We start from the raw sequence: 57091 nt of genomic DNA, 5'->3' as shown, positions 1-57091 counted from the left end.
GCACGGCGGCATCGATCAGGTGATACGTATCCGGCGTCAGGGGACAGTGCAGCGTGACGATCTCCGATTCGCGCAGCAAAGCCTCGCGCTCGACGTAGCGCACGCCGATTTCGACCAGCCCCTCATCGACCACTGGATCGCTCGCCAGCACGTCGCAGCCGAACCCGGCGCGCAGCGTGCGGGCGACGAGAGCGCCGATCTGGCCGGTGCCGACGACGCCCGCCACCCGGCCATGGAGATTGCGGCCGACAAGCCCGTCCAGCGCGAAGTTGTTCTCCCGCACCCGCGACCACGCGCGATGGATCTTGCGGTCGAGCGAGAGCAGCAGCCCGATGGTGAATTCCGCTACGGCATGGGGCGAATAGGCGGGCACCCGCACCACCGCGATCCCGAGCCGGTCGGCAGCGGCAAGATCGACGTTGTTGTACCCCGCGCACCGCAGCGCCAGCAGCCGCACGCCTGCACTCGCGAGCGCTTCGAGCACGGCCCGGTCGGCCTTGTCGTTGACGAAGACGCAGACCGCCTCGTGCCCTTCGGCGAGCCGGGCGGTCGAGAGCGTCAAGGGGGCGTCGAGGAACTGCAGGTCGAAACCGTGATCCGCATTGGCGGCTGACAGAAACGTGCGGTCGTAGCTACGGGTGCCATAGACGGCGATGCGCATCGTTCGACCTCGTTCGAATGGACCGGCGCGACGATGCCCGCCCCGGCAGGTCCTGTCCACCGCGGCCTTGCGCCGGACCGCATCGGGGCTATCGTAAGGCCATGTCTCACATCCGCATCGCCGCCCTCTCCGCCCTGCTTCCCCTGATCTTCGGCGCGGCGCCGGCCCTCGCGGCGCTATCGCCTGCCGAACGCCAGATCGTGACCACCGCCGATGCGGGCACGGAAAGCGACCTTGCCCTGCTCGAAAAGCTGGTCGCGCAGAACAGCGGCACCCGCAACCTGGAAGGGGTGCGCAAGGTCAACGCCATGGTCGCGCCCGAATTCGCGGCGCTGGGCTTCGAGACGCGCTGGGTGCCGATGGATGCGGTGGGCCGCGCCGGGCACCTTATCGCCACGCACAAGGGCAAGCGCGGGACGACCCGGATGCTGCTGATCGGCCATCTCGATACCGTGTTCGAGCCAGGCTCCCCTTTCCAGACCGCCCGGCGCGAGGGCACCATGCTGCACGGCCCCGGCGCGGCGGACGACAAGGGCGGCGTCGTGGTGATGCTCGCCGCACTCAAGGCGATGAAGGCGGCGGGCACGCTGGCGGGCGCCAACATCGAGGTCGTCCTCACCGGCGACGAGGAGGCAGCGGGCGAGCCCGTCAGCCTGGCCCGCGCCGACCTGATCGCTGCGGGCAAGCGGGCCGACGTCGCGCTCGATTTCGAGGGGCTGGTGATCGTCGACGGACAGGACTACGGCTCGGTCGCGCGGCGCTCGGCGGGGGATTACACGATCACCGCCAGCGGGATCACCGCGCATTCGAGCGGCATCTTCTCGCCGGAGGTAGGCGACGGCGCCGTCTTCGAACTCGCACGCATCATCACCGCCTTCCGCGAGGAATTACCCGAGCCCAACCTGACCTTCAACATCGGCCTCGTCGGCGGCGGCGCCACGGCAGCGCTCAGCGGGGACGAGGCGCAAGTCACCGCCACCGGCAAGACCAACATCATCCCGCCCGTCGCGATCGCCAAGGGCGACTACCGCGCTCTGACGCCCGAGCAGGTCGAGCGGGTCAAGGCCAGGATGCAGGCCATCGTCGCCCGTCACCTGCCGCGTACCGACGCGGCCATCCGTTTCAAGGACAGCTATCCGCCGATGGCACCGACACCCGGCAACCAGGCGCTGCTCGACCGGCTCAACACGATCAACGCCGACCTCGGTTTGAAGGCCATGCCCGCGCTCGACCCGCTGAAGCGCGGTGCGGGCGACATCAGCTTCGTCGCACAGTACGTCGATGGACTGGCAGGGCTCGGCCCGTCGAGCAGCGGCGATCATACACCCGAGGAGCGCGTCGACCTTTCCAGCTTCCCACGCCAGATCAAGCGCGCCGCCCTGCTCATGACGCGCCTGAGCCGTGAGCCTGCCGGGCGCTGACAGCCTTTTCCGTCATGATGCATGTCCTGATTCGCGCCATCGTAAATTAACCATTTGCTGCCAGACGGCCCCGGCCATAAGGGGCCGCAAATGAGCTTTCCGGACGTCGATACGCTGCGCCTGTGCAGCATCCTCGCCTCGATGGCGTTCGGCATCGTCTTCACGGTGCTGTTCCTGCGCGCCCGCAGCGAGCGGCACTTCCTGTGCTGGGGCATGTCCTCGCTGCTCTACAGCGGCGCGATCCTCGCCTTTTCGTTCGCGCCGCTACGCACCCCTGTCATCGTCACCCTGCTCTATGCAGTGCTGGGAATGACCAACGTGCTGCCGGTGGCCGGGGCTCGCTTGCTGGAAGGACACAGCGCCTTCGTACGCTGGATGATCATTCCCATCGCCAGCGCGGCCATGGGCCATGGCCTGCCGCTTGTGTTGGGCGCCGCGGGGCTCGTTCAGCCCTACGGCATCTGGCAGACGATGGGCGATGCGCTGGGCCTGTCGATCTCGATGGGGCTTTCCGGGTACATCCTGGCCTTCACCGGCAACGCGGCGCAATCGTCCGGGCGGCGCATGGCGGGGCTGTCGATGCTGGCCTACCTGCCGGGCTACATGCTGTCGATCGTCGCGACGGTCTGGGCGATGCCCGGAGACGAGTGGGTCGCGCTGCTGGCCATGCTGTCCGACCAGATCCTGCTCGGCGTACTCAACCTCGGCCTGCTGGCGATCCCAGTGGAACTGGTGCAGAGCCGCCTGCGCGACGCTGCCCTGCGCGACGTGCTGACGGGCGCATGGAACCGCGCCGGGCTGGAGCATGTCTCGCCGCAATTCCTGGTCGCGGGCGCAGGGATCGTCGCGCTCGACGTGGATCATTTCAAGTCGATCAACGACCGCTTCGGCCATGCCGCCGGAGACGAAGTACTTGCGACGATCGGACGGGAAGCCCGGCAACTGGCCGAGAAATCGGCGGGCCAGGTGGTCCGCCATGGCGGAGACGAGTTTCTCGTCCTCCTGCCGCCCGCACAGGATGCCGAAGTCTTTGCGCAGGCGTTGAAAGCCTTCCTTGCCGATCACGGCGCCGGATCGGGATGGGGCGTGAGCATCGGCATGGCGCAAGTCGCGGCCGAGGACACCACTCTGGACGATGCGGTGAAAAGGGCCGACGCGGCGCTCTATCAGGCCAAGGCAGCCCGGCGCCCTCTCCTGCCTGTCCTCTGAAATCTCAGGCCAGCGCCAATCCTCCGGCGCCGACACAGGATACGACCAGCGCGAATTGCAGAACGCGGCGAAAGCGCGAAGGTGCGATCGGCGCAAAGGCGATGGTGAGGACCAGCAAGGTTCCGATCCAGAAAACAGCCGCGAAGGGCGCTCCGTTACCTATGACAAAACGCGCCACCAGCGTCAGCGCGAGCGCCATGGGACTTCCCCAGACGACCGCGTCCCAGGCCTTGAGCAGCCGCGGTTCATCGTGCCCGCGCCGCCGTCGTTTGCCGAGCCAGATATACGTACCTGTCGCGCAGATCGCAGTCAGTGCCATGCCGAACAGGACATAGGCCAGCTTCACCGGCAATCCGCCGAAACTACCGAAGTGGAGTTGGTAATTGGATGCCGCCGCCTGCTGCCCCAGTTCACCGTCTGCCAGCCCGGCAACGCCAAGGAAGCGCCCTTCCGCATCGAACCTATAGGTCTCGCCGAAAATCAGGCGCCTTGCGTGTAAGGCGGAAACCTGGATTTCCTGTCCGCGCGTCAGCGGATCGTGGAGCGTCACGTAAGTGATCGTCACCTTCGGGTAGCGGCGCGCCATGTATTCAAGCGCTGCCGCCACGTTCGGCGCCGGAGCATGCCGCTTGTCGGGCTTGCCCTCTTCTCCGAACAGGGGCTGGTAGACCGCCTCGATATCGCCGCCATAGTCCAGCAACGCGATGGCATAGGCCGTGATCGAGCCGAGCCCGATCACCGCGCCGGTCAGTGCCACCGCCACGGTGAAAGGCAGCGACCACACGCTCATCCGGTTGTGCCAGTCCGCAAGCCCGGGTCCGGTCTGGTTGCGCGCCCGCAGCAGGAAGGCATCCCGGAAGATGCGCGGATGGGCGATGACGCCGGTGAGTGAAAGGGCCAGCATCATCACCCCAAGAACGCCGACCACGGAAATGCCCACCAGCGCGGGCAGGTTCAGCGTGTAATGAAGCTCCACCAGGAAATCGGACCAGCCGATCTCCTCGGCATTGGCCAGGCGCCCGTCGGACTCGACATGAGTGGCGCGGGTATCAGTGGTGACCGTTGTGCGCGGCAATTCTTCCACGGGCATGTGCACGTAGAGGTGCGTGGTGGTCGAGCCGCCGCGCTCGGCGTTCAGCGCCGCCTCTACCGCGCGCTGGACCGCGCCGGGCGCAATGGCGGTCATCTCAGGCGCTTTGTCCTGCTCGACGCGCTGGAGTTCGGCGTAGAAGACCGCGATCGTCCCTGTCAGGCTGACGATGTAGAGCAAGGCGCCGGCGACAAGCCCCATCGCAGCGTGCGCCGATAGCGCGCGTTTGACGATCGAAGCATCGGGAGCGGTCGTCATGAGAGCAATCCTGCCGCCAGCGTCGGCCATGTCGGCAGGCTGGCGATGGCCAGCACCTTGACCTGTCCGCGTCGTACGGGCTGCATCAGAACGGCGTAGGCGATGAGCATCCATAGGATCGGCATCGCGAAAAAGGCCAGCGCCAATGCATTGGCCTCGCTCCAGCCCAGCATCCGCCCCAGCGCAGCAAGAGCCAGCCCCCCGCCTGCTGAAGGCAGTACCGGGACTATGCCGACCAATGTGAACGTCAGCAGGCGTCCGCCAAGGCGAAGCGGCTCACCGCTTTCCGGCAGCATCCCGGCACGGCGGTTGGAAGCGTCAGCCCTGCCGGGTTCAGACCTCAGGCCGGCCCAGGCCAACAACACGAAAGCGGCGCCCATCGTCCAGAGCACTGCGACGGATGTGCCCCAGGCGCCATCGGCCAGCCAGCCGACTACGATCGCTATAAGCAAGAGCGCCCAGCCGGCCGCATTCAACGGCATCGATCGCCGGGCCTGCGCCCATGCGAGCCGCAAGGTTACAACCCCGGCTACGCCCGCCGCGGAGGCGAAGGCAAGCAGCACATCGTGACCTGTCATGGCCGGCCGCTCTGGCGTAAGAATCGAAACGCGCGCATCTGGCCCTCTAATTGCTCACCGAGCAACTAATGCGAGCAATTTTCAATATCAAGCAAGCGCCGCGATCCGCTGCGGCAAAGGCCATTACAACGAGCATACGCCGAAGAAGGGCGCGACTTTCGCCCCGCCCTTCTCCTCCGCCAATCAGAACTTGATCGAGACGCCCGCTGCCATGCGATCGGTATGGTAATCGCCTTGGCGCGCGATCGCGTATTCGATGCGCATCTTGATGCCGTTCGTCAGCTTGATGCCCAATTGCCCGCCGGCCTCGAACGAGTCCTTGTTGGCATCGACGCTCGATACCAGCCAGTCTGCGGCGCCCAGTTCGGCGGTGCGCACAGCGGTCGCGTCCTTCAACTCGTGGCGCCAACTGCCGAACACGCCGACCTCGACCGGATTGCCGACCCCGATCGCCAGTTCCGCGCCGAGTTTGGTGCGCGCGCTCGTCCACTTCTCGCTCGGCATGGTGAGACCGACGACGGTTGAGCCGGATTCGGACACCGAGCCGGCCTTGCTGCGCGCGATCTCGATCCCCGCCACAGGCCGGATCACCGAGCGATCACCGAACTTCACATCCAACTTGGCCTCCAGGGCCGCCGTCAACGTCTTGATCTTGTAGCTGTCAGTCGCCTGCAGGTTGCCAGTGGTCAGGCCGACATTGCGGACCGTATCCACGCTCGCCTCGTTGTAGCCTGCCACGAGGCCAAGCGAGAGAGCGCCGAAGCGATGCGCGCCATAGACGAAGGCAGACCAGGTCTCGATGTCCGCCGAACTGCCGACGTCGCTGAACATGTCGCCATCGGTATAGCTGCCGCCGACGCCGATCCGGGTGCCGTCGATATTGACGGCGTTCACGCCCGCGATCACGCCGTGGGACTTGCGGTCATAGCCATAGGCGATGCCGTCCTCGCCCACTTCGGTGGACTGGCCGATGTAGCGGCCCCAGGCGGTAGCGCCCTTTCGGGTCGATTCCACGCCGCACCCGTCTTCGGCACCCTGGGGCGGCGGGTCGGTGAACTGGCCGGGCGATTGCACGGCCGGAGGACAGCCCCAAGGCTCTTGCGCCGCGCTCAGCGCCGTCTGGCTGATGTCACGCGCCGAGTTCAGCGCCATCTGCATGGTGTCGGCGTGGATCTCGCCGCTGACCTGCGAGAAAGCGTAGCCCAGTTCCTCGCCATCGTAGCCATAGAGGCCATTGAACAGCGCGTAATAGGTACCGCTGCGCACTCCGGCAGCCGGACGAAGCGGATCGAGCCCCGCCGCCGCCCATACGGCGTTGCGCTTCCATCCATTGGCCGCCCCGAAAGTCGCGAAGCTGACGGGGGTTACGGCCGCAAGAACCTGCGTCGGGCGATAGATCACGTCGAAGCGGGTGTTGGCGGCGAGGCCCGAGGTCGGCTGCGTCACCGAATCGAAGGCTCCCGAACCGACCGCGCCACCATCGACGATGACGAACGTATCGCCCACCACCGGCGCGAAGGTGTTGTTGCCGCCGGTGATCCCGCGCAGTGTCGGCGCGAGAATACCGTTGGGCTGGAACGTCGCCCCGGTAGTCAGCGCAAGGCGATCGTAGGTGCCCGCACCGCCTGCCGCGTTGTAGGTGCGCCCGTCGATCTCGACTTCGAAAGTGGCATCGTCGGCCAGCGTCACCTCGCCTGCCGCGACCACGAGCGTTCCGGGGCTGGTGCCCGGGGCCAGGGTACCGCCCGAATTGACCGTGACATCCGCCACGATGGTGCCGCTGCCGCCCAGCCGCGCTCCGTTGTTGACGGTGACGCTCGCGGCTGAGAGTGCCGAGTTGACCAGCAGCGCTCCGCCATCGACGGTGAAACCTTCGTTGAGAGTGCTGATCGCGCTCGAAAGCGTCAGCGTGCCTGCGCCGGTCTTGGTCATGCCGCCGACGCCGGTGAGCCCGCCGGTCAGCCCGACGTCGAAGCCATTGCTGTCGATCGTGCCGCCCTGGCTCTGGACGGTGAATGCCGTGGCCACGTCACCGCCCGAGCCGAACTGCAGCGTGCCGCCGACGAAATTCGGATTGACGTCCCCGTCGTTCACCTCCTGCGTCGTGTAGAAAGCCTTTGCGAGATCGATGTCGGGAATATCGCCGCCGATCGGGATCAGCACGTCCGATCCTCGCGTGATGTCCGTAGTCGGGTCGAAGTCCACGTTCGCGTTGGCAGCCGGGACGGCATTGCCGAAGCCATCGACATAGACGTAGCCGACATGCGCGCCGTAAGGACAGTCAAGCGCCACGAACAACAGATCGTAGTCATGGCCCGAGACCATGTCGATGTCCTCGACCTTCCAGTCGCTGGTCACATAGTAACCGGCCTGACGGAAGATCGTTGTATTCTGTGCGGTATAGGCGCTGTAGGCGATGTTGTTGATGATCTTGCCGGTCGTCTTGTCCACCACCTTGATGATGAACGAAGGACTGTCCGTCGCCCCGTGCGACGGCTCCAGCACTGCGTTCCAGGCGTAGTAGAGCTTGTTGCCGGTATAGTTGGCGACCGACTGCGAAAGCGCGGTGACGCCGTAGTTGGGATTCATGTCGTTCAGCCGAACGGCGTGGTTGCCCGCGAAGACGGTCGGCGTACCAGTAGTGGGATCGAGTTCCCCGGCATTGGTGATGGTGTAGGAATTGGGCGCTCCGGACCAAGTGGAGTCCGCAGGCGGCCATTGCGCCGTGCTGGTCCAGCTGCCCCCGGTCAGCACCCAGCCGGAAGTGTCGCCGGTCTCGAAGCCCGGATTGACCACGGCCTGCCCCCAGACCGGCGCCGCCAGCGCCAGCGATGCGCTCAGTGCCATGGCGCTGACCGCCATACGGGCACGCTTCGGGTTTACGGCAAGCGTGTTGGGTGTCGCACTACCAAACATGATGTCCCCCTCATGAAGAGGCGAAAGATGCCTCTGGCACAGGGACTAACTCACCCAAAGACAGGCGAATAGTAATCAACCCTGTCAGGAAAATTACAAGGTTGGTCATATTATTAACAGAGCAATATCTACTTGTGATTACTTCTACACATTCAATGAAACAAACTCATAAAATACATATGAAAAAGGGCGCCGCCGGAAACCGGCAACGCCCTTTTCAAATACTGCGAATATTTCAGGCCAGCACGCCGTGACAATGCTTGTACTTGTTGCCGGAACCGCAAGGGCACGGCGCATTGCGGCTGATCTGGAGATCCGCCCACGGGTTGCCCTCAGGCCCGGCACCTGCCGGAGCACCCTGCACGACACCCTCGGGGCTGCCAGCGAGATTGCCGAACAACTGCGCCATCTGCGCCGAACCATCGCCGTCCGCCGAGTTGTCGAGGCCGGTGAACGGGTCGATGTGGCCGGTCAGGAAGTCGGGCAGTTCAGGCAGCTGCGTCTGCTCGGGCATGCGCAGTTCGCTGACCGAGATGATGCGCGTCACGTCTTCGCGGATGCCGTCGAGCATGCGCTCGAACAGGCCGAAGGCTTCCTGCTTATACTCGTTGATCGGCTGCTTCTGGGCATAGGCGCGCAGGAACACCACCTGGCGCAGCGCGTCGAGCGTGGCGAGGTGCTCCTTCCAGTAGTGGTCGAGCCGGTCGAGCAGGATCGACTTTTCCACCTGACGCCAGATCGAGGGGTCGTCCTGCGCCATCTTGGCGGCCATGTGGGCATCGGCCAGCTCGGTGATGCGCTGTTCGATGTCCTCGGGCTCGAGGCCGTCCTCCTCGATCCACGCCTCGATCGGGGCGTCGATGGCGAGGATGTCCTGCACCTTCTCCTTGAGGACCGCGATGTTCCAGTGCTCGGGGTAGGAACCTGCCGGGCAGGCATCGGCGACGAGCGAGTTGATGGTGTCATGGCGCATGTCCACCACGACATCGTCCACCGCCTCGGCATCCATGATGTCGGAGCGCTGCTCGTATATCACCTTGCGCTGGTCGTTCATCACGTCGTCGTATTCAACGACCTGCTTGCGCACTTCGTAGTTGCGCGCCTCGACCTTCTTCTGCGCGGTCTCGATCGCCTTCGACAGCCACTTGGAACCGATCGCCTCGCCGTCGGCCAGATTGCTGTTCATCATCTTGGAGAACAGCGTGTCGGGGCCGAAGATGCGCAGCAGGTCATCTTCGAGGCAGAGGTAGAACTTCGACAGGCCGGGATCGCCCTGACGGCCCGAACGGCCGCGCAGCTGGTTGTCGATGCGGCGGCTTTCGTGGCGCTCGGTGCCGATGACGCACAGGCCGCCAGCCGCGAGGACGAGGCGCTTCTGCTCGCCGACTTCGGCCTTGATCTTCGCGATCGCGGCGTCGCGCTCAGGCCCCTCGGGCATGTCGCGCAGTTCGTCCTCGACGCGGAACTCGACGTTGCCGCCGAGCTGGATATCGGTGCCGCGGCCGGCCATGTTAGTGGCGATGGTGACGGCGCCCAGCGAACCCGCCTGCGCGACGATGTGCGCTTCCATCTCGTGGAAACGCGCGTTCAGGACCGAGTGCTTGACGCCTTCCTTGTTGAGGAAGTCCGACAGCAGTTCCGACTTCTCGATCGACACGGTGCCGACGAGGACCGGCTGGCCGGTCTCGTACTTCTCGCGGATCAGCTTGGCGATGGCGGCGAACTTGTCGAGTGTGTTCTTGTAGAACTCGTCCTCCTCGTCCACGCGCTGCACCGGCACGTTGGTCGGGATGGTGACGACGTTCATCTTGTAGATGTCGTAGAATTCCGGCGCCTCGGTCGCGGCGGTGCCGGTCATGCCCGAGAGCTTGGGATACATACGGAAGTAGTTCTGGAAGGTGATCGAGGCGAGCGTCTGGTTCTCCGGCTCGATCTTGACGCCTTCCTTGGCCTCAACCGCCTGATGCAGACCGTTCGACCAGCGGCGGCCATCCATCATGCGGCCGGTGAACTCGTCAATGATGACGACCTTCTCGTCCTTGACGATGTAGTCGGTGTCGCGCTTGAACATCATCACGGCCTTGAGGGCCTGGTCGAGATGGTGGACGACCTGCGTGTTCTCGACATCGTAGAGGTTCGAGCCTTCGAGCAGTCCGGCGGCCTCGAGCATGCGCTCGGCCTTCTCGACGCCGTCCTCGGTCAGCGAGATGTTCTTGGTCTTCTCGTCCGCCTCGTAGTCCTCAGGCAGCAGCTGCTTCACGATCGCATCGACCTGGACGTAGAGTTCGCTCTTGTCGTCAGTCGGGCCGGAAATGATCAGCGGCGTGCGCGCCTCGTCGATCAGGATCGAGTCGACTTCGTCGACGATCGCAAAGTTGAAGGGGCGCTGCACCATCTGGCTGCGCTCGTGCTTCATGTTGTCGCGCAAATAGTCGAAGCCGAACTCGTTGTTGGTGCCGTACGTGATGTCGGCGCCGTAGGCCTCGCGGCGTTCCCACTCGTTGAGGTTCGGCACGATCACGCCGACGGTCAGCCCGAGGAACCCGTGCAGCTTCTCCATCTGCTCGGCGTCGCGGCGGGCGAGGTAGTCGTTGACGGTGACGACGTGGACGCCCTTGCCTTCCAGCGCGTTCAGGTAGGTCGGCGCGGTCGCCACCAGGGTCTTGCCCTCACCCGTGCGCATTTCCGCGATCTCGCCGCGGTGGAGCACCATGCCGCCGATCATCTGCACGTCGAAGTGGCGCATGCCGTAGACGCGCTTGGAGGCTTCGCGCACCGTGGCGTAGGCTTCGGGCAGGATATCGTCGAGCGTGGAGCCGCTGGCCAGCATCTCGCGGAACTTGGGGGTCTGGGCGGCGAGTTCCTCGTCGCTCATGGCCTCCATGGCGGGCTCGAAGGCGTTGATCTGGGCGACGATCTTGTCGAGCGACTTGACGTAACGCTCGTTGGACGAGCCGAAGATGGACTTGACGAGTGCGCCGAGCATGGCGGTGAACCCCTGTTTTTCGTGAATTACATATGGTCGGTGTACGCGGCCCAAGCTCACAAGGAGGCGGCCGAACGACCGGGCGCGTGAATAAGCTCGCGAGGATGCGAAAGTTGCCGGGCGGCGCGCTTATTGACGCGCGCGGTCTATCCCGGTGAGCACGGCCGGCACGGCGACCGGCGCGAAGGCGACCGGCTGCTGTGGCGCATGAAGCCGCGTATTGCGCAGGCCCGGTTCGGGCAGCCGTGCAAGGGCGACCGGCGCACGCGGCGCCTTGGCGGCGACCTCATGGGCGGCCAGAACCTGCACCGCCGACACCTGCGACACACACGCCTCGGCCGGGCCGACTTGTGCGGCGAGCCCCGTAAGCAGGGCAAGCAGGGTCAGGATCAGGCGATGGGCCATAGGAAACGTCAGATAGGGTCGATGACGGGATGTGTCCACATGCGTTTGCGGCGAAAGGGTATTGTGCCCCGGAAACGTACCCTGCCCTGTCTGGCGATCTTCGATTTCCCGGCCTTCCCGCCAAAGCACGCAGCGGGTCGTTAACCATTTCAGGGCATGAAGTGATCGGCCTTTGGCGGAAGGACGACATGACTGCGACTGATCGACTGCAACGGCGCTTGCGCCGACTGGACGCGCCGTGCGCGATCTCCGCCTTTCTCCTGCTGGCCAGCTTCGCCCTGCTGGCGACGATCATCCTGACATCAGGCATGACGCTGGACTGGTCCGGGCTGGGTATCTGCATTGCTTTCAGCATCGCGGCGCTGGTCGCCGGGATAGCCATGAAACTGGCCGGAGGGACGCCGCGCGTCGCCAATCTCCTGCTGGTCGTCGCGGTGATGTCGGGCGCGACGGTCTGCAACACCGTGTCGATGAATGTCGGCCTTCGCCTGCACATGCCGCTGATCGACGAAGGACTGGTCGCCTTCGATCACCTGCTCGGCTTCGATCCCGCCCTGCTGGTACGCGCCTTTGCCCTGAGCCCGCGCATCACGGAATGGCTAGGCATCGCTTATACGCAATCGAACTGGGCCGCCATCGCGGTCGTGCTGGGCCGGTGCCTGTTGCCGGACCCGGACTGGCGGCCGTTCGTAGCTTATTCCGGAGGACTGCTGGCGGCCGCGATCATTTCCGTCGTCACGCCTGCCATGGGCAACATCGCGTACTCGCAACTCTTCGACCTTCAGGGTCACGGCCTGCCTTACGGCGCGGGCACCTATCACCTCGACGCCTTTCACTATTACTATCACGGCACGGCGCAGATTGCGGGCAACAGGCATATCTCCGGCGTCGGCGTCTTTCCCTCGTTCCACACGATCATGGGACTGGTGATCGCCACCGGGCTGCGCGGCACCCGCTTCCATCTGGCAGGCGCGATCTTCGGCGTGGCGACGATCGTGGCGACGATCCCAATGGGCTCGCACTACGTCACCGATGTCCTAGGCGGCACGGTGATCTGGGCCATGGCGATGGCTCTGGCGGAACTGACCTGTCGCCGCGATAGGGCCTCGCTCACCGATGCGCGCATTCTGGCAGGCGTGGGAGAAGCCCTGCCTGCATAGCGCCGCTTTCCTACACTTTGCGCAGTCCGATAGGGTGCCAGCCATGCGGCGACCCCTCGTTAAAATTTTGAATACTCTTGGTGCCCCATGAAATGGCGGGTATTCGAAGGTCATAATACCGCTGGGGGCACTCCAATGCTGTCGATGATCATGCTTGCTGCCGCACAGATCGTATCGGCTGCTCCGGCTCAACCACCCGTCATACAATCCGTACCGAGAGCGGCCGCCACACCGCCTGTTATCATCACTGAAAATCCCGACAGTTTCGACAACAGCCAGGAAACCGCGATCTTCGACGTCGATGCGAGAAGCGGAAACGAATTGTTGTGGGCCGGTGAAATGCGTGTTTCCGGGCGTCAGGGTGCGAGTTTTACCCGACAGCAGTCGAATGCTTCCACATCATCATGCGCCCGCGGGCAGACCTCGTATGGGCAGGGAGAACGGTCATCACTCTCGATAAACCTGAACAGGTATCGCGCCGGGCGGGATGAAGGCGGCGTGCAGATGCGCGTTACGTGGGAGCGTCCGGGAGAAGGCGACACCTGCCAGGGGGCGAATGCCCGAACGGCGGGGATCACGGAAAACCTTTTCCTCGAGCGAGGTCAGGAGCGGATCGTCAAGGGTGACGGCGGTCTGATCATTCGCCTGCGCCGCCGCTAGGTGATTGCAGCCATGCCATTTTCGATCGCCCCGGGCCGCACAAGGTTACGTCACAAGGTGACACCTCCCCCTCGCAAGGTGACACATCGCGTGCAAAATGTGTCACCTTATGCGGCCAAGGTGACACTTCCGGGCCTAAGGTGACACCTTTCCCCTCTGGACCGTGTCAACCGTGTAAACCTGCGTCACCTTGCGCGGCCGCCGAACCGCCCTTGACCTGCAACACCCACGCGCTAGGCAACCCGCCATGGCCTACCCCGTTTCCCCGCTCGCCTCGCCCTTCCCCGCCCTGCCCGAGATCGCGGGCGTCACCCCGCATGTCGTGCGCGCCGGCTACAAGGACTGGGGGCGGTGCGACCTCACGTACGTCACGCTGGAAGAAGGCACCGCCGTCGCGGGCGTTTTCACCAAGAACGTGTGCTGCTCGTCCGAGGTCGATCTCGGCCGCGAGAACGTGAAGCTCGGCCGTGCCCGCGCGCTGGTGGTGAATGCGGGCAATTCCAACGCCTTCACCGGCTATCGCGGCCGCGAGGCGGTGGAGCAGATCATGGAGCAGGTCGCCGCGCACATCGGCTGCCCGAAGGAGCAGGTCTTCGTCTCCTCGACCGGCGTGATCGGCGTGCCGCTGCCCAAGGACAAGGCACGCGAGGGTGTGGAAAAGGCCCTCACCGCCGAGCCCTGCAGCTGGGAAGACGCGGCGAAAACCATCGCCACCACCGACACTTTCGCGAAGGGCGCCTCCGCCACCGCCATGGTCGGCGACACAAAGGTGACGATCAGCGCCATCATCAAGGGCTCCGGCATGATCGCGCCCGACATGGCGACGATGCTGGGCTACCTGTTCACCGACGCCGCCGTGGAGCCGGGCTTCCTGCAGGCCTGCCTCTCGGCCGCGAACTTGCGCACGTTCTCGTGCATCACCGTCGATTCGGACACCTCGACCAGCGACACCGTCCTCGCCTTCGCCACCGGCAAGGCGGGCAATGCACCGATCACCGGCTTCGACAGCCCCGGCGCCCATGCTTTCGCCGCCGCGATCCATGATGTCTGCCGCCAGCTCGCCCACCTCGTCGTGCGCGACGGCGAAGGCGCGCAAAAGTTCATCGCCGTCTCGGTCAGCGGTGCGGTGTCGGACGAGAGCGCCCGCAAGGTCGGCATGGCGATCGCCAATTCACCGCTGGTGAAGACCGCCATCGCCGGAGAGGACGCCAACTGGGGCCGCGTCGTCATGGCCGTCGGCAAGGCGGGCGAGCCCGCCGACCGCGACAAGCTCTCGATCGGCTTCGGCGGCACCTGGGCCGCACAGCAGGGCCTGCCACTGGCGGACTACGACGAGGCGCCCGTCGCCGCGCATCTCAAAGGTCAGGACATCTCGGTCGAGGTCGACCTCGGTCTGGGCGAAGGCACCGCGACGGTGTGGACCTGCGACCTGACGCACGGCTACATCTCGATCAACGCGGACTACCGGAGCTGATATGACTGCACCGTTCTTCACGATCTGGGGCCGCCTGAACTCGCACAACGTCAAGAAGGTGGCCTGGTTCGCCGAGGAACTGGGCCTCAAGTACCAGCGCCATGACATCGGCGGGACGTTCGGCTTCACCGGGGAATACCTCGCCAAGAACCCCAACCGCCTCATCCCGACGATCGAGGACGGCAAGGTGGTGCTTTGGGAATCGAACGCGATCCTCCGCTACATGGCGGCCGAGTACGGCGGCGGCGCATGGTTCCCCGCCGACCCCATCGACCGCGCCCTCGCCGACCGCTGGATGGACTGGCAATTCGCCTATGCCGAGGCTCAGCGCACACCGTTCCTCGCCACCGCGCGCCAGTCGCCGGATCAATGGGACCGCGCCGCCATCGCCAAGGGCATCGCCGACTGCGCGAAGCAACTGGCGATTATGGACGCGTACCTCGCGGAAAAGCCCTGGCTCTCGGGCGCGCAGTTCGGCATCGGCGACATTCCCATGGGAGTCTACGCCTACACCTGGTTCAACCTGAAGTTCGATGCCTTCGGGATCGAGCGGCCGGAATTCCCCGACATTGCCGACTGGTACGCCCGCATCGTCAAGCGCCCCGGCTTCGCCGCGCATGTGATGATCCCCCTGACATGATGACGCCCGCCCTCCACGCCGCCGTCGAGACGATCATGCGCGAGGCGAGCGAGCACGCGATCCTCCCGCATTACCAGAAGCTCGCCGCCAGCCAGATCGACGCCAAGGCCCCGGACGACGTCGTCACCGTGGCCGACAAGCAGGCCGAAGCGCTGCTGACCGAGCGCCTGTCCACGCTCCTGCCGGAAGCCGACGTGGTGGGCGAGGAAGCCGCCTTCGCCGATACCTCGGTGATGGAGCGCCTGAAGGACCGCCTGTGCTGGATCGTCGATCCGCTCGACGGCACCAACAACTTCGCCGCCGGCAAGCCGCCCTTCGGCGTCCTCGTCGCGCTGGCGGACAAGGGCGAGACGATCGGCGGCTGGATCCTCGACTGCCTGACCGGACGTTTCTGCCGCACCGACCTCGGCGGCGGCGCGTGGATCAACGGCGAACGGATCATTGCGCGCACCACCGGACAGGAACCGCCGGTCGCCGCGATCTCGACGATCTTCCTCGACGACGGCGCGCGCGAGAAGGTACTGACGCACATCGCGCCGCACTACACCCTCGTCGACATTCCGCGCTGCGCGGCCGAGCAGTATCCCCGCCTCGTGGACGGCACGAATGACATCTCGGTGTTCAACCGCACCCTGCCGTGGGACCACGCGGCGGGCGTCCTGTTCCTCAACGAGGCGGGCGGCAAGGCGGCAAGGCCGGACGGCAGCGCCTACCGAGTGGACGAATACGAGCGCCGCGACCTGATCGGCGCCTCCAGCCCGGCGCTCTGGGATGCGTTTGCGGAAGTGGTGGCAAGGCTGGCGTAAATCGTCGTCCCCGGACTTGCTCCGGGACCGGTGGCTGTCTTTAGGTGGTGCTTACGGCGGGGGCTTCGACAAGCTCAGCCTGAGCGGTTTGAGAGCAGGTCCTTAACCCCGCTCAGGCTGAGTTTGTCGACACCCCAGCGCGCGCGACGCAAAAGAAAACCCCCGCCGTTCCCACGGCAGGGGCCTCTACAACCTCAAATCTCAAGCGATCAGAGTTCGCTTTCGATCCAGCCCTTCAGCGCGCTCTTGGGAGCGGCTCCGAGCTTCTTGGCCACCGGCTGGCCATCCTTGAACAGCACCAGCAGCGGGATCGACTGCACGCCAATCGCCGAGGGCGTCTCGGTGTTGGCCATGATGTCCATCTTGGCGATAGTGACCTGCTCGCCCAGTTCCTCGGCGATTTCCTCGAGGGCGGGGGCGATCATCTTGCACGGGCCGCACCAATCCGCCCAGAAATCGACGAGGACGGGCTTGTCGGACTTGAGGACGTCGGCCTCGAAGCTGGCATCGGTGACGGCAATGGTGGACATCGATTGACTCCTGAACTTTAGAATTGGGCGACAACTTAGGGATGAAACCCGGCGACGCAACGCCGGAACGGTGAAAGCTTTACTCGCGCGGCGCCAAGTCCGGCTTGTGGGCTGCGAGAACCTCGGCGGGAACCGCGATCAGGCGCGGTACGGCGGTATAGAGCAGCGCCACTTCCACCGCGCGCCCCGGGAAAGTCGCTTCCAGAGCGGCGGCATAGGCGCCCATCTGGCGCAGCACACCACGCGGCACCGCGTCGATCCGGTCGGGAGGACGCCGCGCGCTCTTGTAGTCGACCAGACGCACGCGGCCCGGTTCTATCACCAACCGGTCGATCGTGCCCGCCACGACCTGACCGCCGACAACTGCCGCGACGGGCACTTCGGCGAGACTGTCGGGGCCGAAGAGGTCTGCCCAGTCGGGATTGCCGAGCACCGCCAGCGCGCTCCCCAGCAGTGCATCGCGATCCTGCGCCGGAAGGTCGGCGGCGTGGCGCTCCAGCCAGCCCCGTCCGGCATCCTCGCGTGCGGCTGCCACCACATCCGGCAATCGCTCCAGCAGCTTGTGGACCAGCGTACCACGCCGCGCCGCATCGCGCCCCGCGCCCGGCGGGAACGGGGGATCGGGAGCGTCTTCCTCACCCAGCGATGACGGCGCCAGCGGACGCGGCGGACGCGGCTCGGCGGGCGGCGCACGCTCGAGCCAGCGCGGCAGCGGCTCGCGCAAGTCGAGCATCGGCCCGCCCGCGCCCTTCGCCGCGCGAACCGGCACCGGAGCGGCCGGCTCGCCATGTTCGCAGCGCGCACCCCAAATGGGATCGCCCAGTTCCGCCTCGACCGGGAAAAGGGCGCGCAGCCGGGCATACCAGCTCTTGGGGCTGGGCTCGCCCTTGTCTCGATTGCTTAGCGCCCCGCCGACGAAAAGGGCTTCCTCCGCCCGGGTCATGGCGACGTACAGCAGGCGCCAATGCTCCTGTTCGTCGCCGCGCCTGCCCTCCTCCAGACGGTCGGCGATGCGGCCCTGCTTCTCGTCCTTCGAGAGCGGCGGCAGCGGGATCGTGCGCGCTTCGTTGGCGGGATCGGGCAAGTCGATGCCCCGCTCGCGCGCGTTGTCGGGATTGCTGGTCGCATCGGCGAGGATAACGATCGGCGCCTGCAGGCCCTTGGAGCCATGCACCGTCATCACCCGGACGAGGCCCGCCGCATTGTCCGCCTCGCGCTTCAGTTCGCCATCGCCCGCATCGAACCATGCGAGGAAGCCCGCAAGACTCGGCGTGTCGGTGACGGCATAGGCCTTGGCGGCATTGATCAGCTCGTCGATCGGATCGTTCGCCTCCGAGCCCAGCCGCGCCACCAGTCGCCGCCGCCCCTGCCAGGGGCCTACCAGCAGCCACTGCAGCAAGTCCTGCGGCGGTTCGTAATCCGCCAGCCGCAGCGCCTCGCCCAGTTGCTCCATCACCGCCGCCACCTCGGGCTCGCGCGAGCGACGCAAGTGATCCCACAGCCGCGTGTGCTTTTCCCGATAGCCATGCGCGAGAAGCTGCTCCTGGCTCCACCCGACCAGCGGCGAGACCAGCAGCGCGGCAAGGTTGAGGTCGTCCAGCGGCTGCACCGCGAAGCGCAGCGCGGCGACGAGATCCTTGACCGCCAGCGGCGCACCCAGGCGCAGGCGATCGACCCCCGCCACCGGCACACCCGCTGCATGAAGCCGCGCGACGATGAGCCCGGCCAGTTCCTTGCGCTGGCGAACCAGCACCATGATGTCGCCCGCCCGTGCCCGGCGCGGCGTGCCCTTGACGAGCGTGAAGCCCGGCCCTTGATAGTCCAGCCAGTCGCGCACCTGCAGCGCGATGCGCTCGGCCATCTGGCGGTCGGGGCGCGAGAGCCAGTCGGGCGCGGTGCCCTCCTCGTCGCCCGAAGAGTCGTCATCCTCGTCGTCGGCAAGATCGCTCACCGGTCGCCACAGCGCGACGTAGCCCGGACGCTCCTGCCCCTGATGCCGTTCGGCGGGGCGGTCGAGGCCGAAATTCTCGTGCCCGATCCCGGCGATGGCCCGGTCCACGAAGTCCAAGACCGTCTGTGCGGTGCGGAACGAGCGGTCGAGCCCATACTCGCGAAACTCCGGCGGATCGAACCGGTCGCGCAGCATCGCCGCATTCTGCGCCGCCTCGCCCATCTCGCGCCGCACGCGATCGGCGGCGCGGCGGAAGTTCTCCGGGCTGGTGCCCTGGAACCGGAAGATCGCCTGCTTGTAGTCGCCGACCACGAACAGGGTACGCATCAGGTCCTCGTGCTGACCCAAGCCGGCCCAGAACTCGCCAGCCATCGCGAAGATGATGTCCCACTGCGCGGCGTTGGTATCCTGCGCCTCGTCGACGAGAATGTGGTCGAAACGGCGGTCGAGCTTGTAGCGAATCCAATCCGCCTGCGCCTGATTGGCAAGGAGATCGGCGGCACGGCGAATCTGGTCGTCGAAGTCGATCAGCCCCTCGCGCTGCTTGGCGGCATCCCAGGCCATCGCGAAAGCCCGCCCCAGCCGCAGCGCCGGAACCAGCCGCTCCGCCAGCCCCAGCAGTGACCGCATCGCTCTGATCTCAAGGATGCAATCGACTACCCGCGCGGCGGAATCCGCGTAGCCGGGGTCAAGCTTATCCTGCGACTTGCTGGCCTTGGGCTCACCCTTTTGAGTCAGGAACTCCTTGGCCAGCGCGTCGAGGCTGTCCAGGCGCTGCGCCCCGTTGCCCAGCAGCCACTCGCTGATAGCATCGACGGCGCCGAGCCCGGTCTTGGTGCCCCACTCATTGTTTACCGCCATGCAGTGCCGGAGCGAGCGCACGTCGAACGCCGCATCCTCGCATCGCGCGCAGAGCCATTCGCGATCCGCGTCAGACGGCAGGCCGAGCAGGCGCAGCACGTTGAGGCGCATGTCCCCCGCCTGCCAGCTGCCGGGACCGAACCACGTCTCGCGCGCCGAGGCGCAGCGCAGCAGGAAGGCCATCACCGCATCAGGGCCATGCCGCAGCGACAATTGCTCCACCGCCTGCAGCAGGGCAGGATCGCCGAAGGGACCGTTCTCGGCATCCACAAGCAGGTCGGCCAACACTTGCCGTGCCAGGAGGTCGCGCTCACGATCCTCCATCGGCCGGCTGCCGGGGATAAGATCGGCCTCCAGCGGGAACGTCGCCAGCAGCCATTGCGAGAAGGCATGGATCGTATCGATCCGCAGCCCTCCGCCCGGACTGTCTAGCACCGAGGCGAACAGCGTGCGCGCCCGAGCGAGGTTCTCGTCGCTCGCCTGCGCGCCGATCGCGGCAAGGCGCGCCCGCAGGTCGAACTCGCCAAGGCGTACCCATTCGGCCAGCGTACCGTTGATGCGCGCCGCCATTTCGGTGGCGCCGGCCTTGGTAAAAGTCAGGCACAATATCTGCGAGGGGTCCACGTTCGGCTGCAGCAAAAGCCGCAGCACGCGCGAGGACAGCACTTGCGTCTTGCCGGTCCCGGCCGACGCGGAAAGCCACACCGTCTCCTGCGGATCGACCGCACGCATCTGGTTCCCGTGAAGCGGATGGACGGCAGCAGGACCGCTCATGCTGCACTCTCCGATCTGTTGCCGAGCGACGTGATCCATTCGTCCAGCCGCATCAGCTGGTCGTAATCGGCGTAACTGCCCAGTTCCGGGTTCAGGCGCGCGGTGAAGGGCTGATCGCCCAGAATCCAGCCGTCGAGCGCGTCGTCGAGGTAGCGCAGCGTCTCGGGCAGGAAGTCCTCGCGCGGGATGCCGGACTTCTTGCGGCCTTCCAGAACCGGCTCGAACATGTAGCCCATGGTCCCGTCCTTGGCCTTGGCCATCGACCAGTATTCGAACGAATCGGCTACGCCCTCTACACCATCGAAACCGCCGTCCTTCGCAATAAGCGCGATGAGGCCGAGCTGGAGCGCGAAGCCCTCCTGCACGCGGCTGCCGGTCGGCGGCTGGCCCGTCTTGTAATCGACCACGGCGAGGCTCCCGTCCTCGCGCCGGTCGATGCGGTCGGCGCGGCCGTGGATCCGCACGTCGCGGCGGCGCATGTCGCCCCACTTCTCAACCGCGACGACTTTGCGACCACCTGCCTTTGCCTCAAGGATCATGCTCTCGAACGTTTCCAGCGCGGCGGAAAGACGCGGCCACCACAACACGCGCATCAGCGGGTGCGCGTTCTGCTCGGTAAGCACGCCCTGCGCGATGGCGTGGAGGCCACCCTCGGGCTCGCCGGCCTCGTGCCAGCGCTGCATGATGAGGTGTGCGACTTCACCCTTCCATGCCGCGCTCGGCTCGGCGTCGAGGCCATCCATGCTGCGCAGGCCCAGGATGGCGCTGGCGTAGAACTGGTAGGGATCGCCGCGTAGCCGATCGAGACCGGTGACGGAGACATCGACCTTGCGCTGTTCCGCCGAGGGCATCGGCTGTGGCCGGGGATGGGCTGCGACTTGCGCGGCGTCGTCCAGCCGGCGGGCGAGGTTCACGGCATCACGCTCGAGGTGGCGCTCCAACTGGTCGCCCAGCATCGCGCGCACCCGCAGCACGAAGCGCGAGGGGATCACCGGCCCGCCTTCATCCCGCTGCGCCCAGCTCAACACGACCTCCGGCGCACCGAGTGCGGCGGCAAGGTCATGCGCGGAAAGACCGATGCGGAAGTCCGCGCCCGGCACTCCGAGCGCGCGCAGGACGGCGGGCGGCAACAGCGCATCGAGCGCCGCGCTCCCCGGCCATACCCCCTCGACCAAGCCCCCGCAGATTACGAGGTCGGCGCGGCTCATGCGCGCTTCGAGCAGGCCGTAGACCGAGACGCGCGGATGCCCGCCCCAGGGCGGGCGCACCGAAACGCGGTCCATAGCATCGCGCAACACGGCGCCGATCTCACGCGGGTCGAGCAAGGTGCCTGCCGCTCCTGCTGCCCCGCGCAATTCCTCCACGAAGGCGCTGAGCGCGCGGCCATCCGCACCGCCCCACAGCGTCTCTCCGCAAAGGGCCTCGGCGGCATCCGCAAGCAGGCCGAGCAGGCGTTCGAGCGGCTCCGCTTCGCCCAGTATCGACAGCGGCGTCAGGATCGTCTCGATCCCGGCCCACCATTCGCCCAGCTTCGCGGCGTCCGCCCTGGCCGCCAGCGGTGCCAGTCCGGCACCGGGGCGCGGCCCGCGCAGCGCGAGGTCGAGCTTGCGCGCATTCTCCAGCCAGCGCGGACGCCCCGGTCCGTTCCCGGCGAGGGGATGGACGAGCAGCGCGACGAGCGGCACCGGCGCGGCCTGCTGCGCGACCACTTCGGCCAGCAACAGCAGCAGGCGACCGGCGGCGGTCTGCGGCAACGGGCGACCGGCAGTGTCGTCCGCCTCGATCCCCCAGCGCTCCAGATGGCTGACCACGCGCGCCGCCAGCCCCCGGTCGGGCGAGACGAGCGCGACGCGGCGCTCGGGTATCTCCAGCGCCTCGCGGATGAGCACCGCGATCGCCTGCGCCTCCTCGCCGGGATGCGTGCATTCCATCAGGCGCACGCCGCTCAGGCGGCGCTGCTCGGGCGGCAGATCGACCCATGCAGCGGAAGCGCGCGGCGGCAAGAACAGGTTGGAGATCGCGCGGCTGCGCTCGGGCGGCGCAGCGGCAAGGCCGGAGCGGTGCCACGGCTGCACTTCACCACGCGCAATGCCCATCCGGTTCAGCAGCAGCTTGAGATGGTATTGCGGATGGGTCACCGCATCGGCGCGGCCGAACGGCGGGTCATCCGGCTGCGCGGGAGCGCCAGCGGTGCCCAGTTCCCCCCAGACCTCGTCCGCCAGCGACAAGTCGAGGTCGGGCAAGACGACGAGGCCCTGCGGCATCTCGCTGACGACGCGCAGCAATCGCGCCAGCGCGGGCGAGGCGCCGGTGACGCCCGCCGCGATGACCGGGTGCGGCGGAGGCTGGTCCTGCCAGCGCGCGGCAGCGTGGTCGAACAGTCGGTTGCGGCGGTCAGGCGCGTCGATCTCGCCGCGCGCGGCCAGCTCCGCGATCCAGCGCTGCTGCACCTTGAGGAAGTTGCGGGTGTTGTCGCTCCAGTGACCGGCAAGGTCTCCGACGATGCCGATGACGCGCTCGGACATGAGATCGATCGGGGCGATCTCCTCGGCCATCAGGCGGTCCATGGTGCGGCCGATCTCAAAAGCACGCCGCAGCAATGCCGCGCCCTTTCCTGCAGCATCACCTTCGACCTCACGCAAGTAGTACGCAAGGCGCAGCCAGCGGCGGGTCGGATCGGCGGCAGGCGCAATATCGGCCGCACCGAGCGGATCGAGCAGCGGGCCAAGCGCTTCGTCGAGATCGAGATCACCCACCGCGACCATGCGCGGCAGCAGCATTCCGGTCCCCGAATGGCGCACGAACGCCTCGGTCATGGTGCGAATCGTGCGGCGGCTCGGCAGCAGCAGCGTCAGCCGCGCGAGGGCGATCTCATCCTTCGCATAGCGCGGGATGAGCCCGGCGACGAGAGCGTCGGCGAAACCACGATGCGCAGCAATGGAGTAGACTTTCGGACCCGTCCGGTCAGGCACGGGTCAGCCATTCCTCGGTCGGCCTGATGGCGGCGGGCTCGCCCACTTCGAACCACAGGCCCTGATGCGAGATGCCGTAGAGGCGACCTTCCTCGATCGCGCGGCTCCACAGGATGTTGGTGGAGAACGCGCCCTCGGGCGCATCGCGCAGCAGGCGCTTCGACACGAGCTGGATGCCGGTGTAGATGAACGGCGCCACCCGGCCCGGGCGGCGGCGCGAGACGCGACCATTGGGATCGAGGTGGAAGTCGCCCTCGCCACGATAATTGAGCGCGCGGGTGTGCGGCACCATCAGCAGCAGCGCGTCCATCCGCTCCACATCCCAGGCCTGCGAGAGTTCGGCGAAGACGTCCTGCGGGCCGTCGAGCCAGATGTTGTCGCTGTTCAGGCAGAAGAACGGGTCGGGCAGCAGATCGGCCGCCCTGACCATGCCGCCGCCGGTTTCCAGCAGCAGTTCGCGCTCGTCGGACAGGGTGACGGCAGGCGCGGTCTTGCGGACCTTGAGATGGCCTTCCAGCGCGTCGGCCATGTAGTGCGCGTTGACCACCGCCTTAGTCACGCCTGCGTTGCCGAGCTTGTCGAGCGCATGGTCGATCAGCGACTTGCCCGCCACGCGCACCAGTGGCTTGGGCTGGGTCGCGGTGAGCGGGCGCATGCGCTTGCCGAGGCCTGCGGCAAGGACCATCGCGGTGTCGCTTGCGAGAGGCTTCACCGGGCGAACTCCCCGCCGTTCGCCTCGCGCAAGGCGGCGGGGATGTTGGCATCGAACCATGCCGCGACCGGCGCCATCGCCGGATGGGCAAGGTCGCGCTCCATCGCCCCCCAGACGCGCGGGATCAGGTCGAGGTAGCGCGGCTTGCCGTCACGGCGCCACAGCCGCACGAAGATGCCGACGATCTTGGCGTTCCGCTGCGCGCCGAGGCGGGCGTAATCGGCGAGGAAGGCATCGACGTCCGTGCCCGTCTTCTGCACGTAGCGATCGAACATCTGCGCCTCCAGCTCGGGCGAGACTTCGCGCCGGGCATCCTGCAGCAGCGAGACGAGGTCGTAGGCCGGATGGCCAACCAGCGCGTCCTGGAAATCGAGCAGGCCCTGCTTTTCGAGGCTGCCGAGCAGCATGATGTTCTCGGCATGATAGTCGCGCAGCACGGTGACGCCCGGGCGCTGGCGCGGCAGCAGCGGCGACAGCGCCTGCTCCCACGCGCTCACGAAGCCTGCGGCATCGACGTAGAGGCTCTGCGCGGTGCAGTACCAGTCGATGAACAGCTTCACCTCGCGGATATATTCCGCCAGCGAGTAATCGAGGAACGGCCCGGCGGGCAGCTGGTGCAGCTTCGCCAGCGCGTCGATCGCGGCGGAGTAGACCGCCGCCTCGTCCGCTGGCCACTGGTCGAGGTAGTCGCGCATCCGCGCATCGCCGAAGTCCTCCATCAGGATGAGGCCCTTGTCGGGCTTCTCCGCGAGGATGCGCGGCGGGCGCATTCCGTTATCGTCGAGCCAGTGAGCGGCGCGCAGGAACGGGCCGATGTCCTCCTGCGGCGGCGGCGCGTCCATCAGCATCGCGGTGGCGCCATCGACACTGCGGATACGGAAATAGCGGCGGAACGAGGCATCGCCCGGCAGCGGCTCGACAGCCGCGCCTCCCCAACCGGCGGCGGCGAGAAAGGCGTCGAGGCCCTCGGGAAAGTTCGCGTGTTCGAGCGTCATACAGGTATACGCCCTAGCCAATCCGGCCCGCCTTCGACAATGGCGATCCTGCCCTCTTCCGCAACTTCCAGCGTGATGGAGAGGCAGCCCGGCTCATGCGCGAAGCCGCCCGCGTGATCGGGCCACTCGGCGATGAGCACCGCGCCTTCACGGTAATCGTCGAGGCCGATCTCCTGCGCCTCGTCGGGATGGTTCAGGCGGTAGAAGTCGGCGTGAACCAGCGGCAGGCGGACGGCAGGCGGGTCGTAAGGCTCGATGATCGCGAAGCTGGGTGACGGCACTTCGCCCTCATGACCAAGCCCGGCGATGATCGCGCGCGCCAGCGTGGTCTTGCCCGCGCCGAGACCGCCGGTCAGTGCGATCACGTCGCCGGGGAGCAGCGCATCGGCGAGCTTGCGGCCCCATGCGTCCATCGCCGCGAGGTCTGGCAGCGGCAATCTCATGCCAATGTTCCTCTCATGGCAGTTCGATCAGCGCGCTGGTGCCCTTGCCCGGCTCCGATTCGAGCCGCAGGCTGCCACCGTGCGCCTCCACCAGCTGGCGGGCGAGCGGCAGGCCGAGGCCGTCGCGGCTCTCCACCTTGCCGTCGGCGCTGACCTTCATCCCATCGAGCGCGCGGGCGAGCGTGCGGCTGTCCATTCCGGCTCCCTTGTCCTGCACGAGGATCTGGATCGCATCCCCCTCTCCGGCTTTCCGGCGCGAAAGCTGCACGAGAATGCGCCCGCCGCGCGTCGAGGCGGCGATGGCGTTGTCGACGATGTGCCCCAGCGCCCGCGCCAGCCTTCGCCGGTCGGCCACCAGTGGACGCAGCAGGCCCTTGGCCTGCAGGTCGAGCGTGAGGCCCGCCTTCTGCAGCCGCCCTGCCCGTTCCTCGACCACCGAGCGCACGAAGGGCATCGGGTCGATTTCCTCGAACTTGAGCGGCAGCAGGCCCGCCTCGCTCTGCGAAAGGTCGAGCAGGCTGTCGATGTGATCGCCCAGTTGCTGCGACGCCTCGATGATCGAGCCGACGTAATCGCGCCCGGAATCGTTGAGATCGCCGCCGATGCCGAGGTCCAGCATTTCGGCGAAACCGCCGATCGAGGTCAGCGGCGTGCGCAGTTCCTTGCTCATGTTGGCGAGGAACCGGGTCTTGATCGCATCCGCCTCGATCAGCGCGGCATTGCTTTCGCGCAGGGCCTGTTCGGCCTTCATCGAATCGGTGATGTCGAGCACGGCGAGGAGGCCATTGCCGTCCGGCAGCGGCACGCCCGCATATTCCAGCACGCGCCCGTCGGCGAGGCCGATGCGCCCGCCCGTCTGCGCGCGGTCGAGCGTAGCGGCGCGCACGACGTTGCCTACGGTTTCCGCCTCGACCGGGCGCTTGAGGCGCGAGGCGATCTTCTTGAGCAGCGCCTCCACATGCGGATGCGTGTCGAGGAACTCGCTCTCCAGCCCCCAGTCGGCCGCGAAACGGCGGTTCCAGATCTGCATGCGGCCATCGGGCGCGAACACCGCGACCGATTCGAACAGGCTGTCGAACGTGGCGGTGCGGGTACGCAGCAGGGTGTCGCGCACGGCCGAGAGCCGCAGCTGTTCGGTGCGGTCCTCGACGATCAGCAGCAGCCCGCCGTCAGGCACCGGCTGGGCGACGATGCGCAAGTGCGTGCCGTCCGCCAGCGTCCAGCTTTCCTCCTGCGTGGAGCCTGCCGAAAACCAGCCCGCCTTCTCGCGCCGCCATGCCGGGAAGTCGCGCGCCTCAGGCACGCGGCCCGCATCGCGCGCGGCATCGAGCAGGCGCTCGAAGGCGGGCGGATCGACGAGGATACGCCCGTCGAGCTTGAACAGGCGCTGGAACGGCTGGTTGGCGAAAGCGAGCCGCCGCTTGGCGTCGAACTGCGCCACGCCCGCGGAAAGCTGGTCGAGCAGGGCCCGCTGCGCCTCGCGGAAGGCGCGGAAGGAGCGCGACATCTCCTCCAGATCCTCGATGTCCACCGCGTAGCCCGCGACGCCGTCGTCCCCCAGCGGCAGGTCGCTGACGCGCAGGGCGCGGCGCTGGCCGTCGATGGTAGTCGAGACGATACGCTCGATCGGGATGCCCTTTTCCGCCGCCTTCCGGGCGACTTGTCCCGGGGCGAGGCCATCGACCGATTCGATCAGTTCGATGCCCTTGACGACCACGTCGTCGGCGTTCTTGGCGCCCACGGCGGCGACGTAGGCATGGTTGACCAGTTGCAGTTCGCCATCCGGGCGGCGGAACCACATCGGCATCGGCGCGGCCTCGATCAGCGAGACGAGCGCGTGGAAGTCGCCGCGCGCACGGGCGGCTTCGTCACGCAAGCGGACGAGTTCGGTCTCGCTGTCGGAAAAGTCGAAGACCCAGACCAGCGCGGCGCCGCCGGGCGAGACCTGCGGGTCGGACAGGTGCCCGCGCAGGGCGAGGCTGCGGCTGGAGCCGTGCGGGGTCACCGCCATGCGGAAAGGCGCGGCGGTCTTCTGGCAGCGGCGAACGGCCTCGGTCAGTTCGGCGAGTTTCTCGGCGGGCAGGCCGCGATCATTTCCATCCAGTTCGGAGAGGAACTGCGGCACTTCGTCCAGCCCGAGCCATTGGGCGAGGCGCGGGGAAGCCTCGATCCGGCCGTCCGTGCGCACCAGCAACGGGAGCGCGGGCGATTCCTCGACCATGCGGCCGAGGCGGCGGGCGGAGCGCAACTGCGCCTCGGCGCGGTTTTGGCGCGAACGCGCGGACAGCACCGCCCAGGCGGCGGCAATCGTCCAGGCGCCGAGCAGCAGGCCGATCAGGAGAGGCAGGAAACGCGAGAATTCCATCGCGCTAGGCTATGATGCGCGCGGATGGCCCTGACAATGGGGGATGGCGCGAAAGCGGTAGATACGCGGGGTGGCCGACGGATGGACGTTCACGCCCTCTTGTTTACGACGCGGTCATAAGCCCCTCCGTCCATCATGCGTGACATTCACGAAAATTATCGGCGACAGGTTAGGGCGGGTGGGAAAGTGGATTCCCACGGATAGCAGGTCAGGAAGACGCCCCCGCCTTTCCTACCCCTCCGGAGCTATGGCCAATCCGCCGATCGCCACGGGCAATATGGAGAAAGCACGGCGCGGCGTCGAAGCCTGCGGCTGCCCAAACGAATAGCCAAAATAACTAGGCAATCAAAATAAGACTATATCATCAAAAGATAATTTTCATTTTGATGGAACAGTTAATAAATCTTCACTGTGTCTCACGGATAAAAATTTCCAATGTTCCCAAAATCATAAGGGAACCCCATGGGTAATGACGAACAACCGCGGCTACAACGGCCTGACACGCCGGCAAAGCCAGTGCCTGGCCCTGGTAAATCAGGGGATGACCTCAAAGGAGATCGCCCGGCAACTCGATCTTTCGCCATCGACGGTGGATAATCACCTGCGAGAAGCCATTGTGCGTATGGGAAAGAACAATCGGCAGGAGGCCGCGCGCGATTTCGCGTTGGCGCACCGCCAGGTGGATCAATCCGAACGTTTGCCGGGAGATTGTTTACCCCGCGCGATGTCACTCGTCCGCCTTGATGACATCGGACCGTTCACCGTATTCATATGTAAGAATTGATCAGCCATTATTTAGGCTTTTGCACCTCGAATGACTGCGGAAACGCAAAAAGGGCGCCTCCTTTAAAGAGACGCCCCTTCTGCATTGACATCAAACGGTGATCAGTAGCGGTAGTGGTCCGGCTTGAACGGACCGGCTTCCGGCACGCCGATGTAGTCGGCCTGCTTCTTCGACAGCTTGGTGAGCTTCACGCCCAGCTTTTCGAGGTGCAGCGCGGCGACCTTCTCGTCGAGGTGCTTGGGCAGCACGTAGACGTCGTTCTTGTAGGCGTCGTTCTTGGTGAACAGTTCGATCTGCGCCAGCGTCTGGTTGGTGAAGCTGGCCGACATCACGAAGCTGGGGTGGCCGGTAGCGCAGCCCAGGTTCACCAGGCGGCCCTTGGCGAGCACGATGATCTGCTTGCCGTCCGGGAAGGTCACGAGGTCGGTGCCCGGCTTCACTTCCTTCCACTCGTAGTTGTCGAGCGCCGAGATCTGGATCTCGCTGTCGAAGTGGCCGATGTTCGAGACGATCGCCTTGTCCTTCATCGCGGCCATGTGCTCGCCGGTGATGACGGCTTCGTTGCCGGTGGCGGTCACGAAGATGTCGGCGCGCGAAACCGCGTCTTCCATGGTGACGACCTCGTAGCCCTCCATCGCGGCCTGCAGCGCGCAGATCGGGTCGATCTCGGTGACGAGGACGCGCGCGCCGCCGTTGCGCAGCGAAGCGGCCGAGCCCTTGCCGACATCGCCGAAGCCGGCGACGCAGGCGACCTTGCCGGCCAGCATCACGTCGGTGGCGCGGCGGATCGCGTCGACCAGCGATTCACGGCAACCGTAGAGGTTGTCGAACTTCGACTTGGTGACGCTATCGTTCACGTTGATCGCGGGGAACGGCAGCTTGCCGTCCTTGGCGAGGTGGTAGAGGCGGTGAACGCCGGTGGTGGTCTCTTCCGAAACGCCCTGGATCGCCTTGACCGAAGCGGTCAGGTAGCCCGGCTTGGCCTTGAGGAAGGCGTTCAGCGCGCGGACGAACTCGATTTCCTCGGCATTGCTCGGCTCGAACAGCGTCTCGCCCGCTTCGACGCGCGCGCCCCAGAGCGCGAACATGGTGGCGTCGCCGCCGTCGTCGAGGATCAGGTTGGCGGTGAGGTCGGGATTGCCCTCGCTCGACCAGTCGAAGATCTTGCCGACGTAGTCCCAGTAATCGGCGAGCGATTCACCCTTGATCGCGTAGACCGGGATACCGGCGGCGGCGATGGCGGCGGCGGCGTGGTCCTGCGTCGAGAAGATGTTGCAGGTGGCCCAGCGCACTTCCGCACCGAGAGCCACCAGAGTCTCGATCAGCACGGCGGTCTGGATCGTCATGTGCAGCGAACCGGTGATGCGCGCGCCCTTAAGCGGCTGCGACGCGCCGAATTCCTCGCGCAGCGCCATCAGGCCCGGCATTTCGGTCTCGGCGATGGCGATTTCGGTGCGGCCGAAGTCGGCGAGGCCGATGTCGGTGATGGCGTAGTCGGGGGTGGTGGCCACGTGGGACTCCTGAAGATTGCGTCACGCCGACGCCGCGCGCGGAAGAACCCCCGCGAGCGGCGCCGGTACTGCCGCGTCCCTACCCGCTCCGCATCAGCGAGGCAAATATAAAGATAGCTTTATATGTTATGTCTGCCGCACGATACCTTTGTCTCGGATCGTCATTGCGAGCGTAGCGAAGCAATCCAGCGCCGTGGGCCATCCGTGGATTGCTTCGCTACGCTCGCAATGACGAAGTGTAGTTTGATTTGATGTCAGCGCATGGCCAACGCCATGAGGATAGGCGGCTGGCGCTCCAAGAGCTGCCCCGCGACTTCCACCAAAGTTGCGCGGCCCTGCACCGTGGCCAGCCCCTGCGTGATCGAGCGTAGCTGGTGGCACGACAGCCAGGGATGGCCGCCGCCGTACTCGTTGGCCATGACCACGCTCATGCGGTCGAGCGGACCGCCCGAGGCGTCGGCGGCAACGCCGAGTTCGGCGCGTAGCTGGGCATTCGCCTCGTTGAGTTCGGACATGTGGCTGCTGGTGAACTTGCCGTAGTCCTCCATGAAGTCGTCCGCCGTGGTGCGGCAGCGCAGGCCGGTCACCATCAGCATGATGTCCATGCGGCGCAGCTTCTGCGCCTCGCTCGGGCGAGCGGTAGGCGGTGCGGCGACGGTATGAGGCATCTCCGGTACTGCCGATTGCGCGAGTGCCGGTGTTGCCGCACCGAGCCCGCACGCGATTGTCACGGCCAGCCACGGCCGCTTGATTCCGATCCTGATCATTGCCCTGTTCCCCGCAGGCAAATCGCCTGACCGGATGGGAATGTCATCGATTGCATACCGCGATCTGAAGAACCACGGTTAACGCATTTTCACGATGAAAAACTCCGCAAAATGGCCGTTCGAACGATCACGAATGACCACATCGGACGCCTTTTTAGAGCATGAGTGAACGTATCCCCGGACGCCGCCGCGACACGCCTTGCTCGGCGCCCGAATCACGGCGCGAATCGAAATTCCCGCAGGCGCGGCGTTGCCCATCCGGGCACGCAGCCTATATCTCCGCGGCAAAGCCGTTTTGCTGTCATGAAAGGACGAATGCCATGGCCATCTCCGTTGGCGACACGCTGCCCGACGTAAAGCTCATCAAGGTCGGCGAAAGCGGCCCCGAGCCGGTGCAGTCCTCCGAATACTTCGCGGGCAAGAAGGTCGCGTTCTTCGCGGTTCCCGGCGCGTTCACCCCGACCTGCTCGGCCAAGCACCTGCCCGGCTTCGTCGACAAGGCGGAAGAGTTCAAGGCCAAGGGCATCGACGAGATCGTCTGCACCTCGGTCAACGACGCCTTCGTGATGGGCGCCTGGGGCAAGGCCGCAGAGGCATCGGACGTGACCCTGCTGGCTGACGGCAACGCCGACTTCGCCAAGGCCGTGGACCTGACCATGGACGGTTCGGGCTTCGGCATGGGCACGCGCAGCCAGCGCTACTCGATGGTCGTCAACGACGGCGTCGTCGAGCAGCTCAACGTCGAGGCGCCCGGCTCGTTCGAGGTCAGCTCGGCGGAGCACATGCTCGGCCAACTCTGAGCCTGAGGCATATTCGGCAAAAGGGCGCCCTTCCATGCGGAGGGGCGCCCTTTTCGTATCGGCGGGGCGGTGGAATGGCCTCTCACCTTGGCCTTGGCGGGGTGCGCGGGTAGCACTTGTGCGAACAATTCATCTCAGGGGTTAGATCATGGCGCGCTCGGTTATCGTCACTGGTGGTTTCGGGGTTCTGGGGCAGGCAGTCGCGCAGGCCTTCGCTGCGGCGGGAGACAAGGTCGCCCGCGTGGACTTCGCGAAGACCGCGCATGAGCCGCTGGACGGCGCGCTCGACATCGGCGGGGTGGACCTGACCGACGCGGCCTCCACGCAGGGCGCGCTCGATAAGGTCGCGGCGGCGCATGGCGGGGTGGACGTGCTGGTCAACGTCGCGGGCGGCTTCACCTGGGAAACGCTGGAGGACGGCTCGATCGATGTCTGGGTGAAGATGCAGGCGATGAACCTGCTGACCGGCGCAACGATCACCAAGCTCGCCCTGCCCGCACTCAAGGCGTCGGCAGCGGGCCGGATCGTCAACATCGGCGCGGGCGCGGCGGGGAAGGCGGCAGCGGGTATGGGCGCCTACACCGCGTCGAAATCGGGTGTCCACCGGCTGACCGAGGCGCTGTCCGAAGAGCTTTCCGGCACCGCCGTCACCGTCAACGCGATCCTGCCGAGCACCATCGACACGCCCACCAACCGCGCCGACATGCCGGACGCGGACTTTGCGACATGGGTGCAGCCCTCGGCCATCGCCGACGTGATCGTGTTCCTCGCCTCGGCAGAGGCGCGGGCGATCAGCGGGGCGCTGATCCCGGTGACGCGCGGCGGATGATGCGCGGCACGTAGACGACGATGCCTTCGCCTGCATAGATCCGCTGCCATGCGCGGCTGCGGGCGAGCGCCTCGACCAGCGGCGCGTTGTGGTCCTCGTCGAGCACGAAGGCGGGCGGGTTCCACTTGCGCACGACGTCGACGAGCGGGACGATACCGTTCTCGATCCCGCCGTTGTACTGCCATTCCTCGCGCGCGTAGCGGTAGTAGCGGCCGTCGTAGGCGACCTTCCAGTCCGGGTAGCCGGTGTCGATGATGACGCCGCCGAACGGGAAATCGCCGTAGACCGTCCCGCGCACTCCGAATTTGCGCAAGTGCTCCACCGCTTTCAGCGGCAGGGTCGGCGCGAAGCGGGTCGGGGCGAGCAGCGGCGTGACCACCGCGACGAGCGCGATCGGAGCCAGCACCGTCAGCCATTCCGAACGGGCGGGTTTCGCGCCCTCCTTTCCGGCAGCGCGGGCGATCACCGGCACCATCGCCACCGCCCAGAACAGCACGAAGCGATAGGCCGTCAGCGTCATCACCGAAAGGCCGATGACGACGGCGATTTCCGCCAGATCGACGCACCCGCCCCGACGCACGATCAGCCAGAGCGTCAGCACGGTCACCACCAGCACCGGCAGGGCATTGGCGTAGTTGGCGGGTGTCCAGATCGGAAACCACTCGCTCGCGCCGATGGCTATGCTCGCCTGCGCGTTGGCGGCCGAGGTCGCGAGTATGGAGGCGCCGTCGGGCGTGGCGAACATCGCCGCCACCGAAAGCACGCCGAGGGCGCTCAGCCCCCATGGACGAGCAGCGGCGCGGCCGGTTGTCCAGCGATACCATCCGGCCCCGGCGGCAAGGTTCAGCGCCGCCACCGCGACACTCACCGAGGGATGCAGGTTCTGCCACGCAATCAGCACCGGCAGGCCCAGCGCCACCATCGGCAGCGGCCGCAAGTCCAGCCGCTGCAGCGCGAGCAGCAGCCCGAAGCACAGGCAGGCAAAGCTCTGCGGGCGCACGCTTGCGGTCGGCAGCGCCGCGACGAAGACCAGCGCCAGCGCGACCGTGACCGCCTGCAGGCCCGCGCCCTTCCAGCGGCACGCGGCGGCGACGGCCCAGAAGCCGCCCAGCCAGCACAAGGCGTCGAACACGCGCAGCAGGTCCCAGCCGCCGATCCGCCGCACCGTCGCCATGACCGCCTGCCCGGCCCATGCGACGGCGGGCAGCGGCTCTCCGGCGTGGAGCGCGGCGAAAGGCTCGGTCGGCACCGGGCCGCCGCGATCGACGATCAGTTCGCCCAGCTTGAGCTGCCAGAAGATATCGACGTCCCACACCGGCCGCAGCAGCAGGACCAGCAACGTCACCGCGGGGACGAGCGCCAGCAGCAGGCGCACGCGCGCCGGTGTTGCCTGAAATGCCCCGTTATTATGCTCGATCATCTGCCTGTCCGCCTCCGGCCTGCCCTCACCGGATGGCAGCGGCTCTGGCCGCAGGCGCGGCGGCGTTCAAGCGCAATCTTTCAGGGAAGCAGGTCTTTCCCCCTCCATCGTCATTGCGAGCGTAGCGAAGCAACCCAGGGCGACTCAAGACTGCCCTGGATTGCTTCGCTGCGCTCGCAATGACGAAAGGTGGTGCGGGTGCCCAGTCGGTCGGGCAGGATCACCGCCCTGCCCGCCACGCGGCATAGTCGGCGATCAGTTGCGGATATTCCTCCAGCTCCGGAAAGCGGTCGTAGCGACGCTCCACTTTCGTTTCCACCCAGCGTAGCTTCTCCGCCACCTGCATCTCGATGTAAGGGGTGAACACCGAACGATCGTCGAGCAGCGTGGCGCGCACATTGACGAAGCCCATCGACGGATCGACGCGGGTGAAGACCCAGGACTTGCACCAGACGCAGTGATGGTGATGCGCCTCGTCGCCGTGGATGCCGCCGATCTCGGTCTCGCCGGTGACGACCTCGAAGCCCTGCACCGGCACCGAGATCGTGGTGGAGAAGGCGCTGGCGGTCATTCGCTGGCACCCGGTGCAGTGGCACAGCCCCTCGATCAGCGGAGGCGCCGTCAGGCGAAAGCGCAGGCGCGAGCAGCGACAACCGCCCTCGAGTACCTGCGCATGACCCATGACGCCTCTCCGATATTCAGTAGCCCATCAGGCTGAGCACTTCCTTGCGGGAACGTTCGTCCTCCAGGAAAGTGCCCATCATGCGGCTGGTGATCATGCCGACGCCCGGCGTGCGCACGCCGCGCGCGGTCATGCAGGCGTGGTTCGCCTCGATCACCACGGCGACGCCCTGCGGCTTCAGGTGTTCCCAGATGCACTGGGCGACTTCGGCGGTCAGGCGCTCCTGAATCTGCAGGCGTCGCGCGAAGCCGTGCAGCACACGCGCCAGCTTGGAGATGCCGACGACGTGGTTGCGCGGCAGGTAGGCGATCGCGGCCTTGCCGATGATCGGCGCCATGTGGTGCTCGCAGTGCGACTGGAAGGGAATGTCCTTCAGCAGCACGACCTCGTCGTAGCCGCCCACTTCCTCGAAGATGCGCGACAGGTGGACCGCCGGGTCTTCCTGATAGCCCTGGCAGTATTCCAGCCAGGCGCGCGCGACACGCTTGGGGGTGTCGACCAGGCCCTCGCGCGTCGGATCGTCGCCGGCCCACTCGATCAGCGTGCGGATTGCGTCCTGAACGTTGTCGGGCACATCCGGCTTGCGCAAGGGGTCATGGCGCGGGCTATCCTCAGCGGGACTTACCTGGCTGCTCATCCGACTTGCTCCTTCTCAATTTCTTCATCAGGCGCACACGCATCAGGTGTCCCTTGCCCCGGAACAACCCGCGTCGCGCGATGGGCTCGAACATTTCGCCGGGGCGTTCCGGATCGAGCACCCCGCTTTGGCCGAGTGCTCTTTCAGCTTCCGACAAGTTCTTCAAGGGCAAGGGTTCGAGATATTTCTTTCCGGCCTTGGGTCCGTCGCGATTGAGCGCGTCCACCATCGCCGCCATCGAGCCGTGCCGCTCGATTCCGGCGGCCACTTCGCCTTCCGCGATACCGCAATGCTCGGCCAGCAGGCGCAGGCGCAATTCGGTGATCGTCGCGGGATCGACGTGGGCATTGGCGGGCCGGGCAAGGTCGATGAACACGTCGCACTCGCTGTCGAGGCCCATCGAGCGGTTGTTCATGTTCGCCGACCCGACCCGCAGCACCTCGTCGTCGATGATCGTCAGCTTGGCGTGGACGTAGATCGGCTCGCCCTCGGCGTTGGAGGGGGTGAAGATGCGGAAACGTCCTTGGGTGTCCACCGCCTGCAGCGTCTCGACCAGTTCGACGCGGGCGGTGTCCATCGCCTGCTGCTCCAGCCAGCCGTCGGCGGTAACCGGGTTGACGATGAAGAACTCGGGCGGGTTGTCCTCCGAAAGCCGCTTGCAGATGGCTTCGGCGATCGCGCGCGAGGCGAAGTACTGCGTCTCGGCATACATGAAGCGCTTCACGCGGGCGATCTGCTCGACGAAGAGCTTCTCGATCTCGCTGACCTGCGGGCAATCGTTGTACTCCGCGCGGGTGCGGGCAATGCCGATCTCGACGTTCTCGAACTCGGCCGTCAGCCCCTCCGGCCAAGGCGTCTCTTCCTGCGGACGGCAGGGCGCGAGGTCTTCGCCGCCGGCGACCTTCCAGCGCTCGCGACCCAGTTCGCCGAGCGTCGCGGCGACGTCGCCCTCCATCATCATCGTCACGTCGTGCCAGGGACCGTAGAGCCGCCCGGTCGGCCGCTTGCGGCGCGGGTCGTGGGGCAGGTGGTCGGGCGTGTCCCAGCGGTCGGAGGTCATGTCGATGCCGCCGCAGGCCGCGACCTTGTCGTCGATCACGACGATTTTCTGGTGATGGCTGCACCCGACCGGATGGGCGGAATCGAACTTGAAGTCGATGCGCGGATGCTTTGCCCAGCGCACCACGTCGAACAGCATCGTACCCCGGAACAGGTACTTCAGCATGGCGACATTCCACTTGAGCAGCCTGATCTCCAGCTCCGGGTTGCGCTTCACCACCCAGAGCATGAACGAGCCGAGCCTTGCCGGGAACTTGCGCTTGCGGCCGCGCTGCCACCAGCGCCGCCCGGACGTCAGCAGGATACGGGAATCGAAGTCCCACCCGATCATGAAGATGCGCTGGCGGGCTTTCTCCATCGTTTCGCGGATGACCTCGAAATAGTCCGCCGCGTCGATCACGACATAGGCGCGCGAAGCCTTGGCATAGCGCCATACCGAGGGCGCCACGCCTTCGTCGTTCTGGTCTTCCATAATCCATCCTGCCGGAGCTTCCACCACGGCCGGTTCAAGCACCGAAGGCCGCGAAAGTTCCCCTCGAATGTCAACTTGTGCACACGAAGGAGGCGTTCGCCCGATCCCTCCCGGCATTCGTCGCAGCAACCTTTGCGGGCGCGGGCGGCAAGGACCAGATTTCGCTCCGCCGCTCGCGTCGGAAGTGGTTGCCGCCCGGTTTGCGCCAACCCGAGGATTTGGCCATTCGTGACCGCGTGGTGGTCATCCCAACAACCACTCGTACATCACCCGATGGCGAGAACGGCCGGAATCCGCAGTTTTCCACAAGGGTTGACCGGCTCATCGCGGGAATGGCTCGACTCGCCCCTTGTACACGCAACCGTTCACCCTGCGATGGATTTGCCTGACTATACCTGTCCCTCACCCCGTCTGCCGTGTGCGAAGTTTCGCCACGGCGGGGCCGGCGAAAGTCGGACGGGGTAACCCCAGCCCGGGTTCGCCGGGCCGCATTTCTCGCCCCTTCAGGGGGGCTTGTTCCGGGCTCGTCCTCCCACGGGTCCCGCAAACAAGGAGTACGCCATGAAGAAAACCCTCATCACCGCCGCCATCGCTGCGGCCGCCCTCGCTCCTGCTGCCGTGATGGCTCAGGCCGCTGCACCGGCTGCCGCTCCCGCCGCGTCGGCGACCGCAACGGCCAACCCGACCACCGGCGCCAAGGTCTTCGACGCCGCAGGCGCTGAAGTCGGCACTGTCGAGGCCGTCCAGGGCGACATCGTCACCGTCTCCACCGGCACTGCCCGCGCCGGTCTTCCCAAGAACGCCTTCGTGACGCGCGACAAGGGCCTCACCATCGGCATGACCAAGGCCGAGCTGGAATCGGCCGTAAACGGCGCCAAGGCCGAGAACACCGCCGCCAAGGATGCCGCGATCGTCGCCGACGCGCCGATCAAGAGCAGCGACGGCGTCGTACTCGGCACCGTCAGCAAGGTCGAAGGTGACAACGTCACCGTGGCCCTCAGCGGCGGTTCGGCCGCGCAGCTCAAGAAGTCCTACCTCGGCCTCGGTGCCGACGGTTCGCTGGCTCTGGGCATGAGCGCTGCCGACTTCGCCAAGGCGACCCAGTCGGCCGCCGGCGGCCAGCCGGGCGCGGACGCCGCCGCGACCGCAGGCGGTGCGGCTGCGGCGACCACGCCCGAAGGCCAGTAAGCCTCTGCCTCATCCTGCCTTGGCAGGGTGACCGGAAAAGTGGCCGAGGGCCGGAAGCGATCGAGGTCGCTTCCGGCCCTCTCTATTTATCCGGGTCAAAAAGGTCTTGCGATTCGCGCACCCGTTGCCCCAATAGAGGCGCGAGCCCGTCCAGACGCGCAACAAGCGCGCCGCCAGACCATCTTGGGATCCGCATTGACCCTCTCGGAACGCTTCACGGCCTTTTTCAAGGCCGTCCCGGGCATCGACGCCTCGCTCGACCTCGCCCGCCGCAGGGCCGCGACGATCGGCGGCGCAGTGCTGCTGGGCCTGATCGCCATCGCCTTCGCGTGGGCGGGTGACACCGCGCAGAAAGTGTTCCGCGCCTTCACCGCCGTCCACCCTTACGCCCCGCTCGTCATGACGCCCGCGATCTTCGCCGCCGTCGTCTTCATCACCCGGCGCTGGGCGCCCGCCGCGCGCGGCTCGGGCATTCCGCAGGTCATGGCGGCGGGCGAGAACCTCGAACTCGCAAGATCGCCGCTGCTGCAGATGCGCACCGCCATCACCAAGCTGCTGCTGACGGTTACGATGCTGCTGGCCGGAGGTTCGGTCGGGCGCGAGGGGCCGACAGTACAGGTCAGTGCCGCGATCATGGTTGCCTGCCACCGCGTGCTACGCGTGCCGATGACGGCGGGCGTGCTCATCGCGGGCGGTGCAGCCGGGGTCGCGGCCGCCTTCAACACGCCGCTAGCAGGTGTCGCCTTCGCCATCGAGGAACTCGCCGCCGCCTTCGAGCAGCGTGTCGCGGTGCTGGTGATGGGCGCGGTCGTCGTCTCGGGTCTCGTCAGCCTCGGGATCGCCGGGGACTACGTCTACTTCGGAGCGATGCGACAGACGCTGGAAGTCGGCTCGGTCGTGATGATCGCGCCGGTCGCGGGGATCTTGGGCGGCATCCTCGGCGGGCTGTTCTCGCGCCTGCTGCTGGCCTGTGCGCGCGGCGAACATCCCCTTCTCGCGGCAATGCGTTCGCGGCCGGTGACGACGGCGCTGGTCTGCGGGCTGATCGTCGCGGTGCTCGGCGTCGTCACCGGCGGCTCTACGTGGGGCACCGGCTACGAGACCACCCGCCTGATGATCGACGGCCAGCAGAGCGCCTCCCCCTGGTTCGGCCCGGCCAAGTTCGTCGCCACCGCCGCGACGGCGATCTCCGGCGCGCCGGGCGGCATCTTCGCGCCATCGCTGTCCGTGGGCGCGGGCTTCGGCGAACTGCTGTCCTACGTCTTCTCAGGCGATCCCATGCCCGCCGTCGTCCTGCTCGGCATGACCGGCTACTTCGTCGGCGTCGTGCGTGCGCCGCTAACCGCCGTGATCATCCTGATGGAAACCACCGCAAGCCGCGGGATGATCCTGCCGCTGTTCCTGACAGCGATCATCGCCGATACCGCCAGCACGCTGGTGTGCCGCGAAAAGCTCTACCACGGCCTGTCGCGCGGGTTTCTGGCGAAGGGCTGACCTTCCTTCGCCATTGCAAGCGGAGCGAAGGCGCAAAACGAAAAACCCCGCCGGTGAGGGCAGGGTTTTTCGTTTTTGGATGGTGGTGCGCCCGGAACGATTCGAACGTCCGACCCTCAGATTCGTAGTCTGATGCTCTATCCAGCTGAGCTACGGGCGCCTACCATTTTCAACCCAAACAAGGACCACATCACCCCCGGAAGGAAGAGTGGTGCGCCCGGAACGATTCGAACGTCCGACCCTCAGATTCGTAGTCTGATGCTCTATCCAGCTGAGCTACGGGCGCCTTGGAGGGCTGCCTCTAGGGGGGGAATCGGCATCGGTCAACGCCTATGTTCCGCTTTTTTGCATATTGTTTTCCACAGCCCCCAGATGCCGTTCGAGCGCCTCGGCCAGCGGGTAATCGAGCGGCGGCATCCGCAGTCCCGAGATCGCGCCGGGCGCGACCCATGCCACGTCGGCGGCCTCGATGGCGCGCGGCTCGCCCTGCCAGCGGGTGCAAATATAGAGAAGAATCACGAGCGGGCGCGACGGCCCCTTCCCGCCTTCCTCGACCGTAGCGGTGCGGCCGCTGGCGAAGCCCACCGCCTCCAGATCGCCCGGCGCTACGATTACGCCCAGTTCCTCTTCGAGTTCGCGTACAAGGGCGCCCTCCGGGCTCTCACCCGGCTCCAGCTTGCCTCCGGGAAATTCCCATAGGCCGCCATGCACTCCGATGAAATCGCGCTGCTGCATAAGCACTGTGCCGGAACGCCCGTCGTCGCGCCCGCCGTCATCGGGACGCACGAGTGCGCCTGCGACGACGAGTAAAGGTGTCGGTGGACTTTCCAGCTGTGCCTCCTGCCTTAATGCCTAATTAACGCTGCCATGGGATCAGACGTCCCTCGCGCGAACTAGCACGGTGACCATGCGCCTTCATCGCTTTCTCAAGACGATCATCGAAAACCGGGACGGTGCGTCCACGGTCGAATACGGCATGATCCTCGCCTTCATCGTGCTGGCCATCTTCGCCACGCTGCAGGGCGTGGCCAGCGAGACCGTATCTATGTGGAACAACGTAGCCGCCAAGTCGTCGGCTGCGATGTCCAAAAACTAGGGTGAAACAGCCTTAAGCGTTTATCAACGATTGCAGGCTAAAAAGAGATTGTCCAAGGCGCAGAAGAGAGACTGAAGCGAGGCGGACCGGGTACACTAGACTGCTTTATCAGGAGACCACCATGAAGTTTCTCGCCAAGCTGCGCCGCAACGAAAAGGGCGCAACCGCCATCGAATACGGCCTAATCGCCGCCCTCATCGCAGTTGCCGCCATCGCCGCCATGCAGGGCATGGGCTCGCAGCTCGTTTCGACCTTCTCGAAGACCTCGTCGGCTATGTCGAAGGGCGTTGCCTAATAGGTGAATACTTTATCTGTACTTACAGATTAAAGTTTCGGGGGCGGCAGGGAAACCTGCCGCCCCTTTCGCTTTGTGGCCCGCCGAAACCATAAAGCCCCGATATCAGTAGGTTACGATCTTCACCTTCTGCCCCGGCGTCAGCGCCGTGTTCGCATCCATCCCGTTGAGCACCAGGAAACGGTCCACCGCCGCGTCGGTATAGGCCATCTTCGCCGCCAGCGACCGCACGGTGTCGCCCTGCCTTACAGTCACGACACGCAGCAATCGCGGCTTCACGCTGCCCGCATCGGTCGCCGAGATCCGACGGATCGAGCGGAACATCGGCGTGAACACTTCCGCCCCGCCCGCCTGCGCCAGCGTCAGGAAGTGATAGGCCTGCCCGTTGCCGAAGTCGTAGGCGAAGACGACGACGTCCACCGCCCCGCTCTGCTGCTGCACCCGCGCGACTCCGTAAGCGGCGGGGATGCCATTCACCGTGGTTTTTTCGATGCTGGCGGGAGTGATTCGCGCCTGATTCGATTCGGTCAGCCCGGCGAAGACGCTGGTGATGTACGAATCGAGGCTGCCGCTCAGCTTCCCGCCGGAAAATTGTGCCTTCCCCGACGATCCGCTGATCGTCACCGCCTGCGTTCCGTTGACCATGAAGAAGCCGTCAGGGGCCTCGAAGGCGAATCGCAGTGTTGGATGCGTGAACTTTCGGCCGTCCACGACGCCCTGCTTGGGGTCGTCGCCATAGACCAGCCCGTCGATTCGCGTGAGGAAAGTGTCGCGATTCGTGGTGCCGGCGCTGCCCTGCCCCGCATATGTCAGTGCGGAGCGCACGCGCGAGGCGGGATCGGGGTGAGTCGAGGCCCATTCCGGCGTCTGATTCGTGCTCCCGCGCAGTTGCGCCTCCAGCGCGTTCTGCCGCGCAAGGCTTTCCAGCACGCTCGACATCGCGCGCGGATCGTAGCCCGCACGCTTGAGGTAGGTAATGCCCAGCTGGTCCGCCTGCAGCTCCTGCGAGCGCGAGAACTTCAACGTAAGCAGCTGCGAACCTTGCGAAAACAGCTTCTGCCCGAATTGCCCGAAAGCGTTGTCGCCCAGCACCGCGCCCGCCAGCACCGATCCCAGCACGCCAAGGATCTGGTTGCGCTGCGCCGCCTTCTGCCGCTGCGCCGAGTGCCGCGCGGCGACGTGGCCGACCTCGTGGCCGAGCACGCCCGCCATCTCCGCCTCGTTGTTCATCAGCGCGGTCAGCTGGCGCGTCACGTAGATATAACCGCCGGGAATCGCGAAAGCGTTGTTCACCGGCGAATTGAGCAGGGTGACGGTGAAATCCCCCGTCGCGTTCGACAGGCCGGACTGCACCGCGATTCGCTTGCCGACCTGCTCGACGTAGCTGGCCTGCGGACCGGTCAGGCCGCCGCCGAATTCGGCCAGCAATTCGGGATGGGCCTTCGCGCCTTGCGACTTGTCGGCAGCACTGATCGCATAGACTTGCGGCGCCTTCGACGCCTGCGCCTCCAGCCGCGCCGGCCCCGCCGAGACCACCAGCAGCCCCAGCGCCGAGACGACCGCGCCTCCCCGAACTCCGGCCCGAACCACGCGCTTCACGTTGGATACCATGTCGCTCCCTTCCTCCATTCTGCAGGCCGCCACCCGCGATTCTTGCCCTTCGCGCAACGAGTCGCACGGCGGGCTTGTTCCCTTGCGCCTTTACATCTGCCCCTTCGCGAGCGGATGGCGCGAGTTCACCAGTTCCACCAGCCGCGCGCTGTCCACATGCGTATAGATCTGCGTCGTCGCGATGTCGGCATGGCCGAGCAGCATCTGCAGCACGCGCAAATCCGCGCCGCCTTCCAGCAGGTGAGTCGCGAAGGCATGGCGCAGCACGTGCGGCGAGACGCGCTCCGGATCGAGGCCCGCCCTGCCCGCCAGCGCGCGCAGCAACTGGAACAGCCGCACCCGCGTCAGGTGCCCGCTCGCCCCGCTCGACGGAAAGAGGAACCGCGAGGTACCCTTCCGCAACGCCAGCCAGCGCGACAGCACCGCGCGGGAGCGGGTGCTCACCGGCACCATGCGCTGCTGCCCGCCCTTGCCGGTGATGTGAAGGAACGGCGCATCCCTCGGCACCGCCGTGACGGGGAGCGACACCAGTTCGGTCGCGCGCAGGCCGGACCCGTAGAGCAGTTCGAGCAGCGCCAGCAGCCGCACGGCGTCGGACCGCTCGGACACCGCCTCCTCGTCCGCCTGCGCCAGAAACCGCTCCACCTCGTCATGGCTGAGCAGGCGCGGCAGCGGACGACGCACGCGCCCCTTCGGCAGCGCGCCGGAAGGATCGTCCTTGCGCAGCCCCTCGTCGATCAGGAAGCCGTAGAACTGCCGCAGCGCCGAACACCGCCGGGCGAGGCTGGACGCCGCCAGTCCGCTCCACGCGCCTCCGAGCCCCTCCAATGCCTCGGGCGTGGCATTGGCAACATCGCCCAGCACCTCGCGCGCGGCTTCGAGGTCGCGGCGATAGGCAGCGAGCGTATTCGCGGCCGCGCCGCGCTCTGCCGCCAGCATCGCCAGGAACCGCTCGGCGAGGTCGTCTGCGCCCCCGCTCATCGGCCTCAGACCCGCGCGACCGCCTCGGCGGCGATCATCCGCGCTTCGGCGTCGAGCCCCACCGACCGAAGCGCCGAGACGATGTGATAGAGGTGGCGCGGCGTCATGCGCTGCCAGTTGTCGCCCTGCATGCCGAAGGCCGCGAGCAGCGCGACACTGGCTTCGTCGCCGCGACTGGCGGCATGGTCGATCGCCTGAGTCCAGCGCGTGCTTCCAGCCATGTCCATCCCCGCGTCGCGGGTCACGCGCTCGGCGTCGGCGCGATCGACGCGCTCCAGCCCGGCAAGACCGGCGGCAAGGAAGGCCGAGCGGCGCTTCTGCGTGCTGTCGTCGTCATCGACATAACTGTTGAGCGTCGAACTGCCGACCGTCGCCACGCGGCCCGGAGCAGCAAGAATCAGCATGCCCCATGCCCGCGATCCGGCCTCGACCACGCTCGACCAGCGCAGCGCATTGGCGTCGTATCCCGCCGCCAGCATCGAGGCGATCAGCGAGGACGCGCTGTCGGCCATGTCGGCGCTGGGCGCCATGCGCGCGGCGGCGGCAGCCGTCAGCACCTGCCGCGCATAAAGCGCCGACCCGGTCACGTTCCACAGCGCCTGCATCGCCGCCAGCCGCGCGGCGGGGTCCTGCTGGACATAAGCATCCCGCAGCGATTCCGCGCGGTCCTGCCACTCGCCGGTGACGTCGGGATCGGCGAAGATCTGCGAATAGAGGTCCACCATCGCCGCGTTGGACAGTACGCCCGCCGCCGCGGCACGATCCGCCGCCGCCGCCCGGCGGCCAAGGCTGACCATCGGCGCCAGCGCCGTCGCATAATCGTAGGACGGCCCGGCCGTGGCCATCAGCGCGGCGGGCGGTTCCAGCCCGGTTCCGATCGCGAGGCCATAGCGCCACGGCGTCATCGTCGTGACCTTGTCCCACTCGATCGTCACCGCACGCCGCGCCTTGCCGGCCGCGCCTGCGTACTTCTGCGCGAGCAGCAGGTCGATCTGGTCCATCTTGCCGCGAACCCGGTCGCGCTCCAGCTTCGAGATCGCCGCTGTGCTGTTGCCACGAAACGCCTCGCAGATGGTGCGCGAGGTATTCCACGCGGCATCGTCACGCAGCGAGCCCTGCGTCGCCATCACCGGGCACATGCCGGTGAAGTCGGCATTGCGGGCATAGACGTCGAACGCCACCTGCCCGAACGCCGGGGTGTAATCGGCAATGTCGAGATCCTGCAGCACCACGCGCGCCGCATCGGTCTCGCCCATGCGCAGCAGCAGGCCGACGCGCATCGCCATGAAGTCGGCCGCGCTCATACCGCTCGGCGGATTGAGGCGCGAGGCCAGCGCGCGGCGCAGCAGGATATGCCCCCAGCGGGAGACCAGTTGCCCCCGGTTGCCCTCCAGCGCGACGCGGATCAGGCTGCCGTTCTGCCCGGCGAGCGAGGCCAGCGGCAGGCCCCCTTCGTCGGCACCGAGCATCCCCGCCTCGTCGGCGGAGCGCCGCGCGGCGGGCGGCATATCGATCACCACCTTGGCCCCGAGCAGCGCCTCGAAATCCTCGGGCGACATTTTCTCGAGTTCCTCGAGGCTCGGGATACGACGCAAGGTGCCGTCGTCCTGCGCGATCACCGTGGGCGTTGCGCCCGGCGTACCGGTCGGGATCGCCTGCACCACCGGGGTCGAGGTCGAGGTCGAGGTCGCGGCGGGACGCGGAGCGCTCGACGCCGCAGCACTCGGCGCGGATGAGTTCTGTGGCTTAGGCGCCTGGGTACGCGGCGCCTGCGGACGCGGGGTGGCCGAGCGCGCGGGCGCGGGCTCGTCGAACATCTTGGGCAGCAGCGATTCGGGGCTGTCCTGCGCCACCGCCCACACCGAGGTCAGCGCCAGCGCGCCTCCCGCGAGCAGGTGCACCGCTCTCATTTCGACAGTTCCGGCAGCGGGATCGAGACGGTCTGCTGCGTCACCGGCTGCACGCCAGCGTCATTCCATGCGGCAATACCAAGGCCGACCACGGCAATCGGCAGGAGAATGGCAACGGCCGACGCTATACGGCGCCTGCGCTTTACGATGTTCACTCGGCTTCCTTCACCATGCTTGCGCTGCGACCTAGCGCAACTATAGGCGATCGGGCAATGGACGTTCAACAAACCCGGTTTTCCGCGCAGGAAATTGCAGCGCTCGCCCGCCGTATCGACCGGCCCATCGTGCTTGTCGGTATGATGGGCGTGGGCAAGTCCAGTGTCGGCAAGCGGCTTGCGAACCTGCTCGATTGCCCCTTCGTCGATGCCGACGACGAGATCGAACGCTCCGCGCAGATGAGCATCCCGGAAATCTTCGACGCTTATGGCGAGGACTATTTCCGCGATGGCGAACGCCGGGTGATTTCCCGCCTGATCACGGACAGCGAGACCAGACGGCAGCGCATCGTCATCGCCACCGGCGGCGGCGCCTTCGTCAATGCCGAAACCCGCGCGCTGATCCTCGACAAGGCGATCACGATCTGGCTCGACAGCGAGGTCGATACCCTCGTCGAGCGCACTGCGCGAAAGGAGAACCGCCCGCTGCTGCGCGGCGGCAACCCGCGCGAAATTCTCGGCCGCCTGCGCGAGGAACGGGCGCAGCATTATTGCCAGGCGCCCATCCACGTGCTGAGCAGCGCAGGCCCGCACGTCCAGACGATCAACAAGGTACTGCAGGGAATTTCCCAATGGCTGTGATCCCCGTCGATATCGCCGGTCGCCCTTACGAAGTGCGCGTCGGCGCCGGGCTGCTCGCGGAACTCGCCCCCAACTGCCGGGGCAAGCTGCGCAAGCGCGGCGTGCCGATCGTCACCGACGCCAACGTCCACGCGGCCTGGGGCGACGTGGTGGAAAAGTCCCTCCGCGACAACGGCCACGAACCGCACTGGCGCATCCTGCCTGCGGGCGAGGCGACCAAGTCGTGGGACGAACTCTCGGCCACGGTGAACTGGCTGCTCGGCCTCGAAGTGGAGCGCGGCGATCACATCATCGCGCTGGGCGGCGGCGTGATCGGCGACCTCACCGGCTTCTGCGCCTCGGTGCTGAAGCGCGGGTGCCACTTCATCCAGGTGCCCACCACGCTGCTGGCACAGGTCGATTCGAGTGTCGGCGGCAAGACCGCGATCAACACGCCCGCCGGCAAGAACCTCGTCGGCGCGTTCCACCAGCCCTCGCTGGTGCTGGCCGACCTCTCGGCGCTGGAAACCCTGCCCGAGCGGGACTTGCGCGCGGGCTATGCCGAAGTCGTGAAGTACGGGCTGATCGACGACGCCGACTTCTTCGCCTGGTGCGATGGCAATGCCGCCGCGATGCTGGCGGGCGACAGCGCGCTTCGCGAATATGCGGTGGCGCATTCGGTCGCGGCCAAGGCGCGCATCGTCGCCGAGGACGAGTTCGAGACCACCGGCCGCCGCGCCCTGCTCAACCTCGGCCACACTTTCGGCCACGCGCTGGAGGCCGAGACCGGCTTCGGCGACCGCCTGCTCCACGGCGAGGGCGTCGCGCTCGGCATGGTGCTGGCGGCGCGCTACTCGGCAAGGCGCGGGCTGATGCCGCAGGCAAGCGCCGAACATGTCGCGCAGCATATCGGCGAGATCGGCTTGCCTGCCAGCCTCAGGGCGCTTGGGCTGGACTGCGACGGTGCCGCTCTCGTGCAGCACATGCTCCACGACAAGAAGATGGACGCCGGCACCCTGCCCTTCCTGCTGATGAAGGGCATCGGCCAGACCTACCTCGACAAGCAGGTCTCGCTGGAAGACGTGGCGGTGTTCCTCGACGAGGAACTGGCGCGCTGACGCTCTCCTGAGCACCGTCGATTCAACGTCGTCATTGCGAGCGTAGCGAAGCAATCCAGAGCGGTTTAGGCGGCTCTGGATTGCTTCGCTACGCTCGCAATGACGATGGCGGTGGTAAGTCACTGCAATTTCATCGCTACCCGCACTTCTTGGCGCCTTGTGGCATCTTTGAGTGCCGTTGAGTGCCGTTGGGTGCACCCTGCAAAACGCCGTGCTTATGCGCCGCTTCGTGGCCGTGCAGCGACGAAGCCCGGATCGATGCAGGCTCGCGAACGTTATAGATTTGCACGCTCTTTCAACGGAGTAGGCGTTTGTCACGCTGGCCGGGGGGCCGAGACGCCCCGTGCGAATCCCCCGGGGCGTTGCGGAAGGCGGCAGGTCGATCGGCCTGCCGCCTTTTCGCCCCCATTTTTGTGCACCACGCATTCAGGTTTGACCCTGTTACATCGACATGACATTGCTCGCGCAGGAACGGCGATTACGCCGATGCACAAGATAATTACGGGACAGACATGACCGCACCCGAAGCGACGCCCAACCTCGACTTCCCCGAAGAAGCGGCGCGAGACGACCGCGCTTTCCTGGGCCATCCCAAGGGGTTAGGCCTGCTCGGCCTGGTCGAGGGCTGCGAGCGCTTCTCCTACTATTCGATGCAGACGCTGCTGACGCTCTACATGGTCAGGTACCTGCTGGTGCCGGGGCGGCAGGAGGGCGTGATCGGGCTCGACTGGGTCACCACGCACCTGTTTCCGGGCCTGTCCGGACAGCCGCTGGCTTCCGAAATATTCGGCCTTTACACGGCCTTAGTCTATCTGACTCCGATCCTCGGCGGCATTCTGGCCGACCTCCTGCTGGGCCGCCGCGCCGCGCTGATCGCGGGCGGCGTGGTCATGTCGCTCGGCCATTTCCTGATGGCGTTCGAAAGCGCCTTCCTGCTGGCGCTGATATCGCTGGTGATGGGCGTCGGGCTGTTCAAGGGCAACATCGCCAGCCAGGTCGGCGAACTCTACAAGCAGGGTGATATCCGCCGCGCGATGGCGTTCCAGATTTTCTACATATTTATCAATGTCTCGGTAATCGTCGCCCCGCTGATTTCCGGCACGCTGGGCGAGAAGGTCGGCTGGCACTGGGGCTTCGGCTGCGCCGGCGTGGTCATGGTGCTCGGCCTGCTTTTGTACATCTACGCGAAGCCCTGGCTGCCCGCCGACAGCAAGGCCGCCAAGTCCGCCGAGCCCCGCGCCACGTTCGAAAAGGGCGACGGCCCGCGCCTTCTCGCGGTGCTGGTGCTGGTGCCGATCATGGGCGTGTCGCTCCTGACCAACCAGCAGATTTTCAACGCTTATCTCGTCTGGGCCGATCAGCAGTTCCAGCTCAGCTTCATGGGTGAGACGCTGCCGACGAGCTGGATGATTACCATTGACGCCACCCTCAGCTTCTCGATGCTGGTGGCGGTCGCCGCGTTCTGGGCCTTCGTCGGCAAGCGCACCGGCAAGGAGCCCGACGAACTGGGCAAGATGATCCTGGGCTGCGCCTTCATCGTCGGCGGCGCGGCGTGCCTCTATATGGCTGCAGCGACGCAAGGTACGGGAAAGATTGGTCTATTCTGGCCGGTCATGTTCCACCTCGTGAACTCGATCGGCTTCGCGCACCTGCTGCCGGTGAGCCTCGCGCTGTTCACCCGCCTTGCCCCGCGCGCGCTGAACGCCTCGATCGTGGGGATCTACTACCTTGCGTTCTTCGGCGCGAACCTGGCCGTGGGCAAGATCGGCACGCTGTTCTCGACAATGCCGACGACGACGTTCTGGCTGCTGCACATGGCTTCGGCCGCCGTCGCACTAATCGGGTTCGGGCTATTCAAGCTGTTGTTTGCAAAGCGATTGATGGGCACCCCCTGATGCCCGTCATCGGCTGCCTGCTGCTGATCGTCCTGCCGCTGCTGGGCCTCGCGGCAGGTGGTTTTCTCTGGGGAGCCGAAGGTGCGAAATGGGGCGCCGGGATTGGCTTTACCCTTGCCCTGGTGGTCTTCGGCGGCGGCAGTTATGCCTTCATCAAAGGCATGCGCGGCCGCTGAGGGCTCAACCGAACACGGCCACCGACTGCATGCCCGCAACGGCCGGAACACCATCCGCGTTCCACTGCATGATGTGCTCGCTCGCCCCGCCATGCGCCGCATGCAAACTGGTCGAGCGGATCATCCACCAGCCATTCGCCGAGGGCTTCGCGTCCAGCATGTTGACGTGCCACTGCATCGACGAAATCGGCACCTTGAAGCCCAGCAGCGGCCAGACCGCCACCGGCAGCACATCCCCGCACAGCAGGCACTCGACCTCGGGATCGAGCCCCCCGCGCTCGCGCGGCCGCACCCACCAAGCGAGGTCCGCCTCGCCCAGCGCGGTCTTGGGCATGGCGAAGCGCGCCTCGAAGTGATTGCGCAGGAAAGCCGGCGCATGATCCATCGGCACCGGCTTCGCCTCGTCGAGCGGAATGACGCCGTCCGGCAGCGGATAGTGATCGATCGACAGCACGCTCTCGATCGGGCGCATGAAGACGAAGGCGGCGGTGAAGCCCACGCCGCCCTCACCGGTCAGTTCGGCGGAAACCCAGGTCGCATTGCGCCCCTGCCGCAGCACTTTCGCGCGAGCCTCGATGCGCCCGGCCAAGGGGCCGACCATCGAAAGCTGACCCGAGCGCAGCGGCGGCAGATCGTCGGCAGCGCCTTTTGCCACCGCCAGTGCGATCGCCGAAGTCAGTCCTCCGTAAGCGGTGCGCCCCTGCAGCCAGTCCTCGGTGATCTCCAGCGCGAAACCGCCTTCCAGCGGCTCAGCCCCGGCGAGCATATCTCCCAGCCCCGCCATCAGAACAAGCGCGATCCATCGGGTACGCGCTTGTCCGGCGAGAACAGCGTCACCCGCCCCTCCTCGTCCGCGAAGCCCAGCGTCAGCACTTCGGACAGCGCCTTGCCGATCTGGCGGACGGGAAAGTTGACCACCGCCGCCACCTGCCGCCCGGTCAGCTCCTCGGGAGAATAGAGCGCGGCCACCTGGCCGACGCTCTTCTTCTCGCCGATGCCGGGACCGAAATCGATCCGCAGCTTGTAACTGGGTTTCCGTGCACCCTCATAGACATCCGCGCCGACAATGGTGCCGATTCGGATGTCCACCTTGAGGAAGTCGTCGAAGCCTATGGTCTCGCCCGGAGGCGCGGCGGGGTCGTGATCGAGATGCATGTCACTCCATTTCGAGGATGATCGCATCCACCGCAAGGCTTTCCCCCGCCTTGGCGTTGACGGACTTCACCGTGCCCGACTTTTCGGCGCGCAGGATGTTCTCCATCTTCATGGCCTCGACCACTGCCAGCGGTTGCCCTGCCTCGACCTTGTCGCCCTCGCCTACGCTCAGCGAAACGAGGAGGCCCGGCATCGGGCAGATCAGGTACTTCGAGAGGTCCGGCGGGATCTTCTCGATCATGTGCTGCGTGAAGCCGGCGATGTGCGCGGGCAGGCAATCGACCTTGTGGATCGCACCGCGCGTGGTCATCCGGAAGCCGGTGCGGGTGACGTCCAGCTTGAGCGTCAGATCCTCGCCATCGACCTCGGCATCCACGAAGCGGTCGCCCGGGGTGTATTCCAGCTCCAGCTCGACTTCCTCGCCATTGACCGTCAGCAGGTCTTCGTCGAGTTCGACCGCGAAGACATCGCCGCCGATGGTCACGGTCCACTCGCCCGGAGGATCGAGCGGGGCGCCCAGCTGGCCTTCGACCCGGCGCGAACGATCGGCGCGCGCGGTGGCGACGAAGGCGGCGACGGCGGCCAGTTGTACCTTGAGTTCGTCCGACGCCGGCGCGCCGTGGAAGCCTTCGGGATACTCCTCAGCGATGAAGCCGGTGGTCAGCTCGCCCGAGCGGAAGCGCGGGTGCTGCATGATCGCCGAGACGAAATCGATGTTGTGGCCAAGGCCCTCGATCTCGAAGGCGTCGAGCGCGGCGATCTGCTTGTCCGCCGCTTCGTCGCGCGTCTCGCCCCAGGTTATGAGCTTGGCGATCATCGGGTCGTAGAACATCGAGACTTCGCCGCCTTCGTAGACGCCGTCGTCCACGCGGATACCGTCGATGCCGCGGCGGCCATTCTCTTCGCCGTCATCCGTCCAGCCTTCGACCGGCGGATTGTAGCGCACGAGGCGGCCCGTCGAGGGCAGGAAGCCGCGATAGGGATCTTCGGCATAGACGCGGTTCTCGATGGCCCAGCCGTCGATCTTCACGTCGTCCTGCGTCAGTTCCAGCTTCTCGCCTGCCGCGACGCGGATCATCTGCTCGACGAGGTCGACGCCGGTGATCGCTTCGGTGACGGGGTGCTCCACCTGCAGGCGGGTGTTCATTTCGAGGAAGTAGAAGCTCTCGCCCGTCGGATCCGCGCCCGAGACGATCAGTTCCACCGTGCCGGCCGAATAGTACCCCACCGCGCGCGACAGGGCGACGCACTGCTCCCCCATGGCCTTGCGCATCGCCGGGGTGACGAAGGGCGACGGCGCTTCCTCGACCACCTTCTGGTGGCGGCGCTGAATCGAGCATTCGCGCTCGTTCAGGTAGAGGATGTTGCCGTGCTTGTCGCCGAGGATCTGGATCTCGATGTGGCGCGGGTTGAGGATGAACTTTTCGATGAAGACGCGGTCGTCGCCGAACGAGTTCAGGCCCTCGCGCTTGGTGGCTTCGAAGCCTTCACGCACGTCGTTTTCGTTGTAGGCGAGGCGCATGCCCTTGCCGCCGCCGCCCGCGCTGGCCTTCATCATCACCGGGTAGCCGATCTCGGCCGAGATGCGCACCGCATGCTCGGTATCCTCGATCTCGCCGACGAAGCCGGGGACGACGTTGACGCCCGCCGCCTTGGCGAGCTTCTTGGACTCGATCTTGTCGCCCATCGCCGCGATCGCGTTCACGGGAGGGCCGATGAACTCGATGCCCTCTGCGGCGAGCGCCTCGGCGAAGGAGGTGCGCTCGGACAGGAAGCCGTAGCCGGGGTGCACGGCGTCGGCGCCGGTCTGCTTGGCGGCGGCGATGATCTTGTCGGCGATCAGGTACGACTGCGCGGCTGGCGCGGGGCCGATGTGAACCGCCTCATCGGCCATCTGCACGAACGGCGCGCGGGCGTCGGCATCGGAATAGACGGCGACCGTGGCGATACCCATGCGGCGCGCCGTCTTGATGACGCGGCAGGCGATCTCGCCCCGGTTTGCGATCAGGATTTTTTTGAACATGGCACCTCGAAGCCCCATTCGGGGTCTTGTTTGTTGGCGGTCGGAAACAGGAACTGCAGCGCCTGCGGCGAGAGGACGTGATAGGCCGTGGCGTGGGTCAGATCCTCACGCGGCGAGAGGCAGACCAGCGAGCCGCCCGCTGCCGCGACGCGCTGCGCGGCCTGAGCGGTTTCCCGACCTTCGTTCGAATATGTCAGGTACAGCGGACCGGTCCGGGGAGACGTCGCGATCAGGCCTGCGGCCGCTTTGGCGAGGGCCGCGTCATCCCACCACAGACTCGCGTCGATGGCGGCGTAACGGTGAAACAGGCCGGGTTCGCGCAGCCACGTCTCGACGATGAACAGACCGGCGAGCGATTCACCGATCACGCCATCGTCGCCATCGGTGCGATAATCCGCCTCGATCAGCGGCTTGACCGTGTCGCGCAGGAAGGCTCGGAACCGTGTGGATTGTCCAGCGGTCGGGTACTGCTTGTGCTGCGCGGCATTGCCCACGCTGCCGATCAGTTCGGCGCGGCGGTCCTTGCTTTCGATGCCGACGACGATCACCGGCAGCGAGCGGCCCCAGATCGCGTTGAGCGCGCTCGTCCCGGCAACATGCAGGAAGTCCTGCGAAAGGCCGCCATCGATGAGATACAGCACCGGATAGCGCTTGGTCCCCTCCGCGTAGCCTTCGGGCAGATAGACGTTGACCTGTCGCTGGTCACCGTCGGCAAAGGCAACGAGGTGCGTTTGTCCGATCGTGATCGGAGTGGATGCAGGCGCTTCGGCAACCGCAACGCCCGGCACGCAAAGGAGGCAGGACAACGCCAGCAGCATTGATCCCGCCCGTTTCATCACTCGGCCGCTTCCAGCTTGGCGCAGCCCTTGGGCATACGCTGGGCTTCGACTTGCGCAGGCGTCAGTTCGATCGCCATCGGCTTGAGGCCGAGGCGAGCGAACATCGCCAGATCGTTGTCGTCGCCCGCGTTGGGTGCGGTCAGCAGCTTGTCGCCAGTGAAGATCGAGTTCGCGCCGGCCATGAAGCACATCGCCTGCGTCATCTCCGACATCGACTCGCGCCCGGCAGACAGGCGCACCATCGAGCCCGGCATGGTAATGCGTGCGACCGCCACGGTACGCACGAACTCCACATCGTCGATCTTGGCGAGCGGGGTGTCGGCCAGCATGTCGCCCAGCACGGTGCCCCTCACCGGCACCAGCGCGTTGACCGGCACCGATTGCGGGTGCTCGGGCAAGGTGGCGAGCGTGTGGACGAAGCCGACGCGGTCCGCGCGGGTCTCGCCCATGCCGACGATGCCGCCCGAGCATACGTTGATCCCCGCCATGCGCACGTTCGACAGCGTATCGAGACGGTCTTCCATCGTGCGCGTGGTGATGACCTGGTCATAGCGCTCAGGCGAAGTGTCGATGTTGTGGTTGTAGTAGTCGAGGCCCGCGTCGCTCAGCATGTCGGCCTGCTGCGGCGTCAGCATGCCCAGCGTCATGCAGGTTTCCATGCCCATCGCGCGCACGCCCTTCACCATCTCGATGATGGCGGGCATGTCGCGGTCCTTGGGGTTACGCCAGGCGGCGCCCATGCAGAAGCGGGTCGAGCCCTGGTCCGCCGCTTGCGCCGCGCGCTGCAGCACGGCCTGTACTTCCATCAGCTTGGTCGCCTTGACGCCGCTGTTGGCCGAAACCGACTGCGAGCAGTAGCCGCAATCCTCCACACACCCGCCGGTCTTGATCGAAAGCAGCGTGGAAAGCTGCACCTCGTCCGCCTTGTGACTGGCGCGGTGAACTTCGGCGGCGCGGAAGACCAGTTCGGTGAACGGCAGGTCGAACAGCGCCGCGATCTCCTCACGGGTCCAGTCGGTGCGGGGGGTGAAGGCGGGGGTTTGGGTCATAGTCATTCCTCAGGCGGCACGCGCGCGGCTCGGGGCCAAAGCCCTGTCATAGAACGCGATGCCGTGCTGATCCAGCATCCCCTTACTCGGCCGCCTGCAGTTCGGAGCCGGCCGGCGGCATGTTGTGGCCGAGCAGGCGCAGCACGTCGGCGGCGCATTCGACCACGTTCGAGCCGGGCCCGTAGATGCCCTGAACGCCGGCATTGCGCAGGTATTCGTAGTCCTTCGCCGGGATCACGCCGCCAGCGATCACCTTGACGTCGCTGCGCCCGGCATCGCGCAGCTGCTGGATCAGTTCGGGGATCAGCGTCTTGTGACCTGCCGCGAGGCTGGAGGCGCCGACGACATCGACTTCGTTCTGCAAGGCCAGCACCACGGTTTCCTCGGGCGTCTGGAATAGCGGGCCGGAGACGACCTCGAAGCCCATATCGCCAAAGGCCGAGGCGATGATGTTGGCGCCGCGATCGTGGCCGTCCTGGCCCATCTTGGCGACCAGCAGCTTGGGCTTGCGGCCAAGGCGGCGCTCCACCGCTGCCACGCCGTCCAGCACCTGCCGCCAGCGGCTGTCGCCCTCGTAAGGCGCGCCGTAGACACCCTTCACCGGGGTCGGCTGGGTGCCGTAGCGCTCGAAGCTCTCCTCCATCGCGGAGGAGATTTCGCCGAGGGTCGCGCGGGCGCGGGCCGCTTCGACCGCAAGGGCGAGGAGGTTGTTCTCGATGCTGGCAGGCGCGGCGGCGCCATCGGCCAGCGCCTTGAGCGCGGCCTGGCACACGGCTTCGTCGCGCTCGGCCTTCATCTTGTTGATGCGGGCGATCTGGCCTTCGCGAACCTTGGCGTTGTCGATGTCGAGCGTCTCGATCGCGTCCTCGGCGGCGAGGCGGTACTTGTTGACGCCGACGATCACGTCGTCACCCCGGTCCACACGCGCCTGGCGGGAGGCGGCGGCGGTCTCGATCATCGCCTTGGGCCAGCCGGCGGCGACCGCCTTGGCCATGCCGCCATCGGCCTGCACGCGCTCGATGATCTCCCAGGCCTGGTCGACGAGGCTCTGCGTCAGCGATTCGATGTAGTACGATCCCCCCAGCGGATCGACGACATTGCACATGCCGGTCTCCTCCTGGATGATGATCTGGGTGTTGCGAGCGATGCGCGCCGAGAAATCGGTCGGCAGCGCGATCGCTTCGTCGAGCGCGTTGGTGTGCAGCGACTGGGTGCCGCCCAGCATCGAGGCCATCGCCTCGATCGTGGTGCGGATCACGTTGTTGTAGGGATCCTGCTCCTGCAGCGACACACCCGAGGTCTGGCAATGGGTGCGCAGCATCTTGCTGCGCTCGTCCTTGGCACCCAGTTCGGTCATCACCCGGTGCCACAGCACGCGCGCGGCGCGCAGCTTGGCGACTTCCATGAAGAAGTTCATGCCGATGGCGAAGAAGAACGACAGGCGGCCCGCGAACTTGTCGATGTCGAGGCCCGAGGCCACGCCGTATTTCACATATTCGGCACCGTCGGCGATGGTGAAGGCCAGTTCCTGAACCTGCGTCGCGCCGGCTTCCTGCATATGGTAGCCGGAAATCGAGATCGAGTTGAACTTGGGCATCTCGCGGCTGGTGTAGCCGAAGATGTCCGAGATGATCCGCATGCTCGGCTCGGGCGGGTAGATGTAGGTGTTGCGGACCATGAACTCCTTGAGGATGTCGTTCTGGATGGTTCCGTCGAGCAGCTTGCGATCGACGCCCTGCTCTTCACCGGCGACGATGAAGAAGGCGAGGATCGGGATCACCGCGCCGTTCATGGTCATCGAGACGGACATCTTGTCGAGCGGGATGCCGTCGAACAGGATCTTCATGTCTTCGACCGAGTCGATCGCCACGCCCGCCTTGCCGACGTCGCCCACCACGCGCGGGTGGTCGGAGTCATAGCCGCGGTGCGTTGCGAGGTCGAAGGCGACCGACAGGCCCTTCTGGCCCGCCGCAAGGTTGCGGCGGTAGAAGGCGTTCGATTCCTCGGCGGTGGAGAAGCCCGCGTACTGACGGATGGTCCAGGGCCGGCCCGCATACATCGAGGCGCGCACGCCGCGCGTGAAGGGCGCGAAGCCCGGAAGGCCTGGATCGACGGTCACGTCCTCGGCGGTGTAGAGCGGCTTGACCGCGATGCCCTCGGGCGTTTCCCAGGTCAGGTCCTTGCCCTTGACTTCCTTGGTCGCCGCTGCCTGCCAGTCGTTGATGTCGGGCATCGTGGTATCCTCTTTTACTCGTCGTCCCGGACTTGACCCGGGACCGGTGCCTGTCTTTAGGCGGGGCCTCTCTTCAAGGTGCCTCGCCGCGAGGTGGGCCTTTCCCGGCCAGCGGTCCCGGATCAAGTCCGGGACGACGTCAGTTCAATGCGCGCCCTTGGGCGTTTCCATGATCTCGGTAAGCTGGCCGCCCATGTCCCTGGGGTGGACGAAGAAGATCAGCGTCCCATGCGCGCCCATGCGCGGCTCTCCCAGCACGCGCTTGCCGAGGCCCTCGAACCAGGCCTTGGCGGCGTGGATATCGGGCACTTCGTAGCAGATGTGGTGCTGGCCCCCGAGGGGGTTCTTCTCCAGCCACTTGCCCACCGCCGAGTCCGGCGTGGTCGGCTGCAGCAGTTCGATCTGCGTGCCCTCGGTGCCGTTC

The 57091-nt window shown here is 66.3% G+C and carries 49 protein-coding genes and 2 tRNA genes (2 of these 51 cut by a window edge); 18 read left to right on the top strand and 33 right to left on the bottom strand.

Annotation, left to right across the window (positions count from 1 at the left end; genetic code table 11):
• A protein-coding gene (locus QRN25_RS24165; protein WP_285021931.1) for a 2-hydroxyacid dehydrogenase crosses the window boundary here: on the bottom strand, positions 1-661 show its 5' portion. The gene continues 350 nt to the left of window position 1, outside the view; 661 of the gene's 1011 nt are visible here — the first part of the coding sequence; its start codon is at positions 659-661; the stop codon falls past the left edge of the window.
• A gap of 101 nt (positions 662-762) precedes the next feature.
• On the opposite strand from QRN25_RS24165, the gene QRN25_RS24160 reads away from it, so the two are divergent.
• Together QRN25_RS24160 and QRN25_RS24155 are read left to right on the top strand one after the other, a co-directional pair.
• The gene (locus tag QRN25_RS24160; protein WP_285021929.1) at positions 763-2082 is read left to right on the top strand and encodes a M20/M25/M40 family metallo-hydrolase; all 1320 of its coding nucleotides are present in this window, start codon (positions 763-765) and stop codon (positions 2080-2082) included.
• Positions 2083-2172: 90 nt separating this feature from the next.
• Positions 2173-3291 (top strand): GGDEF domain-containing protein, encoded by a 1119-nt coding sequence (locus tag QRN25_RS24155; protein ID WP_285021927.1) that lies wholly within the window; start codon positions 2173-2175, stop codon positions 3289-3291.
• Between the two features lie 4 nt (positions 3292-3295).
• Here QRN25_RS24155 and QRN25_RS24150 read toward each other — a convergent pair whose 3' ends face one another.
• The 5 genes from QRN25_RS24150 to QRN25_RS24130 all read right to left on the bottom strand — a co-directional run bounded on the left by QRN25_RS24150 (position 3296) and on the right by QRN25_RS24130 (position 11563).
• Entirely contained in the window at positions 3296-4639 is a 1344-nt protein-coding gene (locus tag QRN25_RS24150) for a PepSY-associated TM helix domain-containing protein (RefSeq protein ID WP_285021924.1), read from the bottom strand.
• Positions 4636-5217: a hypothetical protein gene (locus QRN25_RS24145; protein WP_285021922.1), complete on the bottom strand. Its 582-nt coding sequence runs from the start codon at positions 5215-5217 to the stop codon at positions 4636-4638. The genes QRN25_RS24150 and QRN25_RS24145 overlap by 4 nt, the downstream gene beginning before the upstream one ends.
• Before the next feature lie 183 nt (positions 5218-5400).
• On the bottom strand, positions 5401-8133 hold the full coding sequence (locus tag QRN25_RS24140; protein WP_285021921.1) for an autotransporter family protein: 2733 nt from the start codon (positions 8131-8133) through the stop codon (positions 5401-5403).
• Positions 8134-8368: 235 nt separating this feature from the next.
• Positions 8369-11119 carry a preprotein translocase subunit SecA gene (gene secA / locus QRN25_RS24135; RefSeq protein ID WP_285021920.1) on the bottom strand — a complete coding sequence of 917 codons (2751 nt, stop codon included), beginning with the start codon at positions 11117-11119 and terminating at the stop codon, positions 8369-8371.
• 129 nt (positions 11120-11248) lie between these two features.
• Positions 11249-11563 (bottom strand): hypothetical protein, encoded by a 315-nt coding sequence (locus QRN25_RS24130; RefSeq protein WP_271181049.1) that lies wholly within the window; start codon positions 11561-11563, stop codon positions 11249-11251.
• 149 nt (positions 11564-11712) lie between these two features.
• Between QRN25_RS24130 and QRN25_RS24125 the strand changes: the two genes are divergently transcribed.
• From QRN25_RS24125 to QRN25_RS24105, 5 genes are all read left to right on the top strand, one after another.
• A complete protein-coding gene (locus tag QRN25_RS24125) occupies positions 11713-12684 on the top strand; it encodes a phosphatase PAP2 family protein (protein WP_285021919.1) in 972 nt (323 codons plus the stop codon).
• A gap of 135 nt (positions 12685-12819) precedes the next feature.
• Complete coding sequence (locus QRN25_RS24120) at positions 12820-13344, top strand: hypothetical protein (RefSeq protein WP_285021918.1); 525 nt, start codon at positions 12820-12822, stop codon at positions 13342-13344.
• A 247-nt stretch (positions 13345-13591) separates the two neighbouring features.
• Positions 13592-14818 (top strand): bifunctional glutamate N-acetyltransferase/amino-acid acetyltransferase ArgJ, encoded by a 1227-nt coding sequence (argJ, locus tag QRN25_RS24115; protein ID WP_285021916.1) that lies wholly within the window; start codon positions 13592-13594, stop codon positions 14816-14818.
• Between the two features lies 1 nt (position 14819).
• Positions 14820-15458, top strand: a complete 639-nt coding sequence (locus tag QRN25_RS24110) for a glutathione S-transferase family protein (protein ID WP_285021915.1) — start codon at positions 14820-14822, stop codon at positions 15456-15458.
• The gene (locus QRN25_RS24105) at positions 15455-16264 is read left to right on the top strand and encodes an inositol monophosphatase family protein (RefSeq protein ID WP_285021913.1); all 810 of its coding nucleotides are present in this window, start codon (positions 15455-15457) and stop codon (positions 16262-16264) included. Before QRN25_RS24110 ends, QRN25_RS24105 begins: the two co-directional genes overlap by 4 nt.
• Before the next feature lie 209 nt (positions 16265-16473).
• Here QRN25_RS24105 and trxA read toward each other — a convergent pair whose 3' ends face one another.
• From trxA to QRN25_RS24070, 7 genes are all read right to left on the bottom strand, one after another.
• On the bottom strand, positions 16474-16794 hold the full coding sequence (trxA, locus tag QRN25_RS24100; protein WP_069707606.1) for a thioredoxin: 321 nt from the start codon (positions 16792-16794) through the stop codon (positions 16474-16476).
• A 79-nt stretch (positions 16795-16873) separates the two neighbouring features.
• Positions 16874-20380, bottom strand: a complete 3507-nt coding sequence (gene addA / locus QRN25_RS24095; protein WP_285021911.1) for a double-strand break repair helicase AddA — start codon at positions 20378-20380, stop codon at positions 16874-16876.
• The gene (locus tag QRN25_RS24090; protein ID WP_285021910.1) at positions 20377-23352 is read right to left on the bottom strand and encodes a PD-(D/E)XK nuclease family protein; all 2976 of its coding nucleotides are present in this window, start codon (positions 23350-23352) and stop codon (positions 20377-20379) included. The genes addA and QRN25_RS24090 overlap by 4 nt, the downstream gene beginning before the upstream one ends.
• Positions 23345-24064, bottom strand: a complete 720-nt coding sequence (locus QRN25_RS24085; protein WP_285021908.1) for a nucleotidyltransferase family protein — start codon at positions 24062-24064, stop codon at positions 23345-23347. The genes QRN25_RS24090 and QRN25_RS24085 overlap by 8 nt, the downstream gene beginning before the upstream one ends.
• Positions 24061-25059: an aminoglycoside phosphotransferase family protein gene (locus QRN25_RS24080; RefSeq protein ID WP_285021907.1), complete on the bottom strand. Its 999-nt coding sequence runs from the start codon at positions 25057-25059 to the stop codon at positions 24061-24063. Before QRN25_RS24080 ends, QRN25_RS24085 begins: the two co-directional genes overlap by 4 nt.
• Positions 25056-25502 carry a tRNA (adenosine(37)-N6)-threonylcarbamoyltransferase complex ATPase subunit type 1 TsaE gene (gene tsaE, locus QRN25_RS24075; RefSeq protein WP_285021906.1) on the bottom strand — a complete coding sequence of 149 codons (447 nt, stop codon included), beginning with the start codon at positions 25500-25502 and terminating at the stop codon, positions 25056-25058. Before tsaE ends, QRN25_RS24080 begins: the two co-directional genes overlap by 4 nt.
• 13 nt (positions 25503-25515) lie before the next feature.
• The gene (locus QRN25_RS24070) at positions 25516-27867 is read right to left on the bottom strand and encodes a PAS domain-containing sensor histidine kinase (RefSeq protein ID WP_285021905.1); all 2352 of its coding nucleotides are present in this window, start codon (positions 27865-27867) and stop codon (positions 25516-25518) included.
• 469 nt (positions 27868-28336) lie between these two features.
• Here QRN25_RS24070 and QRN25_RS24065 point away from each other — a divergent pair, with 469 nt between their 5' ends.
• Positions 28337-28651: a helix-turn-helix domain-containing protein gene (locus QRN25_RS24065; RefSeq protein ID WP_285021903.1), complete on the top strand. Its 315-nt coding sequence runs from the start codon at positions 28337-28339 to the stop codon at positions 28649-28651.
• 101 nt (positions 28652-28752) lie between these two features.
• Here the strand turns inward: QRN25_RS24065 and ahcY are convergent, their stop codons facing one another.
• Positions 28753-30162, bottom strand: a complete 1410-nt coding sequence (gene ahcY, locus QRN25_RS24060; protein ID WP_008829668.1) for an adenosylhomocysteinase — start codon at positions 30160-30162, stop codon at positions 28753-28755.
• 254 nt (positions 30163-30416) lie between these two features.
• Positions 30417-30929, bottom strand: coding sequence for an S-adenosyl-L-homocysteine hydrolase (locus tag QRN25_RS24055; RefSeq protein WP_285021902.1), 513 nt, complete (start codon positions 30927-30929; stop codon positions 30417-30419).
• A gap of 320 nt (positions 30930-31249) precedes the next feature.
• Here QRN25_RS24055 and QRN25_RS24050 point away from each other — a divergent pair, with 320 nt between their 5' ends.
• Entirely contained in the window at positions 31250-31729 is a 480-nt protein-coding gene (locus QRN25_RS24050) for a peroxiredoxin (RefSeq protein ID WP_069707599.1), read from the top strand.
• Between the two features lie 148 nt (positions 31730-31877).
• Positions 31878-32558, top strand: coding sequence for an SDR family NAD(P)-dependent oxidoreductase (locus QRN25_RS24045; RefSeq protein ID WP_285021900.1), 681 nt, complete (start codon positions 31878-31880; stop codon positions 32556-32558).
• Here the strand turns inward: QRN25_RS24045 and QRN25_RS24040 are convergent.
• From QRN25_RS24040 to QRN25_RS24025, 4 genes are all read right to left on the bottom strand, one after another.
• A complete protein-coding gene (locus QRN25_RS24040; protein WP_285021899.1) occupies positions 32521-33978 on the bottom strand; it encodes a hypothetical protein in 1458 nt (485 codons plus the stop codon). The two genes, QRN25_RS24045 and QRN25_RS24040, sit on opposite strands and share 38 nt — an antisense overlap.
• Before the next feature lie 220 nt (positions 33979-34198).
• Positions 34199-34660, bottom strand: coding sequence for a GFA family protein (locus tag QRN25_RS24035; protein ID WP_285021898.1), 462 nt, complete (start codon positions 34658-34660; stop codon positions 34199-34201).
• Positions 34661-34676: 16 nt separating this feature from the next.
• Positions 34677-35297: a GTP cyclohydrolase I FolE gene (gene folE / locus QRN25_RS24030; protein WP_285021897.1), complete on the bottom strand. Its 621-nt coding sequence runs from the start codon at positions 35295-35297 to the stop codon at positions 34677-34679.
• Positions 35272-36828, bottom strand: coding sequence for a phospholipase D-like domain-containing protein (locus QRN25_RS24025; protein ID WP_285021895.1), 1557 nt, complete (start codon positions 36826-36828; stop codon positions 35272-35274). Before QRN25_RS24025 ends, folE begins: the two co-directional genes overlap by 26 nt.
• A 561-nt stretch (positions 36829-37389) precedes the next feature.
• On the opposite strand from QRN25_RS24025, the gene QRN25_RS24020 reads away from it, so the two are divergent.
• Entirely contained in the window at positions 37390-38016 is a 627-nt protein-coding gene (locus QRN25_RS24020; protein ID WP_008829676.1) for a hypothetical protein, read from the top strand.
• 195 nt (positions 38017-38211) lie between these two features.
• Complete coding sequence (locus QRN25_RS24015; RefSeq protein WP_285021892.1) at positions 38212-39510, top strand: chloride channel protein; 1299 nt, start codon at positions 38212-38214, stop codon at positions 39508-39510.
• A gap of 83 nt (positions 39511-39593) precedes the next feature.
• On the opposite strand, the gene QRN25_RS24010 is transcribed toward QRN25_RS24015, so the two are convergent.
• The 3 genes from QRN25_RS24010 to QRN25_RS24000 all read right to left on the bottom strand — a co-directional run bounded on the left by QRN25_RS24010 (position 39594) and on the right by QRN25_RS24000 (position 40296).
• Positions 39594-39670: transfer RNA gene (locus QRN25_RS24010), tRNA-Arg, on the bottom strand.
• A 49-nt stretch (positions 39671-39719) separates the two neighbouring features.
• Positions 39720-39796: transfer RNA gene (locus QRN25_RS24005), tRNA-Arg, on the bottom strand.
• A gap of 44 nt (positions 39797-39840) precedes the next feature.
• Positions 39841-40296, bottom strand: coding sequence for a (deoxy)nucleoside triphosphate pyrophosphohydrolase (locus tag QRN25_RS24000; RefSeq protein WP_083274565.1), 456 nt, complete (start codon positions 40294-40296; stop codon positions 39841-39843).
• Positions 40297-40417: 121 nt separating this feature from the next.
• On the opposite strand from QRN25_RS24000, the gene QRN25_RS23995 reads away from it, so the two are divergent.
• Positions 40418-40606: a Flp family type IVb pilin gene (locus tag QRN25_RS23995; protein WP_285021948.1), complete on the top strand. Its 189-nt coding sequence runs from the start codon at positions 40418-40420 to the stop codon at positions 40604-40606.
• A gap of 121 nt (positions 40607-40727) precedes the next feature.
• A complete protein-coding gene (locus tag QRN25_RS23990; RefSeq protein ID WP_271181069.1) occupies positions 40728-40901 on the top strand; it encodes a Flp family type IVb pilin in 174 nt (57 codons plus the stop codon).
• A gap of 105 nt (positions 40902-41006) precedes the next feature.
• Here the strand turns inward: QRN25_RS23990 and QRN25_RS23985 are convergent, their stop codons facing one another.
• The 4 genes from QRN25_RS23985 to QRN25_RS23970 form a co-directional block, all read right to left on the bottom strand.
• On the bottom strand, positions 41007-42512 hold the full coding sequence (locus QRN25_RS23985) for a M48 family metalloprotease (protein WP_285021888.1): 1506 nt from the start codon (positions 42510-42512) through the stop codon (positions 41007-41009).
• Between the two features lie 90 nt (positions 42513-42602).
• Positions 42603-43493, bottom strand: a complete 891-nt coding sequence (locus QRN25_RS23980; protein ID WP_285021886.1) for a tyrosine recombinase — start codon at positions 43491-43493, stop codon at positions 42603-42605.
• A gap of 5 nt (positions 43494-43498) precedes the next feature.
• Positions 43499-45403 (bottom strand): hypothetical protein, encoded by a 1905-nt coding sequence (locus QRN25_RS23975; protein WP_285021884.1) that lies wholly within the window; start codon positions 45401-45403, stop codon positions 43499-43501.
• Positions 45400-45558 (bottom strand): hypothetical protein, encoded by a 159-nt coding sequence (locus tag QRN25_RS23970; RefSeq protein WP_155986147.1) that lies wholly within the window; start codon positions 45556-45558, stop codon positions 45400-45402. Before QRN25_RS23970 ends, QRN25_RS23975 begins: the two co-directional genes overlap by 4 nt.
• Positions 45559-45615: 57 nt before the next feature.
• Here QRN25_RS23970 and QRN25_RS23965 point away from each other — a divergent pair, with 57 nt between their 5' ends.
• The 4 genes from QRN25_RS23965 (at position 45616) to QRN25_RS23950 (ending at position 49368) form a co-directional block, all read left to right on the top strand.
• On the top strand, positions 45616-46200 hold the full coding sequence (locus QRN25_RS23965) for a shikimate kinase (protein WP_069707589.1): 585 nt from the start codon (positions 45616-45618) through the stop codon (positions 46198-46200).
• Positions 46191-47297 (top strand): 3-dehydroquinate synthase, encoded by a 1107-nt coding sequence (gene aroB, locus QRN25_RS23960; protein ID WP_285021882.1) that lies wholly within the window; start codon positions 46191-46193, stop codon positions 47295-47297. The genes QRN25_RS23965 and aroB overlap by 10 nt, the downstream gene beginning before the upstream one ends.
• Before the next feature lie 512 nt (positions 47298-47809).
• Positions 47810-49192 (top strand): peptide MFS transporter, encoded by a 1383-nt coding sequence (locus tag QRN25_RS23955; RefSeq protein WP_285021881.1) that lies wholly within the window; start codon positions 47810-47812, stop codon positions 49190-49192.
• A complete protein-coding gene (locus tag QRN25_RS23950; RefSeq protein WP_285021880.1) occupies positions 49192-49368 on the top strand; it encodes a hypothetical protein in 177 nt (58 codons plus the stop codon). The genes QRN25_RS23955 and QRN25_RS23950 overlap by 1 nt, the downstream gene beginning before the upstream one ends.
• Before the next feature lie 4 nt (positions 49369-49372).
• Here QRN25_RS23950 and QRN25_RS23945 read toward each other — a convergent pair whose 3' ends face one another.
• From QRN25_RS23945 to mce, 7 genes are all read right to left on the bottom strand, one after another.
• A complete protein-coding gene (locus QRN25_RS23945; RefSeq protein ID WP_285021877.1) occupies positions 49373-50152 on the bottom strand; it encodes a thioesterase family protein in 780 nt (259 codons plus the stop codon).
• On the bottom strand, positions 50152-50523 hold the full coding sequence (locus QRN25_RS23940) for a tRNA-binding protein (RefSeq protein WP_285021876.1): 372 nt from the start codon (positions 50521-50523) through the stop codon (positions 50152-50154). The genes QRN25_RS23945 and QRN25_RS23940 overlap by 1 nt, the downstream gene beginning before the upstream one ends.
• Position 50524: 1 nt before the next feature.
• The gene (locus tag QRN25_RS23935; protein WP_285021875.1) at positions 50525-52546 is read right to left on the bottom strand and encodes an acetyl-CoA carboxylase biotin carboxylase subunit; all 2022 of its coding nucleotides are present in this window, start codon (positions 52544-52546) and stop codon (positions 50525-50527) included.
• Entirely contained in the window at positions 52528-53364 is an 837-nt protein-coding gene (locus tag QRN25_RS23930; protein ID WP_285021874.1) for an alpha/beta hydrolase, read from the bottom strand. The genes QRN25_RS23935 and QRN25_RS23930 overlap by 19 nt, the downstream gene beginning before the upstream one ends.
• A 17-nt stretch (positions 53365-53381) precedes the next feature.
• Positions 53382-54434 carry a biotin synthase BioB gene (gene bioB / locus QRN25_RS23925; protein ID WP_502910496.1) on the bottom strand — a complete coding sequence of 351 codons (1053 nt, stop codon included), beginning with the start codon at positions 54432-54434 and terminating at the stop codon, positions 53382-53384.
• 82 nt (positions 54435-54516) lie between these two features.
• Complete coding sequence (gene scpA, locus QRN25_RS23920) at positions 54517-56667, bottom strand: methylmalonyl-CoA mutase (RefSeq protein ID WP_285021870.1); 2151 nt, start codon at positions 56665-56667, stop codon at positions 54517-54519.
• A gap of 144 nt (positions 56668-56811) precedes the next feature.
• Positions 56812-57091 carry the 3' portion of a methylmalonyl-CoA epimerase gene (gene mce / locus QRN25_RS23915; protein ID WP_285021869.1) on the bottom strand. Its footprint extends 158 nt past the window's final position, so 280 of the gene's 438 nt are visible here — the last part of the coding sequence; its start codon lies beyond the right edge, outside the window; its stop codon occupies positions 56812-56814.

Source organism: Novosphingobium sp. fls2-241-R2A-195 (genome assembly GCF_030209485.1).
GTDB classification, from domain to species: Bacteria; Pseudomonadota; Alphaproteobacteria; order Sphingomonadales; family Sphingomonadaceae; genus Novosphingobium; species Novosphingobium resinovorum.
Note: the sequence above shows the minus strand (reverse complement) of the source record. Positions and strands in the feature narration are given on the sequence as shown.

Excerpts from the sequence above, each read along its gene's own strand:
- QRN25_RS24160 (WP_285021929.1), top strand. The coding sequence starts at position 763 with ATGTCTCACATCCGCATCGCCGCCCTCTCCGCCCTGCTTCCCCTGATC.
- QRN25_RS24155 (WP_285021927.1), top strand. The coding sequence starts at position 2,173 with ATGAGCTTTCCGGACGTCGATACGCTGCGCCTGTGCAGCATCCTCGCC.
- QRN25_RS24150 (WP_285021924.1), bottom strand. The coding sequence starts at position 4,639 with ATGACGACCGCTCCCGATGCTTCGATCGTCAAACGCGCGCTATCGGCG.
- QRN25_RS24145 (WP_285021922.1), bottom strand. The coding sequence starts at position 5,217 with ATGACAGGTCACGATGTGCTGCTTGCCTTCGCCTCCGCGGCGGGCGTA.
- QRN25_RS24140 (WP_285021921.1), bottom strand. The coding sequence starts at position 8,133 with ATGTTTGGTAGTGCGACACCCAACACGCTTGCCGTAAACCCGAAGCGT.
- secA (WP_285021920.1), bottom strand. The coding sequence starts at position 11,119 with ATGCTCGGCGCACTCGTCAAGTCCATCTTCGGCTCGTCCAACGAGCGT.
- QRN25_RS24125 (WP_285021919.1), top strand. The coding sequence starts at position 11,713 with ATGACTGCGACTGATCGACTGCAACGGCGCTTGCGCCGACTGGACGCG.
- QRN25_RS24120 (WP_285021918.1), top strand. The coding sequence starts at position 12,820 with ATGCTGTCGATGATCATGCTTGCTGCCGCACAGATCGTATCGGCTGCT.
- argJ (WP_285021916.1), top strand. The coding sequence starts at position 13,592 with ATGGCCTACCCCGTTTCCCCGCTCGCCTCGCCCTTCCCCGCCCTGCCC.
- QRN25_RS24110 (WP_285021915.1), top strand. The coding sequence starts at position 14,820 with ATGACTGCACCGTTCTTCACGATCTGGGGCCGCCTGAACTCGCACAAC.
- QRN25_RS24105 (WP_285021913.1), top strand. The coding sequence starts at position 15,455 with ATGATGACGCCCGCCCTCCACGCCGCCGTCGAGACGATCATGCGCGAG.
- trxA (WP_069707606.1), bottom strand. The coding sequence starts at position 16,794 with ATGTCCACCATTGCCGTCACCGATGCCAGCTTCGAGGCCGACGTCCTC.
- addA (WP_285021911.1), bottom strand. The coding sequence starts at position 20,380 with ATGAGCGGTCCTGCTGCCGTCCATCCGCTTCACGGGAACCAGATGCGT.
- QRN25_RS24080 (WP_285021907.1), bottom strand. The coding sequence starts at position 25,059 with ATGACGCTCGAACACGCGAACTTTCCCGAGGGCCTCGACGCCTTTCTC.
- tsaE (WP_285021906.1), bottom strand. The coding sequence starts at position 25,502 with ATGAGATTGCCGCTGCCAGACCTCGCGGCGATGGACGCATGGGGCCGC.
- QRN25_RS24070 (WP_285021905.1), bottom strand. The coding sequence starts at position 27,867 with ATGGAATTCTCGCGTTTCCTGCCTCTCCTGATCGGCCTGCTGCTCGGC.
- QRN25_RS24065 (WP_285021903.1), top strand. The coding sequence starts at position 28,337 with ATGACGAACAACCGCGGCTACAACGGCCTGACACGCCGGCAAAGCCAG.
- QRN25_RS24055 (WP_285021902.1), bottom strand. The coding sequence starts at position 30,929 with ATGATCAGGATCGGAATCAAGCGGCCGTGGCTGGCCGTGACAATCGCG.
- QRN25_RS24050 (WP_069707599.1), top strand. The coding sequence starts at position 31,250 with ATGGCCATCTCCGTTGGCGACACGCTGCCCGACGTAAAGCTCATCAAG.
- QRN25_RS24045 (WP_285021900.1), top strand. The coding sequence starts at position 31,878 with ATGGCGCGCTCGGTTATCGTCACTGGTGGTTTCGGGGTTCTGGGGCAG.
- QRN25_RS24040 (WP_285021899.1), bottom strand. The coding sequence starts at position 33,978 with ATGATCGAGCATAATAACGGGGCATTTCAGGCAACACCGGCGCGCGTG.
- QRN25_RS24035 (WP_285021898.1), bottom strand. The coding sequence starts at position 34,660 with ATGGGTCATGCGCAGGTACTCGAGGGCGGTTGTCGCTGCTCGCGCCTG.
- folE (WP_285021897.1), bottom strand. The coding sequence starts at position 35,297 with ATGAGCAGCCAGGTAAGTCCCGCTGAGGATAGCCCGCGCCATGACCCC.
- QRN25_RS24025 (WP_285021895.1), bottom strand. The coding sequence starts at position 36,828 with ATGGAAGACCAGAACGACGAAGGCGTGGCGCCCTCGGTATGGCGCTAT.
- QRN25_RS24020 (WP_008829676.1), top strand. The coding sequence starts at position 37,390 with ATGAAGAAAACCCTCATCACCGCCGCCATCGCTGCGGCCGCCCTCGCT.
- QRN25_RS23995 (WP_285021948.1), top strand. The coding sequence starts at position 40,418 with ATGCGCCTTCATCGCTTTCTCAAGACGATCATCGAAAACCGGGACGGT.
- QRN25_RS23990 (WP_271181069.1), top strand. The coding sequence starts at position 40,728 with ATGAAGTTTCTCGCCAAGCTGCGCCGCAACGAAAAGGGCGCAACCGCC.
- QRN25_RS23985 (WP_285021888.1), bottom strand. The coding sequence starts at position 42,512 with ATGGTATCCAACGTGAAGCGCGTGGTTCGGGCCGGAGTTCGGGGAGGC.
- QRN25_RS23980 (WP_285021886.1), bottom strand. The coding sequence starts at position 43,493 with ATGAGCGGGGGCGCAGACGACCTCGCCGAGCGGTTCCTGGCGATGCTG.
- QRN25_RS23975 (WP_285021884.1), bottom strand. The coding sequence starts at position 45,403 with ATGAGAGCGGTGCACCTGCTCGCGGGAGGCGCGCTGGCGCTGACCTCG.
- QRN25_RS23965 (WP_069707589.1), top strand. The coding sequence starts at position 45,616 with ATGGACGTTCAACAAACCCGGTTTTCCGCGCAGGAAATTGCAGCGCTC.
- aroB (WP_285021882.1), top strand. The coding sequence starts at position 46,191 with ATGGCTGTGATCCCCGTCGATATCGCCGGTCGCCCTTACGAAGTGCGC.
- QRN25_RS23955 (WP_285021881.1), top strand. The coding sequence starts at position 47,810 with ATGACCGCACCCGAAGCGACGCCCAACCTCGACTTCCCCGAAGAAGCG.
- QRN25_RS23950 (WP_285021880.1), top strand. The coding sequence starts at position 49,192 with ATGCCCGTCATCGGCTGCCTGCTGCTGATCGTCCTGCCGCTGCTGGGC.
- QRN25_RS23945 (WP_285021877.1), bottom strand. The coding sequence starts at position 50,152 with ATGGCGGGGCTGGGAGATATGCTCGCCGGGGCTGAGCCGCTGGAAGGC.
- QRN25_RS23940 (WP_285021876.1), bottom strand. The coding sequence starts at position 50,523 with ATGCATCTCGATCACGACCCCGCCGCGCCTCCGGGCGAGACCATAGGC.
- QRN25_RS23935 (WP_285021875.1), bottom strand. The coding sequence starts at position 52,546 with ATGTTCAAAAAAATCCTGATCGCAAACCGGGGCGAGATCGCCTGCCGC.
- QRN25_RS23930 (WP_285021874.1), bottom strand. The coding sequence starts at position 53,364 with ATGCTGCTGGCGTTGTCCTGCCTCCTTTGCGTGCCGGGCGTTGCGGTT.
- bioB (WP_502910496.1), bottom strand. The coding sequence starts at position 54,434 with ATGACCCAAACCCCCGCCTTCACCCCCCGCACCGACTGGACCCGTGAG.
- scpA (WP_285021870.1), bottom strand. The coding sequence starts at position 56,667 with ATGCCCGACATCAACGACTGGCAGGCAGCGGCGACCAAGGAAGTCAAG.